This is a genomic window from Acinetobacter sp. SM1B (genome assembly GCF_003289665.1).
GTDB classification, from domain to species: domain Bacteria; phylum Pseudomonadota; class Gammaproteobacteria; order Pseudomonadales; family Moraxellaceae; genus Acinetobacter; species Acinetobacter schindleri.
The window spans coordinates 1618280-1675950 of sequence record NZ_QMBM01000001.1 but is presented as its reverse complement, the minus strand read 5'-3'; the positions used below and the strand labels follow the sequence as shown (position 1 = coordinate 1675950).

Sequence of the window (57671 nt, the reverse complement as noted above, 5' to 3'; positions counted from 1 at the left end):
GACGGTTGAGTTAGGGATTAAATTAAAATTATTTATTTTATTAAAAGCAAAATAAAAAAGCAGCCTAAGCTGCTTTTTTACTTGCCTTTACTTCGGCTCAGGCGGCGTCATCCCAAACTGCAAATACGCCATATTAGTTGCTATACGACCACGTGCAGTCCGCATCACATAACCTTGCTGAATCAAATATGGCTCGATGACATCTTCCAATGTGCCTGAATCTTCCGCCATCGCAGCAGCCAACGCTTCAACACCTGCAGGACCACCATCAAAACGCTCAAGCAGCATAGACAAGTAACGACGGTCAAGCGTATCTAAACCATCTTTATCGACTTTCAGCATATCTAGCGCACGTTGTGCCATGTCTTGGGTCACTTCGCCTGTGCCTTTGACCTGTGCATAGTCACGCACACGACGTAATAAACGATTAGCAATACGTGGTGTACCACGAGAGCGGCGAGCAACTTCAAGCGCACCTTCGTCGGTCATAGGCACATCCATCAAACTCGCTGAACGTTTCACAATATGGGTTAAGTCTTCAACTGAATAGAACTCTAGACGCTGCACAATCCCGAAACGGTCGCGCAGCGGAGAGGTAAGCAAACCTGCACGTGTGGTAGCAGCCACCAACGTAAATGGCGGTAAATCCAGTTTAATCGAACGTGCCGCAGGACCTTCACCAATCATGATGTCGAGTTGGTAATCTTCCATCGCTGGGTAAAGAATTTCTTCAATGACGGGTGAAAGACGATGAATTTCATCAATAAATAAAACGTCACCTTCCTCTAAGTTGGTCAGCATGGCCGCCAAGTCACCTGCACGTTCAAGCACTGGGCCAGAAGTGGATTTGAGATTACCACCCATTTCACGTGCAATAATATTGGCCAGCGTGGTCTTGCCCAGACCGGGAGGACCAAAGATCAGGGTATGATCAAGGGCTTCTTCACGGCCACGGGCTGCACCTATAAAGATTTCCATTTGCTCACGAACTACTGGCTGACCAATGTAGTCATCGAGGGAGGTTGGGCGAATCGCACGATCAAACTGATCTTCGGGTTTTTCAGAACCACTGATGAGACGGTCTTGCATATCTAATAACTTAATCTCTTTATTGAAGCTGTTTGATGCTGCGGAAACAGCCTCAAATAATGATTTGTGTTTAGCTGCCATTGTGTAGGCGTTGTTTTACTTTTGAAAGATCAAAAGTAACAAAAATCTTTTGTTGAGTTGAGGGTACGTCCTGAACAGGTTTTAAGCACTGCTTTAAAACCTAGTGCAAGACAACTCAACTGGCGACATCCATGTCGCGAGTAATTTATATAAATAAGAGAATAAACAAACTTATTTAACATTAAGTCATTTTCCTATTATTTATTCATCGACTTTAATGCCGCACGGATAATATCACTGGCTTCAGTAAAATCACCTTTGGCTGCATTAACCAGTTTTTGGGCTTCCAGAGGTTTGTAACCCAATGACTGTAATGCAGCTTCCGCTTCTGCCACTGCAGAATTGCCAGTAAATTGGATTTGCTCAGTGGTAGAGTTGCTTGGTGCTGTACTTGAAGCCATGGCTTTAAAGCGGTCACGTAATTCAATCATTAAACGTTCTGCGGTTTTCTTGCCTACGCCGGGCACTTTCACCAGCGTATTCACATCTTCATGTTCAACGGTATGAATCAGCATTTCTACACTCAGGGTAGACAGAATACCAAGCGCCATTTTGGGACCAACACCGTTAACCTTTAATAAGGTGCGGAAAATAGTTTTTTCCTGTGCATTGATAAAGCCATAAAGTAACTGGGCATCTTCACGCACGGCCAAATGCGTCCAAAGGGTAATTTTCTGGCCTTTTTGCAGCTGGCAAAAAGTGGTCAGTGGCGTATCAATTTCATAACCGATACCATTTACATTCAACAAAACAGTCGGTGCTTCCAGTGCCAGCACTTCACCAATCAGACATCCAATCATTTTTTATAAATACTCAATTTCAATACGGGCATATTAGTCAGCATTCGGGCCAAAGGCAAAATACTGTAAATTAAAAAGTTGCGATTTGCCGAGATTATCAGCAAATCGTGTAAATCATTAAATTAATCCAGCTTTATTGCCATGCAGTTCCTGAGCCAGGTTGTAGGCCTGATGATCCGAAAACTTAGAAATAATATCCAGTACCTGCATGATATTGTCATAATGATCTGCATGGAACTGCACACCTGAACGGTTCAGAATCGCCATCAGGCGCTGTTCCTTGAAGCTCAAATTTTTATGAGGTGTGGTCAGTGGAATAAAGGCATCCAGAATGGTTTGCAGACTCTGATGGGCAATAATTTCCAGACCGGCTTTTTGTGGATGTTCAAAGATTTTGTCTCTCGCCAGTTCTTTGGCCCGGTTAATCCCGATCTCAATGTCTGAACTGCAATAACTTAGCAATGAGCCTTTTAGCTGGCCCATCAGAATTTCCTGCTGGTGATGGGCAAATGCCGTCGTGACTTCAGCTACCAGACGTTTCATTACCCGGCCACGCAGGGCAGCAATTTTTTGCTGCCAGGTTGTATCCGGCATCCCGATCTCGGAAGGTGGTCCATAATCCCCTAACAAATTTAAAAATACTGGTTCTACTTCGGCATAGCTGAGCATATTCAGACTGATGCCATCTTCCAGATCAATCAGGGCATAACAAATATCATCGGCAGCTTCGAGCAGATAGGTTAGGGGATGACGACAGTAGCGATATTCACCCAGTTGAATCAGTCCAAGCTGTTCAGCAATTTCTTTTAAAATCTCTTTTTCAGACTGATAACAACCAAATTTCGGACGATGGCTGGCTGGCGTATTGCCAGTAGGATCGATGGTCTGAGAGAGCCATGGATATTTCAAGTAAGCACCTAAAGTGGCATAGGTCAGACGCATACCGCCATCGTTAGGATGATAGTCAATCTTGGTCAGCAGGCGTAGACCTTGAGCATTGCCCTCAAACTGACGAACATCGGCTTCCTGTTCCGGACTTAAGTTTTTCAGGAAATCAGTATGAGAGGCATCATCAAACCATTCACGAATAGCGTATTCACCGGCATGGCCAAAAGGCGGATTACCAATATCATGTGCCAGACAGGCAGCCTGAATGATGGCACCGACATCGGCAGGAGAAATCCAGGGAGGTAACTGATCCTTGATTTTTTCCGCAGCCAGCATACCCAGGGAACGCCCAATACAGGACACTTCCAGTGAATGGGTTAAACGGGTATGAATGCCATCATGCTGAGTCAGAGGGTGGACCTGAGTTTTACGATTTAGCTGGCGAAAACTTTGCGAAAAAATAATACGATCATAGTCTTTATGGAACGGGCTGCGCGCCAGTTCAGAACTTTGCTTTTTACTGCCAATACGGACAGTGGAGAGTAATTCCAGCCAACGCATTTGAGTCATTTATCATTATTCAATCAATTCTTTAATGCATGATGCCAAAAATGGAGCTAAAAATATATGGAGTTGCGACATAAGTTGCCGTCTTAAAGTGAGATAAGAGTAAAGAGTGTTTAAAAGATGATTTTAATATTAAGATACTTCAATAGACGAAAAGAAATATTTATTTTCAAATAAAGGGAGTTTTTTAAGGTATTCGGCACACTGAAGCGAGTAAGAAAGTTTAATTCTAGATAAATTTGTTGTTGAAAAATAATACAATTTTGCGACTAAAAATAAAACTTTAACGGTTTTGATTTTTCTGCAAGAAAATGTGTTAATCTAATCGACTACATTAAATTTTTTTAACTGAAAATAAAAGTATTATTTTAAAAATCCTGACAGTTTAGCGATCAGATTTATTAATTCCTCACTAGCTGATTCCAGTATTTCACAGTAGAATATGCGCTCTCTCAAGTCACATTGTGGCATGGTTCACAAGACCATCCCGTGGAGCCAAAATCAGCATGTTTATCGTTGCCGGTGCACCTGCACATTCTTCTTTTAAGAAAACTCAACTACTTTCGCGTTTGTCGTCAATTAGTTCTGTTCAATCACTAGAAAGTCAATTTGTTTATCTTTTTGACCAAGCGCTCAACGAGCAACAACAGCAATCCGCTTTACAGCTTCTCAACGATGGTCAATCATTTGAACTGCACCAGGCTGCAAGTGATGAAATCCAGATTTTAGTCACACCACGTGTCGGCACGATTTCGCCGTGGTCCTCGAAAGCGACTGATATTTTCAAGAATTGTAATACACCGGTTCATCGTCTTGAACGCGGTGTTTTATTTACGCTGAAGGGTGTAAAAGAACTTTCTACAGAAGCATTACAGGTCTTGCATGACCGCATGACTGAAAGCGTATTTAACGCAATTGAAGATGCGGCTGCACTATTCATCGAAACTGCGCCAAAACCTTTGAACTCGATTGATATTCTGGGTCAAGGAAAAGAAGCACTGGTAAAAGCCAATAACGAGTTTGGTTTTGCACTGTCTGATCAGGAAATTGATTACCTGACAGAAGCGTTCACTAAACTGGGCCGTAACCCGAATGACATCGAACTGATGATGTTTGCTCAGGCAAACTCTGAACACTGCCGTCATAAAATCTTTGGTTCTGAATGGACTATTGACGGTGAAGTTCAGCCATTGTCATTATTCCAGATGATCAAAAATACCTATAAAGAATCACCAACAGACGTATTGTCAGCATATAAAGACAACGCATCGGTGATTGTTGGTTTTGATACTCAGCGTTTCTACCCAACACAAGAAGAAAACGGTCAACACGTTTATAAATACAAGAGCCAGGCTGCTCACATCCTGATGAAAGTGGAAACCCACAACCATCCAACCGCGATTGCACCATTTGCAGGTGCAGCGACAGGTTCAGGTGGGGAAATCCGTGATGAAGGCGCGACTGGTCGTGGTGGTAAGCCAAAAGCTGGTTTAACTGGTTTCACCGTATCTAACCTGAATATTCCTGGCTTTGAACAGCCTTGGGAAGAAAATTACGGTAAACCATCACGTATGGCATCGCCACTTCAAATCATGATTGAAGGTCCATTGGGTGGTGCCGCGTTTAACAATGAATTTGGTCGTCCTGCCTTAAATGGTTACTTCCGTACGTTTGAACAAAATGTAAATGGCGAAGTCAAAGGTTTCCATAAGCCAATCATGATTGCCGGTGGTTATGGTAACATCCGTTCAGACCATGTTGAAAAAGATGCAATCCAGCCAGGTGATCTTCTGATTGTTCTTGGTGGTCCTGCGATGCTGATTGGTCTTGGCGGTGGTGCAGCGTCTTCTGTAGACAGCGGTAAACTTGGTGAAAACCTGGACTTTGCTTCGGTACAACGTGAAAACCCGGAAATGGAACGCCGTTGTCAGGAAGTGATTGATACTTGCTGGCGCATGGAAGATCACAACCCGATCGTTTCAGTACACGATGTAGGTGCGGGTGGTATTTCAAATGCAATGCCTGAACTTGTGAACGATCACGAGCTTGGTGCGGTACTTGATCTGCGTAAGATTCCATCGCTTGAGCCAGGTATGTCTCCAATGGAAATCTGGTCAAACGAAGCACAAGAACGTTATGTGCTTGCGATCCGTCCGTCTTCATTAGAATTATTTGAATCAATCTGTGCACGTGAACGTTGTCCGTTTGCAGTATTGGGTGAAGCGACTGAAGCGCGTCATTTAACTGTTGAAGATCCGTTATTCGGCAACAAACCTGTGGATATGCCAATGCAGGTGATGCTTGGCGGTACACCACGTATGAGCCGCTCATACGAAACAGCTGAACGCAAAGGCGACGACTTTGATGCGTCTAAAGTGACTGATCTGAAAGATGCGATTTATCGTGTTATTAAGAACCCAACTGTTGCCTCTAAATCATTCTTGATCACCATTGGTGACCGTTCGATCACTGGTATGGTGGCACGTGACCAGATGGTGGGTCCATGGCAAGTGCCTGTAGCGGATGCTGCAGTCACCACAACAAGCCTTGTGGGTTATACAGGTGAAGCAATGGCAATGGGCGAACGTCCACCAGTTGCATTGTTAAACCCAGCAGCTTCTGCGCGTTTATCTGTTGCTGAATCAATCTCGAATATCATGTCTGCGAAGATTGATCAAATCAGCGACATTAAATTGTCTGCAAACTGGATGGCTGCTGCGGGTCAACCGGGTGAAGATCAAGCCCTATTTGAAGGCGTTAAAGCGATTGGTATGGAAATGTGCCCAGCATTGGGTATCGCAATTCCAGTCGGTAAAGACTCGCTTTCAATGCGTACCACTTGGGATGACGAAGGCGAAGACAAATCTGTGACTTCTCCAATGTCAGGCGTGATTACTGCATTTGCACCAGTCACTGATGTTCGTAAAACATTAACACCTGAGCTTAAAAACCTTGAGTCTGTACTGGTACGTATCGACTTGTCTAAAGGTCAATTCCGTCTTGGCGGTTCGATCCTGGCTCAGGTTTACAAAGCAATCGGTTCAGTAACTCCCGATGTTGATAGCTTCGATGACTTCAAAGCATTCTTTGCTCTAGTTCAAGACTGGAACAACCGTGGTCTGATCAAGGCTTACCATGACATCGGTGACGGTGGCTTAATCGCAACTGTTGCGGAAATGATGTTCGCTTCACGTCTAGGCGTAGCACTAGAAGAACAATCGGTTGCAGGTCTATTTGCTGAAGAAATTGGTGCAGTGCTTCAAATCGCGAAAGCAGATTGGGAAGCGCTACAAGCTGAAGTTGCAGCATCTACATTGAAAGATGCAATCAGCGTAGTTGGTACTGTGAACAATACAGACCAATTATCTGTAAATGGTCTTGTACTTGAACGTAGCGATTTGCAAGTAGCTTGGACTGAAGTTTCTCACCAAATCCAACGTTTACGTGACAACGTAGAAACTGCGGATCAGGAATTTGCATTAGTTACAGACAAAGCGCACAAAGGTTTGATTGCTCAACCGACATTCGACCTGAATGAGCAAATCGAAGCACCGTTCATTAACTCACGTCGTCCAAGCATGGCTATTCTGCGTGAGCAAGGTGTCAACGGTCATGTCGAAATGGCAGCTGCGTTCGACAAAGTTGGTTTTAGTACAGTTGACGTACACATGAGCGACCTGCTGGCAGGTCGTATCAGCCTTGATGATTTCGAAGGTCTGGTGACGTGTGGTGGCTTCTCTTATGGTGACGTATTGGGTGCAGGCGGCGGCTGGGCAAAATCAGTACTGTTTAACCAGCAACTGCGTGACCAGTTTGAGAAATTCTTCAACCGTCAGGAAACCTTCTCTTTAGGTATTTGTAACGGTTGTCAGATGTTGTCTCAATTGGCTCCATTGATTCCAGGTGCGGATGCATGGCCTCGTTTCCATCGCAACAAGTCAGAAGTATTTGAAGCGCGTAGCGTAAACGTTCGTGTAGAGAAATCTCATTCTGTATTGCTTGAAGGTATGGAAGGCTCAATCCTGCCAATCGCTGTGGCTCATGGTGAAGGTCGTGTGGTTGCATCAGCTGAAAGCATTGCTGCGTTGAATGCCAATAACCAGGTAATCATGCGTTATGTAGATAGCCAGGGTAATGCAACTGAGCAATATCCACTGAACCCGAACGGTTCGCCTGAAGGTATCTCTGGTGTGACCTCTAAAGATGGTCGTGCAACGATCCTAATGCCACACCCTGAGCGTAACTTCCGTGCAATCCAGCATTCTTGGAAACCAGAAGACTGGGATCAGGATGGTGCTTGGTTACGTATGTTCCGTAATGCTCGTAAATTTATTGGTTGATAGACCATGAGAAAAAGGGCGCTTCGGCGCTCTTTTTTATGTGGTAACTATCCATTAATGAAATCAAATAGTATGATTGGAAAGTAGACAATGAATTAAAATTTTAACAGTTAAATAATATGACTAATTTAATAGAACAAGTTGAAATTCTTCAAAATCTTTTAATTTCTGAAGCAACAGATGGTAATGAAAATAATGAAGAGTATCAGAATTTAAGAAAATTAATCTTGGACGAGCAAGCTATACAAAAGTTTGCACCAAAGTTTTTGAGGACATGTAGAAATCTTACTCAATTTTGGCAATTTATTAAGTTTGAATATTCGACGTATGCTGAACGTCGCGATTTTTTATGGAAATCATTTCAGCCTCTATTAGAAAAGCTTGAAATGTCTGAATCTGTGCCATCAGATGATGTAGTGAATATAATTGTTAAAAAGATAGATTCAGAATATATCAATACTCTTTGGCATAAAGCTTTGGAGCGAAGAAGTACTGATCCAGAAGGGGCTATTACATTGGCTCGAACACTTTTAGAATCGACCTGCAAATATATTCTTGATGAATATCAAGTTGACTACGGAAATGTACCTGATATTAATCAACTATATAGATTAGTCAGCAAAGAATTAAATCTAGCACCATCTCAACACACAGAACAGACCTTTAAACAAATTCTAGGAGGGTGTAGTTCAATTGTTGAAGGATTAGGCTCATTAAGAAATAAAGTAGGAGATGCGCATGGACAAGGTAAAACCAATTTTAAACCTTCGCCAAGACATGCTGAATTAGCAGTCAATTTAGCTGGGACAATGGCAGTATTTTTATTTTCCACATGGGATATTAACAAATAAAATTTAATAGTCATATTAAATAATAACTTAAATATATCTTATGGAAAAATTTTCATTTATTCAGTAAGATGTAACGACTCAACCACCATTTTTGGTGGTTTTTGCTTTTTCAGTATTTTCAAATATTTTTTAATCTCTCACTGAACTGGTTTGGATTTTGCTTTTATATAGGTATAGAGGTGATATTGTGTAATTTATGCACAATAAATATGCATTTTAAAGCAAAGATGATATAGATCATTTCAGTATCAACACTCATGTATGAGGTGATGACATGGCTAAAACACTCAGAATAATAGATAGAACGGAACTACGTCAGAAAGGTTGGTGGTTATTTGGTTTTGTTGTTGGTTTACAGGTGCTATTTTTGCTAGGCAGTTATTTGCTACAGGGTTCTTGATCATCAGATTTAATAAAAGCCACCGAGAGGTGGCTTTTTTCATTTTTGATTTTATGTGTGTATTACTTTTAATGAAGCGTCTTGGTTACTTTGAAGAATGAGAAATATATTCCGTAAAGTAACCAAAATCCTTTGTTAGCCTGATGGGCATCTATGTCCTACGAGTTGACGAGTGGCATCTATGCCGTAGGGTATTTTTAAAATAATGAGATATTAGGGAAAAGATGTATGATCTTAATGATCGACAACTGTGATTCTTGTACCACTAATAAAGAAAAACCACCCGAAGATGGCTCTTTATCTCTAAACAGTTAATTGAATTTGTTTCAACACCGCCTTCAGTGTATTCAAAAAATCAAACTGATCATTGGTACTGTCTTGATAACGCCATGCCACATAACCATCCGGACGAACCAGAATTGCACCAGAGTCATGAATTTCAGACTTGGCATTCCAGGTGCCATACACATCGCGGTAGTCACGTGAACCGATTTGAATTACATCCAAATAAGGTAAGTTCAGTGATTCGGTCGCCTGTTTCCAGCCTTTACCCGATAAACCAGTCAGCAGGGTAAAACGACCTTTACCGGTAATATCCAGAGTGGACTGCTTTTGATCATTGGTATTAACCAGCCAGGTATGTGGCACTTTAGCTCCCGGACATGTTGTTGCTTGCAGATAAAGCTGCTGATCACGCTCAAATCTTTCAGGCTCAGCTTCACTAATGACTGCATTAGAGGTATAGCGCTGATTTAACTCTACACCTTGCGCATTAAACTCATAGTTTTTAACTGCCAATGCTTTAAACAGCTTTTGACGGATTTCAGCACCTTGCTCATCTTCAGCAAAGATACGCTCCAGCATTTGTTTTTGTGTAGCCACGCCTTGATCAAAACCAAAGACTTCTTTCAGGTATTTATAGTCAAAACGTGACTGGTTCGCACGCGACACGATCTGTTTGCCCACAGGTGCACGTTCAATTGTATAGGAATCCAGCAGGGAAGGCGCAGCCCAGCCCTTGACTGCATAAGCCAGTTTCCAGCCCAGGTTAAAGGCATCCTGCAACAGGTATTTGAACCTAAACCACTGGATGGTGGATGACGATGCACTGCATCTCCGCCACAGAACACACGGCCTTTGGAATATTCGGTTGCCCAGGTCTGGTTCACATACCAGTAAGACAGTTTTTGAATTTCGACATCTTCTACTTCAGCACCAACAAATGTATTGAGACGTGCCCGAACCTGTTCTTCAGTGACTTGCGGCTCACCTTTGGAAATGTCAAAGCCCCAGCCCATAATCCATTCTTTCCATGGTGTAATGGCACGCAGTAAACCCATACCAAGATCACCAAAGCTCGCTTCCGGATTGACAATCCATTGCAGGATGGCAGGGCGGTGCTGCACATATTTAGTCAAATCAGCCTTAAAGGTCACATATACTGTACCGGCACGGGCCATGACACCTTCCAATGGCAAACCAAGTTGTTCCAGTACGCGTGACTTGGCACCATCCATACCGACCAGATATTTCGCTCTTAAGCTAAATTCAGTATTGGTAATACGGTTCAGGAAAATTGCTGTGACGCCATGTTCATCCTGTACATGAGAGAGATATTCAGTATTAAAGTTATAAACGGCGCCTCGTTCACCCGCATTCTTCACCAATAAAGCTTCCATTTTTGGTTGAATCAGATCAACCAGTGGGCATGGACTGCCTTTGATATAGTCACCATGACGTTCATCACCGGTACCCCAAGCACTCATGCGGGCAATTTCTTCGCCAACCAGGCTGGTGGTAATCAGACTTTCACCCATTTGATCCCAAGGTGTAGCAATTTCTTTGACCTGTTCTTCAACTCCTAAATCACGTAATACCTCCATGGCACGTTGGTTAGTAATATGTGCGCGTGGACTATTGGCCAGCCAGCTAAACTGGGTAAACAGTTGTACCTTGATACCATAATTGGCCAAAGCCAAACCCAATGTTGAACCTGCAGGACCGGTACCAATGATCAAAACATCAGTGTCATAATGCTGTGTCATACAAGACTCCATGTATATGCGTGAAGAACAAGCCATCTATATGGTCATGCAGTCTAGTAAAACAGGATCTGTTCATATACCGATATTCATATAAACTATCGACCTATTCTTATTTGCAATGCGCGGGTCATAATCTTAAGATGCTGACCTGATCAGAAACCGGGCAGCTTATGGAACTTCGACATTTACGCTATTTTATGACTGTGGCGCAGCAACAAAGTTTTACCAAGGCTGCCGAAAAGCTGTTTACCGCTCAACCGTCATTAAGCCAGCAAATTAAGGATCTGGAACAGGAAGTTGGGGTGAACCTGTTTGATCGTTCATCCAGAAAAGTCAAACTTACCGATGAAGGGCGCGCTTTTCAGATCTATGCGGAAAAGGCACTGGAAAATGCCAAGCTGGCAGTAGCAGCAGCACGCCAGGTCGCACAACAGAAAAATAATCAGATTCATATTGGCTTTCTGAATGTTGCAGAAATCAAGGTGATGCCTCAGATTCTGGCGCAGCTTAAAAAAACCATGCCTGACTTAAAAATTAACTTGCATAGCCTGACCTGTATGGAGCAAATTCAGCGGCATAAAAAATGCTGAACTGGATTTATGTATTACCCGTTTTCATCTGGATCCTCCAGATTTTGACAATATTCATTTATTGACCGAACAGATTTACTTGCTGGCAGCTCAGCATTTGCATCCTACAGATCGAATCCTGAAATTACAGGAACTGAAAAATCACAATATAATTATGTGTGAGCAGAATGCTTCACCCGTGTTTTATGAAAAGCTGGATCAGCTGCTTGGTATTGATCAACTCGAACATGAACAGCTACTGTGGGTGACCAATGTGGTGCAACACATTAATCTGACCAATATGGGGATGGGTTTTAGTTTTGCTCCTGAGTATTTACTGAGATTTTTGAATGATCATGTGAAAATCATCCAGACGGATCAGGTGCTCCCAAAACTAGGCTTGTATGCAACATTTAACAAGAACTCTCAAAATCCTGCATTGAAGATAATTACCCAAGCCCTTAAAAATACAATAAATATTTGAATTTCAGGAAGGAATATATGTTAAAGCTGATTTATTACGTACTGGACGAAAATCTGGAAGACACTAAAAATGCAGTCTTTGCAGCAGGAGCGGGTGGCATTGGTGAGTATACGAACTGCGCCTGGCAGGTTTTGGGAACTGGACAGTTTAAGCCGCAAGAAGGTGCAGATCCTCATATTGGTGAAGTCGGTAAACTGGAGCAGGTAGAAGAATGGCGGGTAGAAATTCTGGTGCCAGATGAAAAGGCAGTCGAGGTCGCTAAAGCCTTAAAAGAAAGCCATCCTTATGAAGAGCCGGCTTTTGAGTTTATCCAGCTGCTGGATATCAAAGTCTAAACTCAAAGTATTATTCATATTATATTCACTGCGGCGTGTTCATCCTGGCGCGCCGTCAGTCTACATTTAAAAAACAGTCAAACTGCTTTTGTTATTATAAAATTTGCCATAGCACTCCAGATAAAAAATACAATAAGGAAAATAACAATGCAGTGGCCAAAACCGCTGAGCAGAATGCTCAAAAATACGCTTAGTAAATCCATTCAATACAGTGCAGAAATTCTGCATAGTCGTATTCCCTATTCCAATGATAATCCTTATCTGGATGGTATATTTGCCCCGCAACGGCAGGAACATTTCTCTACTCAACTCATGGTAGAAGGACAGATTCCGGCAGAACTCGATGGTGCACTAATGCGGATTGGCCCAAATCCAATTCTGGTTAAAAATCCCAGAAATTATCATTGGTTCACTGGCGATGGCATGATTCATGCCTTGAGACTGAAAGGCGGTAAGGCACACTGGTATAAAAGCAGTTATGTCGGAGCTGCCAGCGTGCAGAAGAAACTTCACCGACCACTGATTCCAGGCAAAACGCGAGGTGTTGCTGATGCCGTGAATACCAATGTCATTAACTTTGCTGGAAAAATCTGGGCTTTAGTTGAAGCGGGTGCTTATCCAGTTGAAGTCAATAGTAAGCTGGAATCTGAGCGAAATCATCTTTTTGAAAATGAACAGGATTTACCATTCACAGCTCATCCGCATGTTGATCCTGAAACAGGGGATATTCATGCAGTTTGCTATGATGCCTTGAGCCAAAATAAAGTTTTTTATCTGCATATAGATTCGCACGGTAAATTGAAACACCAGGTCGAGATTCCAGTGAAACATGGACCGATGATTCATGATTGTGCCATTACCAAATCTCAGGTGCTGATTCTGGATCTGAATGTGAATTTCTCGGTTCGCAGTGCTTTGAAAGGTTCAATGCTGCCTTATCAATGGAATCCAAAACGACAGGCACGTATAGGTGTATTACCTTTTGGTGGCAAAGTCACCGACATGCGCTGGTATGAGATTGATCCCTGTTTTATTTTTCACACTGTGAATGCCTATGATCTGAATACTGGCGATATAGTGATGGATGCGGTAGTGCACTCCAAAGCATTGATCCGCTCGATTCAGAGACCGATCGAAGATCAGGATATACGACTAGAGCGCTTTATTTTTTGAACAAGGAACGGGAAAAGTGACACGAACCGTATTATCAAATATCAAGCAGGAATTTCCACGGATAAATGAAGCATTTATTGGGCGACAGTATCGTTATATCTATAGTATTTCTTTTGGTGAATTTGATGATCCCTCCCATGTCAGCAGCAATACGGTGATGTGTTTTAATTTAAGAAACAGAACCACAGAAAGTTACTCCTTTGGAGCAAACTGGGTCACTGGTGAGGCAGTCTTTGTTGCACGGGAAGATGCTCAGGCAGAAAAGGATGGCTGGCTAATGTCTTATATCCATGCTTTAGATTGTAGCCCCTCGAAAGTTGTCATTCTAGATGCCCAGCATATTACAGAAGGACCCATTGCAACGATTCATTTACCAGTTCGGGTACCGGTTGGATTTCATTGTAACTGGATTGATTATCGGAAATTAAGAGCGAACTATTCTTAAAAAATGATTTAGCATCGACTTGTATTTGCTCTAAATAGATTTCTTCCTTTTCGCCATCCGCGTATCAAATATTATTTCTTTTCAAAATAGTAGTGAATTTACATTGAGGTGACATGGATGTCACCTGCCAGACAGAGGTTCAATCAAGGATGAACCTTCTGTCTGGCAATGGCTTTGGTTACTTTGGCCTGTCAAAGTAACGAAAATGCCTACGCGTATATCAGTTAATTTAAGAAAACAGTCGAGGCCGTGATATTCATTCAATAAACGTACTTAAATCTTCTGAATAAACAACTCACGATCAAAACGGTACTGTGGGAAGAATACCCCATCTTTAGCACGTTCACCTGCACCAATCACCATGACCGGATACTGCTCGTTATTTAAGTCCAGAATTTCACGAACCATCGGCTCATCGAATCCTTCCATCATACAGCTATCAAAACCATAAGCGCGTAAAGCTAAAACCAGATTTTCACAAGCCAGCGCAGTGGTTTTAGTCGCCCATAGTTTTGCATCAGCGGGGCTGAAAGCAGAAACCGGCATTTGCTTATCCAGAGTACGGGCTACTTTGAAAGCGACTTTCTTAAAGTTACCAAAGGCATTCAGATAACCTGTCTTGTAGTTATAGGGAATGTACTTATAGTACTTTTTGATTGCTGGAGGCGCCTCAGGAAATGGAAACTCACTAATATTCAGTTTCGCCATTTCATCAATGCGGTCAATACGTGCAATACAAACAATCAGTTCAGAAGCCGTTTTAGCGGCCAGTTGGCTCATGCAGGCTTTCACCAGATGCTTTTTCTTGGATGGGTTCTGCACAACATAAAATGTCCATGGCTGCAGATTTGATGAATTTGGTGCCAGTAGTGCCAGATCCAGACAGGCATCCAGTACCTCAGCAGGGATTGGTTTTTTGGTAAATTTACGCACTTAACGGCGGCTTTCAATGACCTTACGGAAATTCTCTACATCAATATCCTGTGGTGCCGGCTCGTAATAACGCTTCTTGTCAGGATTTGAACTATCAGTTGTTTGAGAAGTCGTTTGGGAGTTTTCATTTGTCATAAGCTGGGTTCTTTCAAAAATATAAAAGATTGAGGCAGTCTAAACTGCCTCAATTAAAAGATAAGTTTCAGAATTAGTTGAATTGTGTGAAATCAGGTTTCCGTTTTTGCATAAAGGCCTGAACTGCTTCCATCATTTCAGGTGAGCCTACACGCTTCATAAAGATTTCTGCCTCATCATCAATACATTCAATAATTTCAGCCAGATTATGCTTCATTAGTGCTTTGGTCTGCTTAATAGACGCCAATGGCAAAGCGGCAAGAGTTTGAGCCTGTTTTTGTGCAGCTGTATACACATCTTCTTCGATGCTATTGATCAAACCCGCAGTTAAGGCTTTTTCACTATTAAATCTTTGAGCTGTCAGGAGCAGTTCAGCAGCTTTGTGATAGCCAGCCTGTTGTACCAGCAGTTTGCTTGATGCACCTTCAGGAGACAGACCAAGACTGACAAATGGAATCTGGAACAGGGCAGTATTGTCGCTATACACCAGATCGGCGTGCAGCAGAATCGTTACCCCGATGCCAATGGCAACACCACGCACTGCAGCGATCAACGGCTTGGAGAATTTTGCAGCAGACTTCAGCAGGACAAATGGCGGTGTATTACCGGCTTTACCCTGTAAAGGCGTCTGGATGAACTTCATAAAGTCCTGCATGTCATTGCCGGCACTAAAGTCCGCATCCTGACCACGCAAAATCACTACACGCACGCTACTATCCTGATCCGCTTCATCCAGGGCCTGAGCAATCCATAAGTACAGCTCGCCATAGAGCGCATTTTTCGCTTCAGGACGGTGAATGGCTAAGGTCAGTATGCCATTGTCTAAATTCGCATTTAAATGCTGATGTGGTTGTTGAATACAGCTCAGTGTCATCGTACTATCCTTGCTTTATTAATATGAATTTATTGGCGCTTATTATGTCGTAAAAATTTGCCTACGACATAACTGATGCGTTCATAAAAGTAAGATGTGCTATGAAATATAAATTTGATTATCTGGTTTTTATTGGTCGCTTCCAGCCTTTTCATCTGGCACATATGCAAACCATTAAAATTGCTTTGCAGCAAAGCCAGCAGGTGATTCTGGCTTTAGGATCAGCGCAGCAGGAACGTAATATTAAAAACCCATTTCTGGCCTCTGAACGTGAAGAAATGATCTTGTCGAATTTTTCCGAAGCAGATCAGAAGCGTATTAAATTCGTACATGTCATTGATGTCTATAATGATGAAAAATGGCAAAAACTGGTAAAATTACTGGTTGCAGGAGTGGCAGAGCTAAATGCTAAAGTTGGTCTGATTGGACATTTTAAAGATGAGTCCTCTTATTATTTAAGACTGTTCCCAGAATGGGAAATGGTGGAACTAGACAGTCTAGTCGGTGCCATTTCAGCAACACCATTACGGGAAGCCTATTATCGTGGTGACATTATGGAATCAGCATTTCCTTTAGGAACCAGCGAGTTTTTACATAAGTTTAAAAATACTGAGACTTATCAACAATTGGCACACAAGTTTAAAACGAATGATAAAACGAATCTGAGCTAAAACTGTTTTAAGGTGAGGAGTTCATTTGATTGTTAGGGAGCAACACAATGAATCTTATCCTAAAAAATATAGCCTATGCAGGATGCCTTTCAGTAGTAAGTATATCAGCAGCCTCTGCCAGCTGGAGCTTGACGCCTAAAAGTAGCGTGGGTTTTAGTATTAATTCATTGGGTTTGACTGTCGTAAAGGGAAGTTTTCAGCAATTCCAAGCCTCGATGCAGTTTGATCCTCAAAAACCACAACAGGCTTCAACTGAATTTACCATGCAGGTAGATAGTCTACAGCTGTCCAAGCCAAGTCTAAAAAATATGATTATGGGTGAAGATCTGTTTGATGCTTCACGTTATAAAACTGTGAATTTTAAAAGTACCCAGTTTAAACCAAATGGAACGAACCGCTATCAGGTATTGGGTAATTTGACTTTACGGGGTGTGACGCGTCCAGTGGTTTTTGATACCACGCTAATACCAAATAAAACCAACCCGAATTTACTTGATGTGAATTCGAAAACAGTGATTAACCGTTCAGATTTCGGTATGAAAAAAGCCACAGCTGGTGTAGGTGAAAAGGTCAATATTCATCTGATCGGGCAGTGGAAAGCCTCATAATTTAGCTGTTCATTTATTTGAACGTGGCAGAGCAGTCTAAATTGGAATGGGATAATTTAAATGTTGCTCTGCCTGTTCTAGAATAGTTTGGGTGAGTTGTTGTAAAGCTGGTGACTGCTGTTTCCAGTGATGCCAATACAGTTTCACATCTGTTCTGTATTCTGAAAGGATTTCTAGCAAAGCGTTTTGTTGAAACCGAAGCAATTTGATAATCCGGCACCAGACCATAACCCAGTCCGGCAAAGACTGCTTCTGCAAAAGCAGTCGAAGAAGGAATAGAGTAAGAAGGATAGCTTGGTTGAGAAAGACCATAATGAGTCAGTCAAGCTTTACCATGCATGTGATCCTGATCTTTATAAATAATCGCAGGGGCCTTATGCAGAGACTTGCGATGAATGCCTTGACTAAACAATCGCTGAGAAAATGCAGGTGTCGCTACCATTCTATAATGCATAGCACCAATCAGTTGAGCCTGACAGCCTTTCATGGCTTGTTGCTGTGAACTGATATCTTGATGTACTGATTGCGATGGTAATGTGGGGAATTGCAGTATCCTTGATCTTTGTCTGAATGATAAAAAAATGAGTCTAATTGGGACTCATTTTTTGGTATCAAATAGATTTTAAGTTGCTTGGAGTGCTTTTAAATCTTCTAAAACCTGTTCAGCATGACCCGCTGCTTTTACTTTACGGTATTCCTTTACCAGTTTGCCATTGTGGAAAATGAAAGTAGAGCGCTCAATGCCCATAACTTTTTTACCATACATGTTCTTTTCTTTAATCACGTCAAAGTGATTGCAGAGTACTTCCTCTTTATCACTGATCAGGTTGATGCTCAGGTTCTGCTTTTCCGTAAAGTTTTGGTGAGCTTTAACTGAATCGCGTGATATCCCCAGAATTGTTGTATTTAGTGCATCAAACTGGTCTTTTAGACAGGAAAAACCAACAGCTTGTGTAGTACAGCCTGGGGTGGAGTCTTTTGGATAAAAATAGATGATTAACCACGCTGCATCTAATAGAGCCAAGTTGATTTCACCAGTCGTAGTAGGGAAAACATGGTCAAGCAAGCCGATCTCAGACATAAAAAACTCCATTGTTGTTGTAATTTTCACAAAAAAATAAGCCACATTATAGTGGCTTATTTATGCAAAGAATAATCAGAAATTATTTTTTGGCAGCAGCAGCTTTTTGGGCCTGTTCAGTTAAGGTTTTTAACTTACCAGTTAACTGTGGGCCAAAACATGCTTGCAAATCTTTATTTTGCTTTTGTACAAAAGCTAAAGTTGCTGGACTTTTCTTCTGGTTAATCGTGCTTTGAATTTCCCATTTCTGTGCATTGGTTAATTTACCATCTGCTTCAACAGCACAAGTACAATATTTGCTCACTTCAGAACTGGTCAGCTGTTTGCCTTTGCCAGTTTCTTCTTTACAAACATTGATCAGAGCAGCTTTAATATTGGTACTTTTGTAAGCATTTTGCAGTTTGCTGTCATCTGCTTGAGCAGTAGTTGCAAACAGCGCAGCGGCCGAAACTAAAGCTGAAAGAACAACATTTGACTTAAAATTTTTCATAAACTTTACCTTGTTATTACGGTATATAACGTGTCGGATCTTCAACACCTGCATCTGCAAAACCTTGTTTACGCAGACGGCAACTGTCACATGTACCACAAGCACGTCCTTGGTCATCTGCCTGGTAGCAAGATACCGTTTGGCTATAGTCTACGCCATGATCAAGACCTAAGCGAATGATATTTGCTTTGGATAAATGTAACAGAGGTGTTTCAAATTTGAGCGCCTGACCCTCTACACCGACCTTGGTCGCAAGGCGTGCCATATTGGCAAAGGCTTCAATAAATTCAGGACGACAGTCAGGGTAACCGGAATAATCGACGGCATTAATTCCGATCACAATTGCTTCTGCACCAAAAACTTCAGCTGCAGCCAGTGCATAAGACAAGAAAATTGTATTGCGTGCTGGGACATACGTCACAGGAATACCTTCCTGAAGTTGGTCTGGAACATCAATACTGTGATCAGTCAGGGCAGAGCCACCGAGGTTGCCTAAGTCAATATTGATGACACGATGTTCTACACCTGCACGACCAGTCAAAGCTCTTGCTGCATCAAGTTCAGTGGTCGAACGCTGGCCATACATAAAACTTAAGGCAATACATTCGTAGCGTGCCTGCGCCCAGGCTAAACACGTGGTTGAGTCTAATCCGCCAGATAACAATACAATGGCACGAGGGCGCATAACTAAATCTCCAAAATATTTAATAAGTAATTAACGACCAGTTTCGTCATTCCATAACAGTTTATGTAACTGTAGCTGGAAGCGAACAGGGAGATGGTCTTCTAAAATCCATTGGGCCAGATCACGTGCCAGCTGTGGCATACGCGCCGTACCTTTTTCAACTTCAAAAGCAGGCGAGAACCAGACCGTACTGACTTTTTCATTAAGCTGGTACTGTTCAACCTGCTGTTTGGACCATTCATAATCTTCACGATTACAGATTACGAACTTGATCTGATCGTGCTGGGTTAAATGGTCGAGATTGGAAAGCAAATTTCGTGCAACTTCACCCGAAGTTGGCGTTTTCAAGTCTAATACTTTTGATACACGAGGGTCTACCTTAGACACATCCAGCGCACCGCTGGTTTCCAAGGAAACTTCACAGCCTGCATCGACCAGGCGCTGCATTAACGGTAAGGCATTCGGCTGTGCCAGTGGTTCACCACCAGTCACGCAGATATAAGGTGTCTTAAAATCGAGTGTGGTTTGAATGATTTCTTCTAAAGATTTACGCTCACCACCTTCGAAAGAATAGGTGGTATCGCAATAGGTACAACGCAGTGGACAACCCGTCAAACGGATAAAGACTGTTGGCAGACCTGCTGTATTGGCTTCACCTTGTAATGAATAAAAGATCTCCGTGATGCGTAAACCCGCAGACGGATCAGAAACAGGGATAGCAGAAGATCGAAGCGTACTCATAACAAAATTAACCAGGGAAGAAAGAACAATGTATAAAAATAAAAATCCCTACGATCATTACTGACCGTAGAGACGAAGAGCGAGTAAAGCTCTGAGGAACATTAAGTTCCTAAAAAGTTAGGACTTAGTCTTCACGTAACAGATCGTTCAGGCTGGTTTTCGCACGTGTTTTCGCGTCAACTTTTTTCACGATCACAGCAGCGTACAGGCTGTATTTACCGCATTTAGAAGGAAGGCTGCCAGATACAACGACTGAACCAGCAGGTACACGACCGTAGTGGATTTCGCCAGTTTCACGGTCATAAATCTTGGTAGATTGACCAATGAATACGCCCATGGAAATCACAGAACCTTCTTCTACGATTACGCCTTCTACGATTTCAGAACGTGCACCGATAAAGCAGTTGTCTTCGATAATGGTTGGGTTTGCTTGAAGTGGCTCAAGAACACCACCAATCCCTACACCACCTGACAGGTGAACATTTTTACCGATTTGCGCACATGAACCTACAGTTGCCCATGTATCAACCATCGTACCTTCATCAACATACGCACCGATGTTCACATAAGAAGGCATCAATACCACATTTTTCGCCTGGTAAGAACCTTTACGTGCTACAGCAGGTGGTACTACACGTACACCAGCAGCTTTGAACTGTTCTTCAGTCCAGTCACCAAACTTAGTATCTACTTTGTCATAGAAGCGAAGATCACATGCTTCCATTGGTTTGTTGTCATTCAGTTTGAAAGACAACAATACAGCTTTCTTAATCCATTGATGAACAACCCATTCACCATCGATTTTTTCAGCTACACGTAAAGAGCCATTGTCCAGGCCAGCAATTACTTCCTCAACTGCTTGACGAACTTCAGCGGGACAATCCGCTGCTGTGAAATTCGCACGGTCTTCAAACGCTTGTTCAATGATTGTTGAAAGCTGAGACATGATCTTCCTTCCAGAAAAAAAATTTCCAAGATTTTACACTATATTGAGCAAAGATTAGATGGAAAACACGACTTATATCAAAATTAATTCGTTTGAATTATGGAGAAAATGGATGTGTCAAGTTTCATTAAAAGATTAATGAATATTATCTTTATATAGCTCATTATTTAATCAATAAACAGAAAATTTCCAGTAAAAGCATCCAATTAAGGTAACTGTGCAAAAAACCTCATGAAAATCATATAAAAGGCATCAAATGTATCAAAAGTTTACATAAACTCAGCAAAACTTGAATAAAGAGTGATCATATTGTGAATTAATATGCAGGCATAACGAAGAGTAAAAACGTTAAAAATAATTTTTTTGAGGAGACATAGATGAAAACTTTTGCTAAATATTTTGCGCTGTCTGTACTTGCTGCAGCAACCACTTCTGTCATGGCAGCTGATGAAGTCATTGTAACCGATGAAGGCGTTGCTGAATTCTCTTTCTTCAAACCTGCTGCTGTTCGTGCTGAAGTCGGTACTACTGGTTACGGTGGTGCAATCTCTTGGAGCGCTAACCCATATGTAGGTGTAACCTTAGGTTATAACGGCGGTGATATCTCTTGGTCAGACGATGTTGAAGTAGACGATGTGAACTATGATGTAGACATGGACAATAATTTGACTTATTTAAATGCAGAAATTCGTCCTTGGGCTAACTGGTTCTATATGGCATTTGGGGTAGGGTATCTTGATCAACAATATGGTTTATTAGCACGTAATGATGGCGGTACTATTGAAGTAAATGGTGAAGATACAGGTCTAGAGCGATTAGGTTATGATCTAGATTACAGTAATAAAATTGCCCCTTATGTAGGTATCGGTTTCTCTCCAGCAATTACTAATCGTTGGGGCTTGTTTGGAGAATTAGGAGCGTATTATGCCGGTAATCCAACCGTTACCAATGTAAATTATTATGGTGGAACTCCAACTGATGTTGCTCTAGTAGAAGAGCACATTAATGAAGTACGTAATGATGATAAATACGAATGGCTTCCAGTAGCTAAACTGGGTGTAAGCTTCCGTTTCTAATGACTAGATTCAAGAAAAACGAGCTTCGGCTCGTTTTTTTATATCTATCAATTATTAAATTAATTTATGTATTTAATCTTACTTCAATAAATCAAGCTAAAAGTCCAGAAGGTTCTTAATTTTTAAATATTCTTCTGAAGCTCAATTATACCTGTATTTCAAACATACTTAGTTGAAACAAGCATAAAAATGAGGCTAAAAAGCCTCATTTCATCTATTTAAATTTTTTAAATTAGTCATCCGGATAAGCTACTTTTTTTAGTGCTCGAATGTCTGCATCTGGAGAGCAAAGCGAGATAAATTCGTAGCCATAACCACGTAATAAATGGCCTTTACGTACAGCAATCCATGTTGTATTTACACCAAAAATATCAGTTTTAATCTGTTTTAAGCGATAATCACGTTCTGGGTCGTATGCCACATCATTGACAATACCGACACCCATATTCAGCTCTACATAAGTTTTGATTACGTCGGCATCTAGGGCGGACATTACGATATCCACATCAAAACCTGCTTCTTCAAAAGCGGTATCGATTTTAGAACGGCCTGTAAAACCACCGTGATAAGTGATGATCGGATAATTCGCCAGATCTTCAATACGTATATTATCTTTCTTGGTTAATGGGTGGTTTTGAGGCGTGATAATGCTGTGTTGCCAGTTATAGTACGGCACACTGGCCAGGTTATCTTCAGTCGTTAAGGCTTCAGTCGCAATCCCGATGTCTGCTTCACCTTGTAGCAGCATTTCGGTAATTTCAACCGGACTGGCCTGTTGCAGAATCAGATGAACTTTTGGAAATTCTTTTTTGAATTGATTTACGATCGGCGGTAATACATAACGTGCCTGGGTATGCGTTGTCGCAATGGTCAATGTCCCTTCATCAACCTTGTTAAAGTCATCTGCCAGACGTTTGATATTGTCAGCATCGACCAGCATGCGTTCCACAATTCCGAGCAGTGCCTGACCTGGTTCAGTCAGACCGAGTAGACGCTTACCTTTACGGATGAACAACTGTACACCAAGTTCATCTTCCAGGTCTTTAATATGCTTACTCACACCCGATTGTGAGGTATACAGTGCTGCAGAAGCTTCAGTTAAATTAAAGTTTTGACGAACAGTTTCTCGAATAATTCTTAATTGTTGGAAATTCATTTTCTATATACCCTATAAGCGGATGGGGCTGAAATGGCCCCATCTGAATGTGTCTTAAGCAACCTGATTCGCAAATAAATGCAGGTTAAGTGGACTTAACCATACAGTCTGATTTGGTCGGAATTGATGCGCTCGCGCTTCTTCCGGTGTTAGTGAAATTTCAATCAGGTTACCCTGACGGTCATTCAGTTCTGCAACGACTTTACCGGCAATCCATAATTCACGAATAAAGGTCGCCTGAATTGCATTGTCCTGTGGCTGAGCGGAGATACGCAGTTCATCAGGGCGGGCGAATACAATGACATCACCTTGTGGATGTTGTTGTGCCGCAGCAAACTGGATGCGATCTTCACCCAACTGAATGATGCCGCCATTATTTTGACCTTCGAAACGGTTGGCTTGACCCAAGAAGTCGAACACGAATGGCGTTTTCGGGGTTTCATATACTTCACGTGGTGAACCAATCTGTTCGACATTACCTTTGTTCATCACCACGATTTGATCTGCAACTTCCAGTGCTTCTTCCTGGTCGTGCGTCACGAAGATAGAAGTGATATGCAGCTCATCATGCAGGGTACGTAACCAGCGACGCAGTTCTTTACGCACTTTCGCATCTAGCGCACCAAAAGGTTCATCTAGTAATAGTACGCGTGGTTCAACCGCTAGGGCACGCGCAAGCGCAATACGCTGACGCTGACCACCAGATAATTGAGCAGGGTAGCGATCTGCCAGAAAGCCCAGTTGAACCAGATCCAGTAAACGGGTAACACGTTTCTTGATTTCAGTCTCTGATGGACGGGTTGAACGTGGGCGAACACGTAAACCAAATGCCACGTTGTCATACACTGTCATATGACGGAACAACGCATAGTGCTGGAAGACAAAACCGACTTCACGTTCACGCACATGGACGTTGGTTGCATCCTGACCTTCCAGAATGACCTGACCACCATCTGCAGATTCAAGACCAGCGATAATACGCAGCAGGGTGGTTTTACCACAGCCTGAAGGACCCAAAAGAGCTACTAACTGGCCATCCGGGAAATCCAAAGAAATATTATTCAGTGCATGGAATGCACCAAAGTGTTTTTCAATATTTTTAACTTGAATACTCATGTAGGCATTCCTTAAGAAACTGTTAAATCGTCATTACGTTTGTTTTGTTTTTCCTGACGCATTTCTACCCAGGTTTTAAGCACCAGGGTTACAATTGCGAGGAGAGCCAGGAGCGAAGACACAGCAAACGCAGCACTAAAGGTATATTCGTTATAGAGAATTTCGACATGTAGCGGCAAAGTATTGGTTTCACCGCGGATATGACCGGATACTACCGATACCGCGCCGAACTCACCCATGGCACGTGCATTACACAGAATTACGCCATAGATTAGACCCCATTTAATATTTGGCAGGGTCACTTTCCAGAAGGTTTTCCAGCCTGATGCACCGAGTACAATAGCAGCTTCTTCCTCTTCGGTGCCTTGAGCTTCCATTAAAGGAATCAATTCACGCGCTACGAAAGGTACCGTAATAAAGATGGTGGCCAAAACAATTGCGGGTACGGCATACAGGATCTTAATGTCATTATCCATTAACCAGCTGCCCATCCAGCCTTGGGTACCGAAAATCAGCACTAGCATCATACCGGCGATGACCGGTGATACCGAGAAGGGTATATCGATAATCGTGGTCAGAATGGACTTGCCCGGGAAGTTAAACTTCGCCACTGACCAGGCAGCAGCCACACCAAATACCACGTTTAACGGTACTGCAATTGCAGCAGTTAATAGTGTTAGTTTTACCGCAGATAATGTGTCTGGATGAACCAGTGCCTGAGTATATACCCCCACGCCTTGCTTGAATGCTTCAACAAAGACCAATACCAGCGGCAGAATCAGGCAGCTTAAAAAGAAGATTAGCGCAATTGTGAGCAGGGTATAACGTACCCATTTTGGCTCGCGAGTTGCATCACGGGATTGCAGCTTTTCAGCAAGTGCATTGCTGTTGGTATTTAAACTCATCGTGCAGTTCTCCCTGTGCGACGGCTAGCCCAAGCTTGTAACAAGTTAATCAGGAACAGCATCACAAATGAAATCAATAGCATCACGACAGCAATCGTGGTTGCACCCGCATAGTCATATTCTTCCAGACGCGAGATAATCATGAGTGGAGCAATTTCCGTTTTAAACGGCTGGTTACCGGCAATAAAGATGACCGAACCGTATTCACCCACGCCACGTGCAAATGCCAGGGCAAAGCCTGTAATCAATGCGGGTAGCAGAATCGGGAAAATAATTTTGGTCACGATTTGGAAGCGGTTTGCCCCGAGCGCAGAAGCAGCTTCCTCAAGTTCAGTTTCCAGATCAGACAGCACCGGCTGAACCGTACGCACCACAAAAGGAATGCCAATAAAGATCAGCGCCAGCGTAATACCTATTGGGGTATAAGCCACTTGAATACCTATTGGTTCCAGATACTGACCGATCCAGCCTGTAGGTGCATACAGTGAAGTTAATGCAATACCGGCTACGGCAGTTGGCAGGGCAAATGGTAAATCCACTAGAGCATCAATAATACGTTTACCTGGGAAGCTATAACGTACCAGACACCAAGCCAGTAACAGACCAAAAACAACATTGATCAGGGCTGCGATAATGGCGGCACTAAAACTCAGCTGAAGTGACTTGAGAATACGTTCAGAGCTCAGGATTTCCCATAAGCCATCCCAGCCGATGCCAAGCGATTTAATAAATACGGCAGACAGCGGAATAAGAACGATTAATGACAAATACGCTAGGGTAAAGCCTAGAGATAGACCAAATCCTGGCAGCACTCGGGATCGCTGCGACATGATTACTCCTCAAAAGAGAGAATGCTGATTGAATACAACCAGCGAATATTAAAAATGAAATTTGCGACAAGCATAATTTGCAACATCTAAAATGCAAATTTAAAAAAATACTTGCCTTCATCAGTATTACTGATATGTTGCATCGGCATCTCTGAATTTAGGTATTGTTTAATTTCAGGGAAGGGGCCAAAGCCCGAAGCAACATTGACATGACCGACGGCGCCCAGATTAACCGGCTGAATTTTCCAGGATCGGGCAAAAGCATGTGCATCTTCAAAACTCAGCCAAGGATCATTTTCACTGATCAGCATTACGGTCGGAACCTGAAGCTTGAGCTGATGGAAATAAGCGCTGTAATCTGTTTGGCTATCACGTACAAAGCCATTTTCACCAAAACGGGCCGGATTGGCCGGAGCCACCAGAACCAGCTTTTTAATTTTTCGACAAAGTTCTGGATGCTGGTCAAGTGCTGCAAGACTGGTCAGGCAGCCAAAGCTGTGCGCTACGATTTCAATATCATCTTCAATTTGCTGTACAGATTTGACAAACTGCGCTACCCAGCTACTCAGTGCCGGATGGTTCCAGTCTTGCTGTTGAACACGGGAGCATTGCATCAGACCACGTTGCAACCAGGATTGCCAGTGATCATGTTCACTGCCACCTACACCTGGAACAATGAGGGTATGTATCATGCGAATGCTCCTTATCTGTTCAATGCAAAACTTATTTTGCTGTATTGGCTTTCACGATTTGATCGAAAATGCCGCCATTTTCAAAGTGAGCCTTTTGCACTTTGTCCCAACCACCAAATTCCTGATCAATAGTCACCAGTTTTAGTGGCTTGAAGACCTGACTGTACTTTGCCAGTACTTTTTCATTGCGTGGGCGGTAGAAGTTACGTGCTGAAATTTCTTGACCTAGTGGTGAGTAGAGGAAGTTCAGGTAACCCTGTGCCAGGTATTTGTTGCCTTTTTTCGCTACTGTTTTTTCTACGATCGCAACTGGTGGCTCAGCCAGAATAGACAAAGAAGGTGTGATGATTTCAAACTTGCCGGGTTGTTCACGAAGTGCTAGATGCGCTTCATTTTCCCAAGCCAGTAATACGTCACCGATACCGCGTTCAGCAAATGTCGTTGTTGAACCACGTGCACCTGAATCTAGGACTTTGGTCTGCTTATAGATTTTGCGAACAAATTCTTGTGCTTTGGCATCATTACCGCCTGGGAGGTGTTTTGCATAAGCCCACGCTGCCAGATAATTCCAACGCGCCCCACCAGAGGTTTTTGGATTTGGTGTAATGATTGCGACATTAGGTTTAACCAGATCGCCCCAGTCTTTAATATTCTTTGGATTGCCTTTACGCACCAGGAATACGATGGTTGATGTATACGGTGTAGAGTTGTGAGGCAATTTTTTTTGCCAATCCGCAGGGAGTAATTTGGCTTTTTCTGCAATAACGTCGATATCAGCAGCCAGTGCTAATGTCACTACATCAGCTTCCAGACCATCAATTACGGCACGTGCCTGTTTACCAGAACCACCATGTGACTGTTTAAAGTTAATAGTTTGGCCCGTACGGCTTTTCCAGTATTTGCCAAATTCTTTGTTGACGTCTTCATAGAGTTCACGCGTCGGATCATAAGAGACATTCAGAAAATCCCGCGCTGCTGCACCAAAAGAAGTTGCTGAAACAACAGCAGCCAAAACCCCAATTTTTAATTTTGTTGTAATGCTCATGTGAACCTCAAACTCTTACACGTTTTGTAACATGAGTGAAGAATAAACTTATTCTTTATGCATAAAAAATAATTAAAAATGAATTTTATATGAAAATAAAAGATAAGTGGGTAAGTACGTATCTGAAACAAAAATAGCCTCATTAAATAAGGCCATTAACGCTGCATTTATAAGACTTTATTTTGCACTGTTTGCTTTTACGATCTGGTCAAAGATACCGCCATTGTCAAAGTGTTGCTTCTGAACCTTAGTCCAGCCTCCAAATTCTTTATCAATCGTAACCAGTTTTAGTGATTTAAATACATGACTGTATTGCTTTAACACGGCTGCATTACGAGGACGGTAGAAGTTCTTTGCTGCAACGGCTTGGCCAGCAGGTGAGTACAGATAGTTGAGGTAGGCTTTAGCCAGATTTTCATTACCATCTTTCTTGGCATTCTTTTCTACAATTGCCACAGGTGGTTCAGCCAGAATAGACAGAGAAGGCGTGATGATTTCAAACTTGCCGGGTTGTTCACGAAGTGCCAGATGTGCTTCATTTTCCCAAGCCAGCAATACATCACCAATGCCGCGTTCAGCAAATGTCGTTGTTGCACCACGTGCGCCAGAATCCAGTACTTTTGTCTGTTTATAAATCTGGCGAACAAATTCTTGTGCCTTGGCATCATTACCCCCTGGCTGGTGTTTTGCCCATGCCCAAGCTGCCAGGTAGTTCCAGCGCGCGCCACCAGAAGTCTTCGGGTTTGGCGTAATAATATCTACACCCGGTTTAACCAGGTCGCCCCAGTCCTTAATGCCTTTCGGATTGCCTTTTTTGACTAAGAAAACAATTGTTGAGGTATATGGTGTCGAGTTTTGCGGGAATTTCTTCTGCCAGTCTGTCGGTAACAGGCCACGTTTAGCAATTTCATCAATATCTGCTGCCAGAGCCAGTGTAACGACATCTGCATCCAGACCATCAATCACGGCACGTGCCTGTTTGCCTGAACCGCCATGTGATTGTTTAAAATTAATATCTTGGCCAGTAGATTTTTTCCAGTAAGCACTGAATTCTTTGTTAAAGTTGTCGTACAATTCGCGAGTTGGGTCATAGGATACATTTAAGAAATCCTTTGCAGACACACTAAATGCAGTCGCTGAAATCAGTGCTGCAAGTACCCCAATTTTTAATTTACGGACGTTCATATTTGCCTCAAGTGTTCTTGGTTTTTGTTGGATGGGGCAAGAATAGCTGGAGTTTTTTTACATAAAAAATAATTAAAAAAGAATTTTATGTGAGTAAAACAGATATGTGGATGCAGTATAGCTTTGTATGCTGTGACATCGACCTGAGAGGTGGGAAATCATGCTGTGTTTTAAAAATGCACAACAAGTCAATCAGATAGATTTGCTTGATCGCGCCTTTCATTATGGCGATGGCTGCTTTACTACAGCCCGGATTCGCAATAACCGTATTGAACTGCAGGAACGGCATTTATCACGCCTGCATATAAGCAGTCAGAAAATGCAGCTACAAGCGGACTTAAACCTGATTGATGCAACCTTAGAACAATTACGTGAATTAACTTCTAGCTTAAACGGCACCTTGAAAATTATTCTGAGTCGGGGCATTGGCCAGCGCGGCTATAGCTTGCCAGACCATCCAGCAGATGTTTGGCTGTATTACTATCCGCAAATGCTTCATGAGCATCACTTTGAGCAGATTGAAAGTGGTGTCTTAAATACTGCCCTTGGTCTGTGTATGCCGCAATTAGTTGGGTTAAAAACACTGAATCGTTTAGAGCAGGTCATGCTCAAACAGGAAGCAGATCAGCAGGGTTGGAGTGAAGCACTGGTTTGTGATGTGCAGGGTGAAATTGTTGAAGGGGTGAGCAGTAATTGTTTTTTAAGGATAAACAACACGTGGATTACTCCGGAACTTCGCTATAATGGCGTTACCGGGGTAATGCGTGCCGAGATTCTGGAACGTATGTTGCAGCAAGGCATTATTTGTGAACAGCGCAGTCTGGATTTGAATGAAATTTCTTCTATTCAGAGTCTATTCTTCTGCAATGCACTGAGCCCTATGAAAATTGTTACTCAATTTGAACAAAAAACACTGGATACAGAAGTCTGTATTGAGTTATTTCATCGTCTTCATTTACATCAGATCATTTAAAATATGTCCGCCAGCAAATCCACACGAAAAAAGAAAAATAAAGCGAAATCAGCTTTTCCACTTAAAGGTGTATTGGTCGTTGTCTTGGGTCTTGTATTGATCTTGGCCGTGATTCTCAAAAGCAGCCTGTTTAGAGATTATCCGGTTGAAGGTAAAAAACAGATGCTAGCGATCAGTGCTGGGGATACCTATTCTGGCTTTATTGACCGTCTGGCGAAAGAAGGTCATGTCAGCTTTCCGATCCTTTTGAAAGTTTATCAGCGCTTCATCATTCATGACACGATGAAAGCAGGTGTTTATGAAGTACGCGATGGCATGAGTATCCGTCAGGTGCTGGAAATGATTTCCAATTCGGAAAATGCCCAGATGAACCGTATTCTGGTAATTGAAGGTACCACTTTCAAACAGCTGATCGATACTTTAAAGAAAGATGATTTAGTCACGAAAGAAGTAGTAAATCTGCCAACTGATCAATTGTTGAAAGAGTTAAATATTCCGTTTAATCATCCTGAGGGTTTATTTGCACCGAATACCTATTTCTTTGCCAAAGGTGAAACGGATCGCAAGATTCTGACCGATCTTTATCAGCGCCAGATGAAGTCTCTAGATCAGGCTTGGGAAAAACGCGCATCAGATCTGCCATATCAGAATAAATATGAAGCGCTGATCATGGCATCGATCATTGAAAAAGAAACCAGTCTGGATAGCGAGTTACAACAGGTATCAGGTGTATTTATACGCCGTTTGAAAATCGGCATGCGTCTACAGACAGATCCAACCGTGATTTATGGTATGGGTGAGAATTACAAAGGTAATATTACCCGTCAGGATCTGCGTACTCCAACACCTTATAACACCTATACCATGGCTGGCTTACCACCAACACCGATTGCCTTGCCAAGCAAAAAAGCTATTGAAGCAGCGATGCATCCGGACAATTCACAAAATCTTTATTTTGTTGCAACGGGTAATGGTGGGCATAAATTCAGCAGCAGTCTGCAAGACCACAATAGAGCAGTGCAAGAATATCTCTCTGTTTTACGTTCAAAAAATAAGGAATGAGCATGTTTATCAGCTTTGAAGGCACTGAGGGTGTAGGGAAAACCACACTCATTCGTCGTATCTATGATGATTTTATTGCTCAAGGTAAAGAAGTCGTGCTGACCCGCGAACCGGGCGGCACACCAATGGCAGAACAGATTCGTTCGCTGTTGTTGGCCGTAAACCACGAAGAAGCGATGTGCCATGATACAGAGTTATTGCTGATGTATGCGGCACGTGCCCAGCATCTGGCACAAGTGATTTTACCCGCTTTAAATGCTGGAAAAATTATCTTATGTGATCGCTTCAGTGATGCCAGTTTTGCCTATCAATGTGCAGGACGTGGACTCAGTGAAGATAAACTGAATTTACTCAATAAGAACTTTGTGAAACGTATGCCAGATATTACGTTCTGGCTGGATGCACCGATTGAGCTGGGTATGAATCGTGCCCGTGCTCGAGGTGCTCTGGATCGGTTTGAGCAAGAGAAAGTTACTTTCTTTGAGAAAGTTCGCGCCGGATATGCCACGCTATGCCAGCGTCATCCAGAGCGGATTAAGCGTCTGGATGCGACTCAAACACCGGATCAGGTGTTTGAACAGGCGCTGTCTTATTTAAAATAATTTTATTCTAAAGACATTTTTGGCATACTTTTCTCTAGTTATTTCAAGAAAGAATCTTCTATATTGGAATAAATCAGGAAGATAAAACATGATGAAAAGTACAAGAGAAGAAATCATCCAGTTTTTACAGCAGGAATTTCCGCAGAGCCTGGAAAAGTGTCAGATCGAAGCTGTAGTGCCTCAGGGTGCAACCATACTGTATCGAGTGAGCGAGCAGGAATTACGTCCCGGCGGCACGGTGTCTGGACCCACCATGATGACCTTGGCCGATCTGGCTTTATATATTGCCATTCTCGGCGAGATTGGACTGGTTGGTCTGGCAGTGACTACGAACTTAAATATCAATTTTCTGCGTAAACCTTCAGGCGGAGTCGATCTGCGAGGGGAAAGTAAATTGATGAAAGTGGGGAAGGCGCTTATTGTGGGAGAAGTTTGGATCTATTCAGAAGGTATAGAAGAACCTGTCGCACATGTCACCGGAACTTATTCGATTCCGCCTAAATCAGTATCTTAATCACATAAAATAAAAGAAATATATTTTTTTCATAATGATAAAAATAAATAAATTCAATTAGTTGTGATTTAATTATTATTTATATAGCTGATTTGGGAGCGGTGATACAAAAGCTGGCCCTGCGCAAATAATCAGGCACAATTGACCGGAAGATTGGGAAAGTTAATGGCAACCGCAGATCATAAAATGGATAGCTATTTCAGCAGAAGCTGCATCCACTTGTGGGAAAAATTGCTAGAGAGACTTAATGAGCATTATTTACATCAGACTGCTCGCCGTAGTTGTGCTTATACTCAAGTGATGGGTTCAGATTTATCTAAAAATCTTGAAAGCTGCAATCAAGATATATAGCAAATAAAAAAACCGGATCATGAGATCCGGTTTTTTACACTTAAGTATTTAAACTTCTGCTGCATTCACTAATGGCTGTTCAACTTCAAAACTTGGTGGAATCAGTACAGTTTTGCGTAACTCAGGTAACTGTTCCGGATAGTCCAGGGTATAGTGCAGACCACGGGATTCTTTACGTTGCATAGCACAGCGCACAATCATCTCCGATACCATCACCAGATTACGCAGTTCTATCAGGTTTTTGCTGACCTGATAATCCTGATAATACTCGGTAATTTCTTTTTTCAGCATTTCAATCCGGTGCAGGGCACGTTCCAGACGCTTGGTGGTACGGACAATGCCTACATAGTTCCACATGGTCTGACGCAGCTCATCCCAGTTTTGCAGAATCACTACATCTTCATCCGGATTAGTTACCTGTGAATCATCCCAGGCTGGGACTTCAGGTATGGATTGGTTCGCTTTAAAATTTTCCTGAATATGCTTGGCTGCACTCATGCCATAAACAAAGCATTCCAGCAGTGAATTACTGGCCATACGATTCGCGCCATGCAGGCCGGTATATGAAGTCTCCCCAATAGCATATAAACCAGCAATATCAGTTTGACTATTCTCGTCAACCACCACACCGCCACAGGTATAGTGTGCTGCGGGTACGACCGGAATCATTTCCTTGGTAATATCAATTCCCAGCTCTAATAGGCGTGCATACAGCGTCGGGAAGTGCTCTTTAATAAAGTCTTCATCTTTATGGGTAATGTCCAGCCAGACATGACGAATCCCCAGGCGTTTAATTTCATAGTCAATGGCACGCGCCACGATGTCACGCGGTGCCAATTCAGCACGTTCATCAAAACGCAGCATGAAACGTTCACCATCCGGTAGACGTAAGTATGCCCCTTCACCACGCATGGCTTCAGTAATCAGGAATGAACGCGCTTGCGGGTGGTATAAACAGGTTGGATGAAACTGGTTGAACTCCATATTGGCGACACGGCAGCCGGCGCGGTAAGCCATCGCAATACCGTCACCCGTAGCAATATCTGGATTGGAGGTATAAAGATACGCCTTCATTGCACCACCACAGGCTAGGGCAGTAAATGGTGCCAGGAAAGTATGTACCTGTTCGGTGTGTTCATCCAATGCATACAGGCCGAGTGCCCGGTTTTCACCTGCATGACCAAGCTTTTTGGAGCAGATCAGATCAATCGCAATATAATTTTCAAAGATATGAATATTCTGCTTTTCTTGGGCGCGCTGTACCAAAGTAGTGGAAATCGCACGTCCTGTAGCATCTGCTGCGTGAATAATACGGCGCTGAGAATGGCCCCCTTCACGGGTCAAATGCAGTTGTTCCTGTTCGTCTAGTGTGAACTGCACGCCATGCTTGAGCAGGAAATCGACTGAAGGCTTGCCCCCTTCAACGGTCTGCTTGACTGCATCCATTTCACACAATTGTGCCCCGGCAATCATGGTGTCATCGATATGCTGTTCGAGAGAATCCATTTCATCAAGTACAGCTGCCACACCCCCCTGGGCATAAAATGTACTCGCATCCGTAAGCGTTGATTTGGCTAAAACTGCAATATTAAAATGTTCTGGTAAAGATAAGGCTAAACTTAAGCCGGCGCCGCCGCTGCCCACAATAATCACATCAAAATGATGTGTCGTGTGTAAATTAGACATGACTATTCAGCTAACTGAAAAAAAGTCCGGCTATCACAGCGCTTTTTTGTACAAAAGGCAAGCATTTATCTACCCATAAATTTATGAAAAAAAGTAATGAAAGCTGAAACTTAAGTCTTTAAAAATGGCATAATATCAGCAAGTAGAATAAGAACATTTCGTTACTTAAATTTTGTATAGTTTATGATAAAACTAATTTAAATAGGTTTATCAGTCATTTGAGTGAATAAATATATGAAAATCTTGGATGTTAAACACGGAATATTTGCAGCAACGTTAACAATGACAGCATTGCAGGCGGGGGCAGCCACTCCAGTTGATTTTTCAAATCTGGTTGCACAAGTCAGTCCGGCAGTGGTGAGTGTCAATGTTGTTAAAAAAATGTCCGAAGAAGAGCTATTACAACAACAAATTCCAGATATTTTACGCCGTTTCTTTGGTAATCAGGTCATTATTCCTCAGCCACGTGCACCTCAAGAAAAAACAGGGTATGGCAGCGCCTTCTTTATCAGTAAAGACGGCTATTTGCTGACTAATCACCATGTGATTGAAAATGCATCCAAGGTGACCATTACCTTAAATGACCGTCGTGAAATTGATGCGACAGTTGTAGGTAGCGATGAACGTACTGACGTGGCTTTACTTAAGGTCAATGGTGCAGGTTTCCCGGAGTTACGCACGGGAGATGTCGGGCGTTTACGTGTCGGTGAGCCTGTACTCGCCATCGGTTCACCATTTGGTTTTGACTATTCGGCTTCTGCCGGAATTGTCAGCGCCAAGATGCGTAATATGATGGGTGAAACTGCAGTGCCATTCATTCAGACTGATGTAGCTTTAAACCCGGGGAATTCTGGTGGGCCGCTGTTTAACCAGCACGGTGAAGTAGTCGGGGTGAATTCACGTATCTTTAGTGGAACTGGCGGTTATATGGGCTTGTCATTCTCCATTCCAATTGATGTCGCAATGGAAGTGGCAGACCAGTTGAAACGCAATGGTAAAGTTACCCGTTCTTATCTGGGCGTAAGCTTGCAAGATATTGACCGTAATCTGGCAGAATCTTATAAGCTGTCTAAGCCGGAAGGTTCATTGGTAACCCAGATTGCACCCAACTCGCCAGCGGCCAAAGCAGGCTTACAGGCTGGAGATGTCATTCTTAAATATAACGGGACTGATATTTCTCGTACCAGTGAATTGTTGAATTACTTAAACCGTTCTGCACCAAAACAGCAGATCCAGTTAGAAGTATTGCGTGATGACAAACGCCGTAATATCAATGCCACTTTAAGTGCAGCACCGGACGATACCCCAGCGAATGCCAGCAATCAGGCGCAACCAAATAAAGGGCCAGTCATCGGGGTAACTATTCGTAACCTGACACCAAATGAAATGAGTAGTTTAGATATCAAAGGTGGTGTAGTGATTCAGGATGTGCGTCCAGGTGGGGTTGCGGCACAAGCACGTATTATGCCGAATGATGTGGTGACCAATATTAATGGAAAGACTGTTCTGAACAGTAACCAGTTTGTGGAAACTGTATCTGAATTAAACAAAGGCAGCGTCGCGCGGGTAACACTCATCCGTCAAGGACAGCGCGTGATCGTCGGTATGCGAGTCTCATAAACGCATCATTGGTTGGTAAAAACCGTCTGAACTCAGGCGGTTTTTTTAATATTTGGCAATTTACCCTGCAAATAAAATCTGTAGACTCTAAGTCGCTATATGATCTAAAGGATAAGCAACGCGTGAAGGGTATTTTTGACCTGAAGTTAACAGTAAAACCAGAACATATTGATATCTTGGGGCATGTAAATAATGTGGTCTATGTGCAGTGGATGCAGGATGTTGCAACCGCGCATATTGAACAGATCGGTTTGGGTCTAGAGCAGTACCTGGAACTAAAGCATGCTATGGTCGCAGTTGAGTATCATGTGCAATATCGTAAGGCAGCATTTGAAGGTGATGAGCTGATTTTGCGTACTTGGTTAAATGATATCAATGCACTCTATTCATTCCGCCAATATGCCTTCTATCGCCCGGCAGATCAGAGTCTACTATTTACAGGGAGTACGCAATGGGCCTGTGTGGAAATTGCCACTGGTCGTCCGAAGCGGATGTCACCAACATTTACCCAAGCCTATCAACCCTTATTAGCAGATATCAATCCTTTGGATTTTAGTCAGTTGTATCTGGCAGATTAAATATCAGCAATAAAGCAGACTTAAATGTGGTTGTATGTATTTAATGACAATCGCTCTGATGTTGCTAAAACTTGGTCAGAGCGATTTCATGGCAAACAAAGTAGTGGAATGAGCGACGAAAATATAATTCTTTTTCTGTAACTGCATTCTGCTATAATCCTCGGCAATTTCTATTCGGCTTTTGTTGTGCAATCCCTTTATATTGCATGGCGCGTTTTTTTCTCAAGGTAGCCCATGGCGCAAGCTAAAAAATCTGTTGATATTAAAAACATTCGTAACTTCTCGATTATTGCGCATATTGACCACGGTAAATCGACCCTGGCGGATCGATTCATTCAAACCTGTGGTGGTTTGCAGGATCGTGAAATGCAGGCTCAGGTTCTCGATTCTATGGAACTTGAACGCGAACGTGGGATTACCATTAAAGCGGCATCGGTGACCTTGTACTACACACACCCGAATGGCCAGGAATATCAGCTAAACTTCATTGATACTCCGGGACACGTGGACTTCTCGTATGAAGTATCGCGTTCACTTGCTGCGTGTGAAGGTGCATTACTGGTTGTAGATGCAGCACAGGGTGTAGAAGCACAGTCTGTTGCAAACTGCTATACCGCAATTGAGCAAGGTCTGGAAGTATTGCCAGTTCTGAACAAGATTGACTTGCCGCAGGCTGAACCTGAACGTGTGATTCAGGAAATTGAAGACATCATTGGTATTGAAGCCACTGAAGCACCGACCTGTTCTGCAAAAACAGGCCTGGGTATTGAAGGTGTGCTGGAAACTCTGGTGAATGTGATTCCTGCGCCAACAGGTGACCGTGATGCACCGCTGCAAGCATTGATTATCGACTCATGGTTTGATAACTACCTGGGCGTTGTGTCTTTAGTTCGTGTGAAACAGGGTCGTGTGCGTAAAGGCGACAAGATGTTGATGAAATCAACTGGTCAGACGCACATCATTACTTCAGTAGGTATCTTCAATCCAAAGCATACCGAAACCGATATTCTTGAAGCGGGTGAAGTAGGTTTTGTGATTGCGGGCATTAAAGACATCTTTGGTGCGCCAGTTGGTGATACGATCACACTTGCCTCTACTCCAGATGTTGAAGTATTGCCAGGTTTCAAGAAGGTAAAACCTCAGGTTTATGCAGGTCTGTTCCCGATTGATGCCAGTGACTTTGAACCTTTCCGTGAAGCGCTGCAAAAATTACAGATTAACGACTCTGCCTTATTCTTTGAACCTGAAAGTTCAGATGCACTTGGTTTTGGTTTCCGTTGTGGCTTCTTGGGTATGCTGCATATGGAGATCGTACAGGAGCGTTTAGAACGTGAATACGATCTGGATCTGATTTCATCTGCACCGACTGTAATTTATGAAGCGGTGATGAAAAATGGCCAAACGATCTATGTCGACAGTCCATCAAAAATGCCAGACGGTTCAACAGTAGAAGACCTGCGTGAACCGATTGCAGAATGTCATATCTTAGTACCACAAGAATATCTGGGTAATGTGATGACCTTGTGTGTTGAGCGCCGTGGCGTGCAAAAAGACATGAAGTTCATGAGTAATCAGGTATCCATTACCTTTGAAATTCCGATGGCTGAAGTGGTCATGGATTTCTTCGACAAACTGAAGTCTTGCTCACGCGGTTTTGCCTCACTGGACTATAACTTTGTGCGCTTTGAAAGTTCATCATTGGTTAAAGTTGATGTCCTGATCAATGGTGACAAAGTGGATGCCTTGGCAATGATCTGTCACCGTCAGGATGCACGTCACCGTGGTATTGCCCTGGTTGAAAAAATGAAAGACCTGATTCCACGTCAAATGTTTGATGTCGCGATTCAGGCAGCCATTGGTGCACAAATTATTGCCCGTTCTACTGTAAAAGCGATGCGTAAAAACGTATTGGCAAAGTGTTATGGTGGTGACGTGTCACGTAAGAAAAAACTTCTGTCTAAACAGAAAGAAGGTAAGAAACGTATGAAGCAGGTGGGTAGCGTAGAAATCCCACAAGAAGCGTTCTTAGCCGTATTAAAAGTCGAACGCTAAAATAATAAGGATATAAGCCCATGGATTTTGATTTTAATTTAATTCTTGTTCCTGCCACGCTGTTTTTTATTGCAATATGGCTGCTTGATAAGTTTGTTCTGAAACAGCGACAGACCAAAGGCAAGGGCAATGAAAATTTTATCATTACCTGGGCTTATGACTTCTGGCCAGTGCTTACCGTTGTGCTGGTTCTGCGTTCATTCTTATATGAGCCTTTTAATATTCCATCTGATTCCATGGTGCCCACCCTGGAAACAGGTGACTTCATTCTGGTCAATAAATTCGATTATGGTGTGCGTCTGCCCATCATCAATAGCAAAATTATTGATACTGGAAGTCCAGAACGTGGTGAAGTGGCGGTATTCCGTTATCCACCACAACCTGGCATTAGCTATATCAAACGTATTGTAGGTTTGCCGGGTGATCATATTGTTTATGATCATGGTCAATTGATTATTAATGGTGAAAAAGTCACTAAAGTTCCTGTTGAATTTAGCCGTGAAAAAGACCGTTTAGATACGCCTGAATCAATTTATCACAAAGAGACTTTAGGTAAGCATACCTTTACCATGCGTGAGCTTGAAGGGGTAAATGTGGCGCGTCAGGCACCATTTATCAACTTTGTGGAAAATGGTAAATATTCAGGTGAAAATGGTTTATATTGGGAAGTAAAAGTTCCAGAAGGTCAGTACTTTGCGATGGGGGATAATCGTGATCAAAGTGCTGACAGTCGCTTCTGGGGATTTGTTCCGGAAGAAAATTTAACCGGTCGCGCATTCTATGTATGGATGCATAAAGAACCAGGTTTTAAATTACCTTCGTTTAGCCGAAACGGAACAATTGACTAATTTATTGTTTCAATTGGGAAAATAAAAATGAGACATCAACAAGGTGCATCGTATATTGCAATATTGTTTGCAATTATGGGGTTTGCTTTTCTGGCAAAAATCGCAATTGCGGTATGGGGACCGTATTTCGATGATCGCCTAGTAGATAGCCAGATTGAGGAGCTACTAAAAACAGCTCCTGCAAATATCACGCCGGAGAAATTTAATTCGGAACTGTCTAAGCGTTTAGAGATGAATAATATTCGCGATTTTGACATTAAGCAGAATGTTATTCTCGACAATGCGCAAGCGATGGTCGTAAGAAAGAATTATGAAGTTCGCAAGAATTTTCTAATGAATATCGATTTAGTGATGAAGTTTGAGAAAGAGTTTGATCAAAGCACAGTCAAAGCTAAATGATGAACGTCTTGCCAAGCGGATCGGCTATCAGTTTAAACAGGCTGATTTGCTGAAACTGGCATTGACCCATCGTTCAGTCAGTCATAAACACAACTACGAGCGCCTGGAATTTCTGGGCGATTCGCTTTTAGGGATGATCATTGCCAATTATCTCTTCACTGCTTATCCACACGAAAATGAAGGCCGTTTAACGCGTATGCGTGCGACTCTGGTTCGTCAGGAAGCATTAGGAAAAATCGCCAATGATTTAAAGCTGAGCCAGAATTTAATTCTCAGTACCGGTGAATTGAAATCTGGCGGTCATCATCGTGAGTCTATACTGGCAGATACGGTAGAAGCCATTATTGGTGCGATCTATGTCGATTGCGGTGATCTCACCGTGTTAGAGCCGATTGTGTTAAAATGGTACGAACCGTATTTAGACCATATTGAGCCGACCGATCAGCTTAAAGACCCTAAATCTCGCTTACAAGAGTATTTACAAGCACGTAAGAAACCTCTCCCAGTTTACGAGGTTGTAGATATTCAAGGTGATGCCCCAAACCAGCATTTCAAAGTGGAGTGCCGGATTGAGGACTTACCTATCCTGATCGGCGAGGGTTCAAGTCGCCGTTTTGCTGAACAAGCAGTTGCAGCAGAAATTTTAAAACTATTGGAGCATAAGTCTTAATGACTACTCATTCCGATCACATCGATGCTGATCACGAGTCGCAAAGCGACAGCAATGACTTAATTAGTCAATTTTTTAGCGAACAAGGCACTGAAATCCCTTCGGATTACCGCAGTGGTTTTGTTGCGATTGTTGGTCGTCCAAACGTGGGCAAATCAACCTTGATGAACCATATTTTGGGCCAGAAACTTTCGATTACTTCACGTAAGCCACAAACCACACGTCACAAGATTGTGGGCATTGATTCACGTGAGAAATCTCAGGCAGTATTTGTGGATACTCCAGGGATGCACAAGAAAGAAGTACGTGCCATCAATAAAATGATGAACCGCGCTGCGCATTCTGCATTGCGTGATGTAAACCTGGTTTTATTTGTTGTTGATGCAGATAAGTGGACGCCAAACGACGACCTGGTTTTGGAAAAGCTGAAAAATGCGGATATGCCGGTCATTCTAGTGATTAATAAGATTGATACACTAGAAAATAAAAACCATGCATTACCTTTGATTCAAGAACGTGCCAAGCTGATGAACTTTGCTGAAATCGTACCGGTTTCTGCGCTTCGTGGTGCTAACCTTGAGCATCTGCGTACAACGATTGCGAATTATCTGCCATTCCAGCCACCGTTATATTCACTGGATCAGCTGACTGACCGTTCAGAGCGCTTCCTGGCATCTGAAATTATCCGTGAAAAGATCATGCGTCAGTTGGGCGAAGAGCTGCCATATGACCTGACTGTTCAGATCGAATCCTTTAAAACGGAAGAGCCGACCCTGAATGAGAAAACCGGTCGCATGAAACCGGCATGTACCTATATTGATGCGACGATTTTTGTTGATCGTCCTGGCCAGAAAGCCATTGTGATTGGTGAAAAAGGTTCTAAGTTGAAAAAAATTGGCATGGATGCACGTGTCGATATGGAAAAAATGTTCGAACAGAAAATCATGCTGACACTTTGGGTGAAAGTCAAAGGTGGCTGGTCTGATGATGAACGAGCATTAAAAAGCTTAGGTTATAGCGATATTTAATTTTGCAGGAACGGATCATGATGAAATTGCTGGCAATTACTGCATGTATTTTATTCTTGCAGGGTTGTATTCATAAAGTTGTGACCGTTCCAGTGAAAGTTGCTTATAAAACTACAAAAGTCGCAGTCAAAGGTACTGTGGCTGTTGTGGGCGCCGCCATTCCGGATGGGGATGACGAAGAAGATGAGAAAAATTCAAAAAAGAATAAAGATTAAAGAAACAGCCTATGCGTAATGAAGTGCTGCATGGATACCTGATTCATCACCGAAAATATCGTGATCGCAGCCATATCGTGCATTTATTTACTCAGGAATATGGCCGTATCGATGGGATTTTAAGACAGACGCCACCCCCGCAATATCAGCCAATCAGCTTGCAAGCGTCTGGTAAATCTGAACTCAAAAATTTTACTAAACTCGAAATTGTCAATCAGCCTATTTTCTTTTTTGGGGATGCATTCTTTTCAGGATTTTATTTGAACGAGATTCTGCTGCGACTTTGCCCACTCGAAGTAGAAATGCCGCAGACTTATGCCAAATATGGCGAAACTTTAGTGGCTTTACAGCAGCTTTCTACACAAACTGATCCGAATACCTATCTCAAGCAGATCTTGCGCCAGTTTGAGCATGTTTTGCTGGAAGAACTTGGTTATGGTCTGGACTTTTCAGTTGATGCGAATCAGGCAGTTATCGCTCCTCAACAGCATTACTATTTTCAGCTCAATGATGGTTTCATGCCCTCTGCCAAAGCCTCACGTTCAACCATGTCGGGACAGCAGATTTTAACTATGTTGAGCTATGAAAACGGTAGGGATTTTAATCCAGAACAGTTACAATTATTGACGAAGCTTTATCGACAGGTGATTACCGCCTTACTTGGTGACCGACCACTGAAAAGTCGACAATTGTGGATCCAAAATTCTCAATCTCAATCGTAGTTAGGAAAATATTATGGCTGCATTACTTGGTGTCAATATTGACCATGTCGCAACTTTAAGACAAGCACGTGGTACGACGTACCCAGACCCAGTCAATGCTGCATTGATCTGCGAACAGGCGGGTGCAGAGGGCATTACCTTGCATTTACGTGAAGACCGTCGTCATATCCAGGATGATGATGTACGTCGTATGCGTCCGGTATTGACCACGCATATGAATCTGGAAATGGCTGTGACTGATGAAATGGTGGCTTTTGCTAAAGAAATTCAGCCGCAGCATGTCTGTTTCGTGCCTGAAAAACGTCAGGAAGTCACTACTGAAGGCGGTCTGGATGTGGTTGGTCATTTTGAAGATGTAAAGAAGGCTACTCAAGAACTGTCTGCGATTGGCTGTGATGTGTCACTATTTATTGATGCTGACTTTGCCCAGATTGATGCTGCGGTCGCGTGTGGTGCACCAACGATTGAAATCCATACCGGTGCTTATGCGGATGCTGAAACACCTGAAGCACAAAAAGCTGAACTAGAGCGCATTATCAAAGGGGCAGAATATGCTGCTTCTAAAGGTCTGGTGGTAAATGCCGGGCATGGTCTGAATCTGGATAATGTCACTCCAATCGCTGCGATTCCACAAATTCATGAATTAAACATTGGTCACTCGATTATTGCAGATGCAGTTTTTGTTGGTCTGGCACAAGCTGTACAACAAATGAAGGCTGCAATTAAAGCTGCACGTTAAGATTGAAAAGTTATGTCGAATATTGATTATGATGAACTCATGAAACCAGTCATTGGTTTTCTGGGTTGTGAAACTCCTAAAGCCTGGCTTGATGAAGCCTTACAGAATCTGGAGATCCTGATGCAGGATCATGCCAACTGTGAGAAGAAAGCTGCCAGTACTGCAATGAACCTGATGTTTCGTTATAGCTTTTTCGTAGACTTACAGGTAAAGCTGGCACAGCTGGTACGCGAAGAAATGCTGCACTATGAACAGGTGCTGGAATTCATGAACAAGCGTGGTCAGCAGTGGACTGGTCTCAGTGCAGGACGCTATGCCGGCGGCTTACGCAAAGAGATCCGTACTTATGAGCCGGAAGCGCTGATTGATGTGTTAGTCATTGGTGCTTTTGTAGAAGCTCGCTCTTGTGAGCGATTCTATGCACTGGCACCGTATGTGGATGAAGAACTTGGGCGTTATTACCGTTACCTGCTCAAATCCGAATCTCGCCATTTTGAGGACTATCTAGCACTCGCTATGGATGTAGCGAAAACAGCAAAACTGAAAAATCCAAAAGAAGATATTCAGGCACGTATTGAACATATCAGAGAAGTGGAAAAAAATCTGATTTTAAGCCCTGATGATATGTTTCGCTTCCATAGTGGTGTGCCAATAAAAGTTGCCTAAAGCATCCTTAAAAAAATCCTCCAAAATGGGGGATTTTTTTATATTTTTCGAAAGTAAAGCTGAGCGTCTTTTAAGTTTGAAAAATAGCCTAAGCAATTTTAAATATCTACTATTACTCTGTCGATTGAAAGGCAACTCTACTTAGGGATATATTAAATATTAATTGTTAAAAAAATGTACGAGTTAAAAATAAAATCCTTCATATCTGATGGAAGTATGGTTATCAATCACGATCATTCTAATTTCATGGAGGAAAGAGAAGGGGGAGATGAAAAGTTTTTATGTGAATAAAGCTTAAAGCAATAAAAAAAGCCCAAGTCTAAAATGCTTGGGCTTTCTTGAATTTGGCTCTCCCACCTGGGCTCGAACCAGGGACCTGCGGATTAACAGTCCGTCGCTCTACCGACTGAGCTATGGGAGAATCTGAATGCGATTATAGAGGGATTTTGACAGGGGTCAAGCAAAAACTTCTATATTTATTGCAAATATAGTTTGTCTGATTTTAATTTAGACAATCAAATTTAAAATTCAAAAAAAGCTTGTCAGCGCATAAGCGAATTGCTAAATTGAAAATATAAAGTCGTTTGACCAGATGGTCAAACAGTGTGGATTTAAACCTACTTGCCAGCACAAAAATGGCTAAACCGGAGAAAGCGAATGAATACGCTCACTATCCCTCAAATTTTCGCCCAACTGTCTTTCTATCAAGAAAACTACCTTGATATTATTCAAGATTTTACCCAATATTTTACTCCTGTTCATGGCGCTGAAATCCGTTTATGGCCCTTAGCTGCAAAACAGTTGTATTTGGGTGACTTGTTACAATTGTGGTTTGCAGAAAAATGGCTGGTTGAGAAGGAACGCCTATTTAGCTTTGAAGTATTCCTGAATGCGCCTGAAATACAGCCAAAAGATCTGTTTATTTATGCTATTTCGGGCAATCTCATTACGGGTTCAAATCAGTCTAAAGTTTGGCAGACATCTACTGCACAGACTCAAGAATTAAGTCTGGCGAATGTCTCTAGACATTATTTTGAGTATCAGGCTTTGACTCAACCAAAAGCTGTTCAAGCACCACAGGCGAAGTGGGGTATGCTTTAAGCCTTTCCTAAACTAGAAGTTTTTAACGAAAAATCATACAGGTGGCTGTTGCATGAGCATAAAGCTTGCCATCTTCATCGATAATTTTTCCTTCTGAGATTGCAAGATTTTTGCTGGTATTAATGAGTTGACCAATAGCCGTCAATGGTCTGTTTTGGGGAATGGGGCGACACATTTTAATATTGAGATCAATCGTGCCATATCCTGCGCCTGCTTCTAAAACGGTATGAATTGCACAGCCTGTTACGGTGTCCAGTACTGTTGCAGCAAAGCCCCCGTGTACACCGCCTAAAGGATTTAAATGGTGTTGATCTGCCTGCACCTCAAACGTTACCTGACCACTTTCAATTAAAGTAGGTTTCATGGGAATGGTTGTTGCCATAGAAGGCATCGGCAGGTTGCCATTACACATTTCTTGCATAATCTGTAAACCTGATAGATTCTTGATATCCATTGCTTGCTCTTGTTATTTTAGATTTTGGAATGATCTTTAAATTCTAGATGGATGGAGGCTCAGGCATCAATTAAAAATTGTATGATTGGAGTATGCAGGGTTTATACCTTGGCTTAAAAATAAATATAAAAAATAAGTTCAATGAGGAATACTGATGAAAGCAAGATGTTTATGTGGTGCGACTCAGTTTGAAGTACAACTCAGGAATCATGAAGTTGCTGCCTGTCATTGCTCGATGTGTCGCCGCCAGACCAGTGGGCCATTAATGGCTATTGATATCGAAGAGATTCATTTTGTCGATCAGCAGTATTTATCTGTTTTTAACTCTTCAGAATGGGCGGAGCGCGGCTTTTGTAGTGTTTGTGGTACTTTTATTTTTTGGCGAACCAAAGATCACTCATTTGCCAATATCAATGTTTTTACATTGGAGGAATTACCTGATGATCTGGATTTTAATCTGGAGATTTATGTGGATCATCAGCCAGCCTTCTATTTATTTAATAATCAAACCCAAAAAATGACTGAAGCTGAAGTCATCGAGATGTTTAATTCGGATCGCTCATAATTTTAGTTTTGAAAGTGCAAAATTTAAGGTTAAATTTAAAGAGAACAAATAAAAAAACCCGCGATAAACGCGGGTTTCTTATTTAAAAACTTGAGAAAGTCTCTAAATTATTTAGCAGCTTTTTCAGCTTCGATAGAAGCAATCGCAGCATCTACGCCTTCGATTGAATCAGCAGCTTTCTTGATACGAGCAAGTGCATCAACCAGTACTTCGTCAGCAGTTGCGTAAGAGATACGCATGAAGCCGCCTAGACCGAATGCATCACCAGGAACGACTGCAACACCAGTTTCTTCCAGTAACCAAGCAGAGAATTCTGTGCAAGATTTAAGACCTTTGGCACGAATCAATGGTTTGATGTTTGCATATGCATAGAATGCACCGTCCGCAGGTAGGCAAGAAATACCATTGATATCATTTAAGCCTTTTACAACCAGGTCATGACGACGTTTGAATGCTTCAATCATTGGCTCAAGTACGTCTTGAGGACCATTCAATGCAGCTTCCGCAGCAACTTGTGAAATAGAAGTCGGGTTAGAAGTTGATTGAGACTGGATTTTCTTCATTGCGCCAATCAGTTTCGCAGGACCAGCTGCATAGCCGATACGCCAACCAGTCATTGCATAGGCTTTAGACACACCATTTAATACGATTGTACGGTCATAAAGGTCTGGAGCAACAGTTGCGATATTGTAGAACTCGTCATCCCAACGGATTGGTTCATACATGTCATCAGATGCGATATACACTTCTGGATATTTACGCAGTACTGCAGCTAAGGCTTCTAGTTCAGCTTTCGTATAGATCATGCCAGTCGGGTTAGAAGGGCTGTTCAATACCACTAGACGAGTTTTGTCAGTAATCGCCGCTTCTAATTGTTCAGGAGTAATTTTGAAACGTTGTTCTTCACCACATTTCACAATAACAGGAACACCTTCAGCAATGATCACCATATCAGGGTAGCTTACCCAGAATGGTGCAGGGATGATGACTTCATCACCTTTGTTTAACAAGGCAAGTGCCAGGTTAAAGAATGATTGCTTGCCACCACAAGAAACCAGGATCTGGTTTGCTGCATAGTCAAGGTTGTTGTCACGTTTGAATTTGGCAATAATGGCTTTTTTAAGACCTGGCGTACCGTCTACAGCGGTGTATTTGGTGAAACCGTTGTTAATCGCTGCAATTGCTGCATCTTTGATGTGTTGTGGTGTATCAAAATCTGGTTCACCTGCACCCAAGCCAATTACGTTATGACCAGCAGCTTTAAGTTCAGCAGCTTTGTTAGTCACAGCAAGCGTTGGGGACGGTTTGATGGCATTTACACGATCAGAGAGACGTACGTCCACGGCGGTATTCCTTCTTATAGGGATTAAAAAATAAAAAGCACAATATCTTAGCCTATATTGGTGCACATTAGGCAAAAGAATTTATAAAACTTTACGGAAAAAGTGTTTTGATAGCCGAAGTTTATCTTGAACTTCGATGTTAAGGCGCAGTAACTAAAGGCTTTCAGGCTAAACTTGAAATCTATAAAATATGTGAAATATAAAATAAAAAAGGCTACCTGTGGGTAACCTTTTTTGTGCGCTTCCTGTAAGGATTATGCCGTAAAACGTAACAAATCTTCTTCAGGGCGGGCAGTCAGGACTTCTACGCCATGTTTTGTTACTAAAAGAGTATGCTCATATTGCGCAGATAATTTGTGATCCTTGGTCACAACCGTCCACTTGTCACCCAGCAATTTGGTTTGCCAAACACCTGCATTGACCATTGGTTCAATCGTAAATGTCATACCTTCTTCTAAGATCATACCGGTATTTGGCTGGCCATAATGCAGCACCTGCGGTTCGTCATGGAAAGTGGTGCCGATGCCATGACCACAGTATTCACGTACTACGCTAAAACGTTCAGATTCCACATATTTTTGGATCGCATGACCGATATCACCCATGGTTGCACCTGGCTTAACTACTGCGATACCACAATACATCGCTTCTTGAGCGACTTTACATAGACGGTTCGCCAGAATAGAAGTTTCACCCCCCACGATGTACATCATGTTGGTATCGCCATGAAAACCATCTTTGATGACAGTCACGTCAATATTAAGAATATCGCCTTTTTTCAAGATCTTGCCTTCAGAGGGAATACCGTGACAGACCACATGGTTGACTGATGTACAGATCGTATGCTGGAAAGCAGGACGGCCTGGTGCTGCGCCATAGCCCAGACATGCTGGAATCGCATTCTGTACATTTACAATATAGTCATGACAAATCGTATCCAATTCAAGCGTTGATACACCTGGTTTGATATGCGGTTTGATCATATCCAAAACTTCTGCCGCCAGTCGTCCAGCTACACGCATCTTTTCGATATCTTCAGCGGATTTAATTAAACGACGGGGAGCTTGATAAGTAGTGTTCATGATCTCTAAAAACTTTTGGAAATTTGTGTGCGACTATGGTATAAATAGCCGCCCATTTTATCAAATGCTTTTTCGTGAATATATTTGCGTAGCTTGATGAATGGTGTATTAAAAATCCGCACATATATCGTCACATTACTCTGGGTGCCCGCAAGGGTGGAGAATGCGGATATATGGAGGCCTAACCCAAATCTTTAAGGTAAAGAAAATGGCAGATTACAACGTAAGCATGCGCGACCTTCTACAAGCTGGCGCGCACTTTGGTCACCAAACTCGTTTCTGGAACCCAAAAATGCGTCAATATATCTTTGGCGCGCGTAACAAAATTCACATCATCAACCTTGAGCACACTGTTCCTGCGTTAAATGATGCTTTGAACTTTGCTAACCAATTGGCTAGCAAAAAGAACAAAGTTTTGTTCGTTGGTACTAAACGTGCAGCTTCTGCAATCATCCGTGAGCAAGCTCAACGCGCTGGTCAACCATACGTTGATCACCGTTGGTTAGGTGGTATGTTGACTAACTGGAAAACTCTTCGTCAGTCAATCAACCGTCTAAAAGACCTTCAAACTCAATCTCAAGACGGTACTTTCGCTAAGCTGACTAAACGTGAAGCTCTTGAGCGTACTCGTGAGATGGACAAACTTGAACGCGGTCTTGGCGGCGTTAAAAACATGGGTGGTTTACCTGACGCACTATTCGTAATCGACGTTGATCACGAAGCAATTGCAATCAAAGAAGCTAAAAACCTTGGTATTCCTGTAATCGGTATCGTTGATACAAACTCTAACCCAGACAACGTAGATTACGTTATTCCGGGTAACGACGATGCGATCCGTGCAGTTACTCTTTATGCTTCTGCTATGGCTGACGCGATTCTTGCTGGTAAAGAATATGCTCAATCACAAGCAAATGCACAAGCTAAAGCAGAAGAAGCTCCAGCTTCTGAGGCTTAATGCGTTAGACGCTAGCTTGTCATTTTTGCGACACGTGATGGTGGCAAAGTAAGCGTCGTGTATGCAGGCGGCCCATGAGAATCCTCTGGGCCGTTTCTGTTCTATAAAGAATTCATTTTCTACCGAATTTAGGAGATAAACATGACTGCAGTTACAGCAAGCATGGTTAAAGAATTGCGTGATCGTACAGGTCTTGCAATGATGGAATGTAAAAAAGCTTTGACAGAAGCTGGTGGTGACATCGAACTTGCGATCGATAACCTGCGTAAATCTGGTCAAGCAAAAGCAGCTAAAAAAGCTGGTAACATTGCTGCTGACGGCGCGATCACGATCGCTCAGGAAGGCAACAAAGCAATTCTTTTAGAAGTAAACTGTCAAACTGACTTCGTTGCTAAAGACGAAAACTTTGCTGGTTTCTCTGCTAAAGTTGCTGCTGCTGCTCTTGCTGCTAACGAAACTGATGTTGCTAAAATCGCTGAACTTAAACTTGAAGATGGCGCTACTGTTGAAGAAGCTCGTATCGCGCTTGTTCAAAAAATCGGTGAAAACATCCAAGTACGTCGTGCGAAAATTGTTGAAGGCGAAAACCTTGCAGTTTACAAACACGGTCTTAAGATCGGTGTTGTTGTGTCTTATACAGGTGACGACGCGACTGGTAAAGGTATTGCAATGCACGTTGCTGCGTTCAACCCGGTTGCAGTTTCTGCTGAACAAGTTCCAGCTGAGCTAATCGCGAAAGAAAAAGAAATCGCTGAAGCGAAAGCACTTGAATCTGGCAAACCAGCAAACATCGTTGAGAAGATGGTTGTAGGTTCTGTTGAGAAATACCTGAACGAAGTTGTTCTTGAGCGTCAACAATACGTTATTGACAACGACAAAAAAGTTGCTGAAATCCTTAAAGCAACTGGTACTACAGTTGCTCAATTCACTCGCTTCGAAGTGGGTGAAGGCATCGAGAAGAAAGCTGAAATGAGCTTTGCTGATGAAGTTGCTGCTGCTCAAGCTGCTGCTGCTCAATAATTTTTACCTTTAGGTAAAAGTTAGAAAAGCCCCATTTAATGGGGCTTTTTTTATGATTAAGTCATTACTGATCAGGGGAGAATTATGGTAAATAAAACAAATATAGGGATTGGAGCAGTCATCGTACTATTGGTTGCTGCTTATTTAGGGCTTGATCTGTCTGAGCCCAGGCAACTGACCAATACTTTCACACCTGTACAGGAAGCTACTGAACAACATAAACAGCAGCCTGATCGTGCAAATATTAATACGGTAGATACGGGTACTGCACGTATACAACAGGCTTATCAGCAAAGACAAAGTGATATTCAGGTTCAAGGTGCAGGCGAGGTGATTGCGATATTAAAAGATGATAATGAAGGGTCTCGTCATCAGAAGTTTATTTTAGAACTAAACAATGGCCATACCGTGCTGATCGCTCATAATATTGATCTGGCACCGTGGATTCCAAATATTCAAAAAGGCGACGTGGTCGAATTTTTTGGTGAATATGAATATAGCGAAAAAGGTGGGGTCATTCATTGGACGCATCATGATCCAAGCCGAAAACATGTTGATGGCTGGTTAAAACATCAAGGAAGAACCTATCAATAAGGTCCTTCCCATGAAGGAAAATGAGAAATAGCGCTAAATGCGCTTCATTTCGCTTATTTGGCGACTTTTCCAAAAAGGAATTACTTTGCCTAGATAGGCATCCATGCACCAAATCGGGCCAATAAGAAGGAATTGGAGGTCTTTAAAAAAAGAAGGCTTTTTCCCTTCCACTTTATGGCCATAAAACTGGCCAACCCAGGCAAAAACAAATAGCCCGATATAAAAACCGACGCCAACTGGCAGGATCCAGATCAACCAGGCCATAACTAAAGTCAGTGCTGCCATAGCAACCGCCAATACAATATCAAGACGCGTATAAAAGATCATCGCCAAGACAACCAGTAATGCAGTGAGTAATGCACTGAAGTGAGCAAGAATACCGATAATAGAAAAATAGATGGTGGGAACGCAGACCCAGTGGATCAGCTTGTTAGTCTTGTTCTGATGACTGTCGCTGTATTCATCAAACCATTCCGTTACAGTTTTCATTTTCCACTCCTGCTGCTTCTATTTCTTAAAATATAAAGCAGAACAGGGTGGTGGTCAAAACGCACTCGTCAGGAAGTCAGCTTACTGGAGAAAGACCAATAGACGAGCAGGGTGGATAAGAGCAGTAACAGTACACCTGAAATAAGTTCTAATTTAAGCACAGCAAATCATTCCATAAAAAAAGCCACATTATCTGTGGCTTTTGGTCAAATGCGTTAATAAGCTAAATCTTAAGAGTTTGGCCCTTGTACACGCTCAATACTAACTTTGGCAGTACCCGCATTGGTGATGCCAATTTGCTTGGCTGCACCATAAGATAAATCAAGTACACGGTTGCCATGGAATGGACCACGGTCATTTACTTTCACTACCACACTCTTACCATTGTTCTTGTTAGTCACACGAATGTAACAATTCAATGGGAGGCTACGGTGAGCTGCAGTCATTCCGTTCATGTCGAAAGTTTCGCCGCTAGCCGTTTTACGACCGTGGAACTGACGACCATACCAAGATGCTGTACCAGTTTGGCTGAATTTACGAACTGTGTTGGAAGCAACAGTGTTCAGTTTTTCAATCACTGAAGGCTCATCTTCAGGGATTTCAATTTTAGCTGCAATCGTTTCACGACGAACTTTATCGCCAGAACGCTCAGTGATTGAAAGGCTGTTTAAATTTGTAAAGTTTGAATTGAAGCTTTGAGCTTCACGATTCAGAACACGTGTGGCAACACGCGAACGGTCATTATCATTATTTAATGATGATGACTGGACCAATTCTGCCTGCGACTGCGTCAGTGTGACGGTCGTGGCAATGGCCATTAAGTATTTGATTGAAGAATGCATCGAATCAACTCCTAGCAGCGGGTTCAAAAGGTTAATCTAAAGTGCTGAAAAACCAAGTAAACGAGCCTGATATTTAACTTATGCAACTACATTTGACGAAATGGATAATATTCATGCCGGCAATAGCCTGTCTAGTCTTTAATTAAAATAGTCTTGAAAAGAACGTAAAATAAACAATAATTGGTTAAAAAATAACCATAATTGTAACAAGGTATGAAAAAAGTCCAAAATTTGAACTGTTTCTCATAAATATTTGTTGACTTTTGTGTCTTGCGGTAAATAAGAGTCTTATCGACTCACGATTTCTGTACCTAACAACCACAAAGCAGTGGCGTACATTCGGCTGCGATTATAGGTGGTAATCACCTGAAAATTTGGATAAGTAATATAGTAAATCGGCCCATAATTTTCTTGCAATTGAATGACATTGACCAAATCCAGATCGTCGATTTTTACGATCGGATTCATAGGACTAATTCCTTGAGTTTTTAATACACCATAGGGTGTTGGCTGGGTTAGGTCCTTGGCAATTATTGCATCCGGATTTGAACCAGCATAACGTGCAGGGAAAGCAATTGGCTGGTTGCGTTGCCAGCCATGCTGAGCCAGATAATTGGCAATTGAACCAATAGCGTCCACAGCAGAGTTACGAAGATCAATATGACCATTGCCATCATAGTCGACACCAAACTTGGGAATATTGCTTGGCATAAACTGAGGATAACCGATCGCACCGGCATAAGAACCCACTACGGAGTTGGTTGGCACCCCATCTTTATATGACCAGGCAATCAGAGCAGAAAGCTCATCCTGAAAGTATTCATTGCGGCGATCACCATTAAATCCAAGAGTGGCTAATGCATCACGGGTGATAAAAGAACCTTTGTTGCTACCAAAACCGGTTTCTACTCCCAGAATCCCAAGAATAATCGCCTGTGGTACACCAAACTGCTGTTCAGCACGATTCAGGGTATCGGCATACTGCTGTTTAAAACGCACACCACGCTGAATGGTACTTTCAGCCAGAAAATTGGTTTTATAGCTATACCACGGTTTGCTTTCACCTGGACGACTCATGATGCTCAGCACATTCGGCAAATTGCGTGTACCATTCATGGCCCAGTCAATCTGTTCATTACTTAAACCATACTGTTGCATCGTTTTGATTTTAAAAGCGGAATAAGAAGGATGCGTTTGGAAATCATTGGCTTGGCTAAAACTACTAAAACTTAGTGCAGCGAATACCAGAGAAAGTCGTTTAAGTTTTTTATAAAAATGTAGTTTTAACATCTGACAGTGATTTCCAATTTCATGAATGAGTTGGCAACAGGGGGCATCCTGCACTTCTATTTATGCCCGAAAAAAGAGGCAAAAAATCGATAAAATCTTGTAAACAGAACACAATTGCTCAGGACTATTAAAGATAACATTGACTGGATAATGACATCCAACTGCTTTGACAAAAAGAGACAAAGTATGGCTATTTTTAACGCATTTTTCTTGTGAAGATGCATTTACTGTAACAAGCTATTTCATTGGCAATAAAAAAGCCCGACATCAGCCAGGCTTCTTTTATCAACTTATATTAAGAATAGAACAAAGTATCGTGGTATTCCGCCATTGCCTTTAGTTCATCCTTGTTTAATTTCAGGATGATTTTATCCGCAGCAATGTTGATTGCCTTGATCACTGCAGAAGCACCAATATCCGCCGCTTTACGTTTAATCATGCCCAGATCCAGGGTTTTGTTAAAATCCACCATGAAATGACGCACAGTCGCCTCACCAAACTCCTTATAGAGATTGCTCAAGGTCTGTTTGTCGATTTCATTGCCTGCTTTTACTTCAGCAAACTGGTACTTAAGGTTAGTGACCAGATTGGCATCCAGAGATTCACCGATACGGATGTTGCCTTCAGGATCCTTAAACAGACTGCGTTCAGAAAAGGCAATGGATTCACGTACCACCTCATTGGGAGCTTTGCCCAGTAACTGCTTGAGCAAGACTGTTACCGTGGACTTGATATATCCTGCCAGTTTTTCCGCAGTATCACGCTTATCACTTGCTGGGAACTTGCGTACAAGCTCAGTCAAAATGGCATCAATGATCTCATCATTGATCATTAATGCCGTTTTGTCACGAAGTGGATACAGCGGTTCGCTGGAGTTTTTATTTTTCTGTGCAGTCTGAATTGTATTTAAAAGTTCTGCTGAAGGAATAAATCCAAAAAAAGGCATCGTTAAACCTCAATGTTTCTTATTGTCGCGCTAAACGAATAGGGCGAGGCATCCATGTGAAGTCCGATACACGGCAAGGGTTGATATCCAATCCACCACGGCGTGTATAGGTCGCATATACCATCAGCTTTTCCGGTTTTAGATTTTGCCAGATATCGGCAAATATCTGTTCCACACATTGTTCGTGGAAACCGTTGTGCTGACGATACGAAATAATATAAGCCAATATGCTCTTATAACAAGGTTTTTTACCTTGATAGCGTATAAATACTGTACCCCAGTCTGGTTGTCCAGTGACTGGACAGTTACTTCTTAATAAATGTGAATAAAGCTGAACTTCGACATTTTCATCAATTTTATTATCTAGAGCCAATAACGTCGCATCAGGATGATTTTCCAGACGTTCTGGGATCAGTTCATCCAGGCAGATTCCTTCAGGCTTGGCAATGTCCAGCTCATCTATATGGAACAGATCTAGCTTTACGTCCGCTTCAGCGGCTTTAGATAAATCCTGTTCGACTGTCGCAATAAAAGCTGCTTTAGACTCAAACTTGGCAAAATTCAGACTGTTGAAATACAGCTTAAGAGATTTGGATTCGATCAAATTTGGAGAAGATGCGGGTAAAGTCATTCGACCAATTGCGACCTGTGGTACACCGGCAGCATTTAACCAAGATATTTCAAAAATATGCCACCAGTCCGTACCTTGTTGAATAGCTTCAATATGAGCATATTTCTCACGCGCAGGTGCACGTGAAATTGGGTACAGAATCTCCGGTTGATATTCTGTTGGATAGTTGGTGTCTTTACCAAGAAGAGAATGTTCTACACTCATTATTCACGCATTCCTGAACCACGAGACAATAAATAGTAAGCAATACCGTATAACACAGCACACCAGAAGGTAATCACAGCCAATGAAATGGAAACATTGACATCGCTATGACCTAAAATGCCGAAACGGAATGCGTTCACCATATAGACGATCGGGTTAATTAAAGAGAGATTTTGCCAAAAAGGGCTTAAAACACTGATGGCATAGAATACACCACCTAAATAAGTCAGGGGAGTCAGCACAAAAGTGGGGATAATCGAGATGTCATCAAAGGATTTGGCATATACCGCATTAATAAAGCCACCCAATGAAAACAGTAGCGAAGTAACGAGTACTGTATATATAGTGACGAACCAGTTAGTAATATATAAGTCAGTAAAAAATAGACTCATGCTGGTCACAATAATTGCCACCAAAATACCACGTGCCACGCCACCTAGAACATAGCCCCACAGGATTGCATGTAGCGGTACCGGACTCATAATCAGTTCTTCAATGCTCTTTTGAAATTTAGAGCTAAAGAAGCTGGAAGATACGTTGGCATAACTGTTGGTAATAACCGCCATCATGATCAAACCGGGCACAATGAACTGCATATAGCTAAAGCCGCCCATTTCTCCAATCCGTGAACCCACCAGATTACCAAAAATCACGAAATATAAAGTCATGGTAATGGCAGGTGGAAGTAGGGTTTGGGGCCAGATCCGCATAAAGCGGCGGATTTCTTTATAAATGATGGTATAGAGGGCAACGCCAAGCTGATTTAAATTCATTGCGCAGCTCCATTGAGGTTTTTCTCAACCATTTTCACAAACAATTCTTCAAGACGGTTGGATTTGTTACGCATACTACGTACTTGGATATTCTGTGCTTCGAGTAACTGGAACAGTTCATTCATACTATGTGCTTTATCTAAAGTGACTTCCAATGTCATTGGATCGACCAGATTAAACTTCACCCCTATAATATCGAGCTGGAGAGGTTCGATTGGTTCAGCCAGATCGAAGATAAAGGATTCTTCATTTAGCTGATTGAGGAAGTTCTTCATGGTGGTGTCTTCTTTAATAACACCACGGTCAATGATTGCAATCCGGCGACACAGCATCTCTGCTTCTTCTAAGTAGTGAGTGGTCAGAATGATTGATGTACCTTTATTGTTCATCTCATTCAGAAAGTCCCACATCGAGCGACGCAGCTCGATATCGACACCCGCCGTTGGTTCATCCAGAATTAACAGTTTTGGTTCATGCATCATGGCACGGGCGATCATCAGACGACGTTTCATCCCGCCTGAAAGCATACGTGCCTGTGTAGCGCGTTTTTCCCACAAACCCAGTTTGTTTAAATATTCTTCAGCACGTTCTTGAGCAATTTTCTTTGGAATACCGTAATAACCCGCCTGTGTAACAAGGATGTCGAACGTTTTCTCGAACTGGGAGAAGTTGAATTCTTGTGGTACTACGCCTAAACACTGTTTCGCTTCAGAAGGGTGAGTATCCAAGTTGTGACCAAAAACCTCAACAGTCCCAGAGGTTTTTCTTGTTAAGGAACTAATGATGCCGATGGTTGTAGATTTACCTGCACCATTCGGGCCGAGCAGGGCATAAAACTCACCCTCTGGTACATCCAGATTAATACCTTTTAATGCTTGAAAGCCATTGTGATAGGTCTTTGACAAATCCCTTAAGGTCAATGCATCAGTCATGGAGATCTCAAATGGTGAAAAATTGAGATATTGTGAGTGATCTGTATAAATAAGCCAAGTGATTGAGTGGGAATTCTTTTATAAAGGTGTGAGAAGATTGTTCAAAGCGTAGTCACTAAAATTACTAGCTTATATATAGTTGTTTACCTTATGCGATTTTTTGTTATGATGTGCGCACTCCTCATATAAGCGCTCATAGCTCAACTGGATAGAGTACAGGTCTCCGAAGCCTGTGGCGTGGGTTCGAGTCCCGCTGAGCGCACCATTTCCTTATTCCATCACATCCGACTTAATTTTAATATTATTAAAAATTAATAATTTATATCTGTCTATTGTCCGATAATATTCGAAGGTGTTTTAGGATGCCGCAAATTTTTATGGTAATTTTTTGCGGTACCTCCTGTTTCTTGAAAAAAATGTATTGTAAAAAGATGCCTAAATTATTAGACCTCTTTCATAAATCATTTTTTGCTCAGTTCCAAGTTGTAG

General features: G+C 42.3%; 57 protein-coding genes, 2 tRNA genes and 4 pseudogenes (1 of these 63 cut by a window edge). 31 read left to right on the top strand and 32 right to left on the bottom strand.

Annotated elements, in window-relative coordinates:
- Window positions 1–55, top strand: partial view of a hypothetical protein gene (locus C8322_RS08080; protein ID WP_111810495.1) — the final stretch only. It extends 662 nt beyond the left edge of the window; 55 of the gene's 717 nt are visible here — the last part of the coding sequence; its start codon lies off the left edge, out of view; its stop codon occupies window positions 53–55.
- 32 nt (window positions 56–87) lie between these two features.
- On the opposite strand, the gene ruvB is transcribed toward C8322_RS08080, so the two are convergent.
- From ruvB to C8322_RS08065, 3 genes are all read right to left on the bottom strand, one after another.
- A complete protein-coding gene (ruvB, locus tag C8322_RS08075; protein WP_071320394.1) occupies window positions 88–1089 on the bottom strand; it encodes a Holliday junction branch migration DNA helicase RuvB in 1002 nt (333 codons plus the stop codon).
- Between the two features lie 278 nt (window positions 1090–1367).
- Window positions 1368–1970, bottom strand: a complete 603-nt coding sequence (gene ruvA, locus C8322_RS08070; protein ID WP_008303701.1) for a Holliday junction branch migration protein RuvA — start codon at window positions 1968–1970, stop codon at window positions 1368–1370.
- A gap of 117 nt (window positions 1971–2087) precedes the next feature.
- Window positions 2088–3428, bottom strand: a complete 1341-nt coding sequence (locus C8322_RS08065; RefSeq protein ID WP_071320360.1) for a deoxyguanosinetriphosphate triphosphohydrolase — start codon at window positions 3426–3428, stop codon at window positions 2088–2090.
- A 503-nt stretch (window positions 3429–3931) separates the two neighbouring features.
- Here C8322_RS08065 and purL point away from each other — a divergent pair.
- From purL to C8322_RS14680, 3 genes are all read left to right on the top strand, one after another.
- The gene (gene purL / locus C8322_RS08060; protein ID WP_071320361.1) at window positions 3932–7765 is read left to right on the top strand and encodes a phosphoribosylformylglycinamidine synthase; all 3834 of its coding nucleotides are present in this window, start codon (window positions 3932–3934) and stop codon (window positions 7763–7765) included.
- Between the two features lie 119 nt (window positions 7766–7884).
- Entirely contained in the window at window positions 7885–8616 is a 732-nt protein-coding gene (locus tag C8322_RS08055; protein WP_071320362.1) for an abortive infection family protein, read from the top strand.
- A gap of 274 nt (window positions 8617–8890) precedes the next feature.
- Complete coding sequence (locus C8322_RS14680) at window positions 8891–9016, top strand: KGW motif small protein (RefSeq protein ID WP_004815134.1); 126 nt, start codon at window positions 8891–8893, stop codon at window positions 9014–9016.
- 303 nt (window positions 9017–9319) lie between these two features.
- Here the strand turns inward: C8322_RS14680 and C8322_RS08050 are convergent.
- Window positions 9320–11061 (bottom strand): annotated as a pseudogene (locus C8322_RS08050) (FAD-dependent monooxygenase).
- Window positions 11062–11231: 170 nt separating this feature from the next.
- Between C8322_RS08050 and C8322_RS14715 the strand changes: the two are divergent.
- From C8322_RS14715 to C8322_RS08035, 3 genes and pseudogenes are all read left to right on the top strand, one after another.
- Window positions 11232–12114 (top strand): annotated as a pseudogene (locus C8322_RS14715) (LysR substrate-binding domain-containing protein).
- Between the two features lie 17 nt (window positions 12115–12131).
- On the top strand, window positions 12132–12449 hold the full coding sequence (locus tag C8322_RS08040) for an NGG1p interacting factor NIF3 (protein ID WP_108675371.1): 318 nt from the start codon (window positions 12132–12134) through the stop codon (window positions 12447–12449).
- A gap of 147 nt (window positions 12450–12596) precedes the next feature.
- Window positions 12597–14067 (top strand): annotated as a pseudogene (locus C8322_RS08035) (carotenoid oxygenase family protein).
- A 273-nt stretch (window positions 14068–14340) separates the two neighbouring features.
- Here C8322_RS08035 and C8322_RS08030 read toward each other — a convergent pair.
- A pseudogene (locus C8322_RS08030) lies at window positions 14341–15135 on the bottom strand (nitroreductase family protein).
- A 73-nt stretch (window positions 15136–15208) separates the two neighbouring features.
- A complete protein-coding gene (locus C8322_RS08025) occupies window positions 15209–16009 on the bottom strand; it encodes an enoyl-CoA hydratase (protein WP_108675369.1) in 801 nt (266 codons plus the stop codon).
- A 101-nt stretch (window positions 16010–16110) separates the two neighbouring features.
- Here C8322_RS08025 and C8322_RS08020 point away from each other — a divergent pair, with 101 nt between their 5' ends.
- Entirely contained in the window at window positions 16111–16680 is a 570-nt protein-coding gene (locus tag C8322_RS08020) for a nicotinate-nicotinamide nucleotide adenylyltransferase (RefSeq protein ID WP_005222785.1), read from the top strand.
- Window positions 16681–16727: 47 nt separating this feature from the next.
- Window positions 16728–17288, top strand: coding sequence for a YceI family protein (locus tag C8322_RS08015; protein WP_008303686.1), 561 nt, complete (start codon window positions 16728–16730; stop codon window positions 17286–17288).
- A 36-nt stretch (window positions 17289–17324) separates the two neighbouring features.
- On the opposite strand, the gene C8322_RS08010 is transcribed toward C8322_RS08015, so the two are convergent.
- The 7 genes from C8322_RS08010 to dapD all read right to left on the bottom strand — a co-directional run bounded on the left by C8322_RS08010 (window position 17325) and on the right by dapD (window position 21231).
- Entirely contained in the window at window positions 17325–17546 is a 222-nt protein-coding gene (locus tag C8322_RS08010) for a hypothetical protein (protein WP_146747329.1), read from the bottom strand.
- A 64-nt stretch (window positions 17547–17610) separates the two neighbouring features.
- A complete protein-coding gene (locus C8322_RS14400) occupies window positions 17611–17775 on the bottom strand; it encodes a hypothetical protein (RefSeq protein ID WP_171334349.1) in 165 nt (54 codons plus the stop codon).
- Window positions 17776–17910: 135 nt separating this feature from the next.
- Window positions 17911–18369 (bottom strand): peroxiredoxin, encoded by a 459-nt coding sequence (locus tag C8322_RS08005; RefSeq protein ID WP_108675367.1) that lies wholly within the window; start codon window positions 18367–18369, stop codon window positions 17911–17913.
- An 82-nt stretch (window positions 18370–18451) separates the two neighbouring features.
- On the bottom strand, window positions 18452–18859 hold the full coding sequence (locus tag C8322_RS08000) for a hypothetical protein (RefSeq protein WP_076753857.1): 408 nt from the start codon (window positions 18857–18859) through the stop codon (window positions 18452–18454).
- Window positions 18860–18875: 16 nt separating this feature from the next.
- A complete protein-coding gene (gene queC, locus C8322_RS07995) occupies window positions 18876–19544 on the bottom strand; it encodes a 7-cyano-7-deazaguanine synthase QueC (protein ID WP_004815160.1) in 669 nt (222 codons plus the stop codon).
- A 30-nt stretch (window positions 19545–19574) separates the two neighbouring features.
- Window positions 19575–20285 (bottom strand): 7-carboxy-7-deazaguanine synthase QueE, encoded by a 711-nt coding sequence (queE, locus tag C8322_RS07990; RefSeq protein WP_071320369.1) that lies wholly within the window; start codon window positions 20283–20285, stop codon window positions 19575–19577.
- A 124-nt stretch (window positions 20286–20409) separates the two neighbouring features.
- Window positions 20410–21231 (bottom strand): 2,3,4,5-tetrahydropyridine-2,6-dicarboxylate N-succinyltransferase, encoded by an 822-nt coding sequence (gene dapD / locus C8322_RS07985; protein WP_004815162.1) that lies wholly within the window; start codon window positions 21229–21231, stop codon window positions 20410–20412.
- 377 nt (window positions 21232–21608) lie between these two features.
- Between dapD and carO the strand changes: the two genes are divergently transcribed.
- On the top strand, window positions 21609–22307 hold the full coding sequence (carO, locus tag C8322_RS07980; RefSeq protein WP_111810494.1) for an ornithine uptake porin CarO: 699 nt from the start codon (window positions 21609–21611) through the stop codon (window positions 22305–22307).
- Window positions 22308–22539: 232 nt separating this feature from the next.
- Here carO and C8322_RS07975 read toward each other — a convergent pair whose 3' ends face one another.
- The 7 genes from C8322_RS07975 to C8322_RS07945 all read right to left on the bottom strand — a co-directional run bounded on the left by C8322_RS07975 (window position 22540) and on the right by C8322_RS07945 (window position 29236).
- A complete protein-coding gene (locus C8322_RS07975) occupies window positions 22540–23463 on the bottom strand; it encodes a CysB family HTH-type transcriptional regulator (protein ID WP_004815164.1) in 924 nt (307 codons plus the stop codon).
- Between the two features lie 54 nt (window positions 23464–23517).
- Window positions 23518–24579 (bottom strand): sulfate/molybdate ABC transporter ATP-binding protein, encoded by a 1062-nt coding sequence (locus C8322_RS07970; protein ID WP_004815165.1) that lies wholly within the window; start codon window positions 24577–24579, stop codon window positions 23518–23520.
- A gap of 11 nt (window positions 24580–24590) precedes the next feature.
- The gene (cysW, locus tag C8322_RS07965) at window positions 24591–25484 is read right to left on the bottom strand and encodes a sulfate ABC transporter permease subunit CysW (protein ID WP_004892240.1); all 894 of its coding nucleotides are present in this window, start codon (window positions 25482–25484) and stop codon (window positions 24591–24593) included.
- A complete protein-coding gene (cysT, locus tag C8322_RS07960) occupies window positions 25481–26314 on the bottom strand; it encodes a sulfate ABC transporter permease subunit CysT (RefSeq protein ID WP_004815168.1) in 834 nt (277 codons plus the stop codon). The genes cysW and cysT overlap by 4 nt, the downstream gene beginning before the upstream one ends.
- A gap of 86 nt (window positions 26315–26400) precedes the next feature.
- On the bottom strand, window positions 26401–27006 hold the full coding sequence (locus tag C8322_RS07955; RefSeq protein WP_108675365.1) for an RBBP9/YdeN family alpha/beta hydrolase: 606 nt from the start codon (window positions 27004–27006) through the stop codon (window positions 26401–26403).
- Between the two features lie 31 nt (window positions 27007–27037).
- A complete protein-coding gene (locus C8322_RS07950; RefSeq protein WP_004815172.1) occupies window positions 27038–28051 on the bottom strand; it encodes a sulfate ABC transporter substrate-binding protein in 1014 nt (337 codons plus the stop codon).
- Between the two features lie 177 nt (window positions 28052–28228).
- A complete protein-coding gene (locus C8322_RS07945) occupies window positions 28229–29236 on the bottom strand; it encodes a sulfate ABC transporter substrate-binding protein (RefSeq protein WP_004815174.1) in 1008 nt (335 codons plus the stop codon).
- A 160-nt stretch (window positions 29237–29396) separates the two neighbouring features.
- Here C8322_RS07945 and pabC point away from each other — a divergent pair, with 160 nt between their 5' ends.
- The 4 genes from pabC to C8322_RS07925 all read left to right on the top strand — a co-directional run bounded on the left by pabC (window position 29397) and on the right by C8322_RS07925 (window position 32387).
- Window positions 29397–30209, top strand: coding sequence for an aminodeoxychorismate lyase (pabC, locus tag C8322_RS07940; RefSeq protein ID WP_004815176.1), 813 nt, complete (start codon window positions 29397–29399; stop codon window positions 30207–30209).
- Window positions 30210–30212: 3 nt separating this feature from the next.
- Window positions 30213–31271, top strand: coding sequence for an endolytic transglycosylase MltG (gene mltG, locus C8322_RS07935; protein WP_004815178.1), 1059 nt, complete (start codon window positions 30213–30215; stop codon window positions 31269–31271).
- 2 nt (window positions 31272–31273) lie between these two features.
- On the top strand, window positions 31274–31873 hold the full coding sequence (gene tmk, locus C8322_RS07930; protein ID WP_004815180.1) for a dTMP kinase: 600 nt from the start codon (window positions 31274–31276) through the stop codon (window positions 31871–31873).
- Between the two features lie 91 nt (window positions 31874–31964).
- Complete coding sequence (locus tag C8322_RS07925; protein ID WP_034425022.1) at window positions 31965–32387, top strand: PaaI family thioesterase; 423 nt, start codon at window positions 31965–31967, stop codon at window positions 32385–32387.
- 399 nt (window positions 32388–32786) lie between these two features.
- On the opposite strand, the gene nadB is transcribed toward C8322_RS07925, so the two are convergent.
- Window positions 32787–34430, bottom strand: coding sequence for an L-aspartate oxidase (nadB, locus tag C8322_RS07920; RefSeq protein ID WP_167456619.1), 1644 nt, complete (start codon window positions 34428–34430; stop codon window positions 32787–32789).
- Between the two features lie 228 nt (window positions 34431–34658).
- Here nadB and C8322_RS07915 point away from each other — a divergent pair, with 228 nt between their 5' ends.
- The 11 genes from C8322_RS07915 (at window position 34659) to C8322_RS07865 (ending at window position 43961) form a co-directional block, all read left to right on the top strand.
- Window positions 34659–36044: a Do family serine endopeptidase gene (locus C8322_RS07915; RefSeq protein ID WP_004815187.1), complete on the top strand. Its 1386-nt coding sequence runs from the start codon at window positions 34659–34661 to the stop codon at window positions 36042–36044.
- Window positions 36045–36166: 122 nt separating this feature from the next.
- Entirely contained in the window at window positions 36167–36622 is a 456-nt protein-coding gene (locus C8322_RS07910) for an acyl-CoA thioesterase (RefSeq protein ID WP_004815189.1), read from the top strand.
- Window positions 36623–36856: 234 nt separating this feature from the next.
- Window positions 36857–38674, top strand: a complete 1818-nt coding sequence (lepA, locus tag C8322_RS07905) for a translation elongation factor 4 (protein WP_004815191.1) — start codon at window positions 36857–36859, stop codon at window positions 38672–38674.
- Between the two features lie 20 nt (window positions 38675–38694).
- Complete coding sequence (gene lepB / locus C8322_RS07900) at window positions 38695–39522, top strand: signal peptidase I (protein WP_004815193.1); 828 nt, start codon at window positions 38695–38697, stop codon at window positions 39520–39522.
- Between the two features lie 27 nt (window positions 39523–39549).
- Window positions 39550–39921, top strand: a complete 372-nt coding sequence (locus tag C8322_RS07895) for a DUF4845 domain-containing protein (RefSeq protein WP_004815195.1) — start codon at window positions 39550–39552, stop codon at window positions 39919–39921.
- Window positions 39893–40591 (top strand): ribonuclease III, encoded by a 699-nt coding sequence (gene rnc, locus C8322_RS07890; protein WP_004815197.1) that lies wholly within the window; start codon window positions 39893–39895, stop codon window positions 40589–40591. Before C8322_RS07895 ends, rnc begins: the two co-directional genes overlap by 29 nt.
- Complete coding sequence (gene era, locus C8322_RS07885; RefSeq protein WP_004815199.1) at window positions 40591–41619, top strand: GTPase Era; 1029 nt, start codon at window positions 40591–40593, stop codon at window positions 41617–41619. Before rnc ends, era begins: the two co-directional genes overlap by 1 nt.
- A 17-nt stretch (window positions 41620–41636) precedes the next feature.
- Window positions 41637–41834, top strand: a complete 198-nt coding sequence (locus C8322_RS07880; protein ID WP_004815201.1) for an NF038104 family lipoprotein — start codon at window positions 41637–41639, stop codon at window positions 41832–41834.
- An 11-nt stretch (window positions 41835–41845) separates the two neighbouring features.
- Window positions 41846–42556, top strand: a complete 711-nt coding sequence (gene recO, locus C8322_RS07875; protein WP_004815205.1) for a DNA repair protein RecO — start codon at window positions 41846–41848, stop codon at window positions 42554–42556.
- A 13-nt stretch (window positions 42557–42569) separates the two neighbouring features.
- The gene (pdxJ, locus tag C8322_RS07870; RefSeq protein WP_004815207.1) at window positions 42570–43295 is read left to right on the top strand and encodes a pyridoxine 5'-phosphate synthase; all 726 of its coding nucleotides are present in this window, start codon (window positions 42570–42572) and stop codon (window positions 43293–43295) included.
- A 12-nt stretch (window positions 43296–43307) separates the two neighbouring features.
- Complete coding sequence (locus C8322_RS07865; protein WP_004815212.1) at window positions 43308–43961, top strand: tRNA-(ms[2]io[6]A)-hydroxylase; 654 nt, start codon at window positions 43308–43310, stop codon at window positions 43959–43961.
- A 345-nt stretch (window positions 43962–44306) separates the two neighbouring features.
- Here C8322_RS07865 and C8322_RS07860 read toward each other — a convergent pair.
- Window positions 44307–44382 (bottom strand) — tRNA-Asn (locus tag C8322_RS07860).
- A 236-nt stretch (window positions 44383–44618) separates the two neighbouring features.
- Here C8322_RS07860 and C8322_RS07855 point away from each other — a divergent pair.
- Complete coding sequence (locus C8322_RS07855; protein ID WP_004815214.1) at window positions 44619–45062, top strand: hypothetical protein; 444 nt, start codon at window positions 44619–44621, stop codon at window positions 45060–45062.
- A 22-nt stretch (window positions 45063–45084) separates the two neighbouring features.
- Here the strand turns inward: C8322_RS07855 and C8322_RS07850 are convergent, their stop codons facing one another.
- A complete protein-coding gene (locus tag C8322_RS07850; RefSeq protein WP_004815217.1) occupies window positions 45085–45516 on the bottom strand; it encodes a PaaI family thioesterase in 432 nt (143 codons plus the stop codon).
- 154 nt (window positions 45517–45670) lie between these two features.
- On the opposite strand from C8322_RS07850, the gene C8322_RS07845 reads away from it, so the two are divergent.
- Window positions 45671–46081, top strand: a complete 411-nt coding sequence (locus tag C8322_RS07845) for a GFA family protein (RefSeq protein WP_004815218.1) — start codon at window positions 45671–45673, stop codon at window positions 46079–46081.
- Window positions 46082–46188: 107 nt separating this feature from the next.
- On the opposite strand, the gene C8322_RS07840 is transcribed toward C8322_RS07845, so the two are convergent.
- Complete coding sequence (locus C8322_RS07840; RefSeq protein WP_004815219.1) at window positions 46189–47424, bottom strand: pyridoxal phosphate-dependent aminotransferase; 1236 nt, start codon at window positions 47422–47424, stop codon at window positions 46189–46191.
- A gap of 254 nt (window positions 47425–47678) precedes the next feature.
- Window positions 47679–48506: a type I methionyl aminopeptidase gene (gene map / locus C8322_RS07835; protein WP_004815220.1), complete on the bottom strand. Its 828-nt coding sequence runs from the start codon at window positions 48504–48506 to the stop codon at window positions 47679–47681.
- 208 nt (window positions 48507–48714) lie between these two features.
- Here map and rpsB point away from each other — a divergent pair, with 208 nt between their 5' ends.
- From rpsB to C8322_RS07820, 3 genes are all read left to right on the top strand, one after another.
- Window positions 48715–49461 carry a 30S ribosomal protein S2 gene (gene rpsB, locus C8322_RS07830; RefSeq protein WP_004815222.1) on the top strand — a complete coding sequence of 249 codons (747 nt, stop codon included), beginning with the start codon at window positions 48715–48717 and terminating at the stop codon, window positions 49459–49461.
- 141 nt (window positions 49462–49602) lie between these two features.
- Window positions 49603–50481: a translation elongation factor Ts gene (gene tsf, locus C8322_RS07825; RefSeq protein WP_004815225.1), complete on the top strand. Its 879-nt coding sequence runs from the start codon at window positions 49603–49605 to the stop codon at window positions 50479–50481.
- 84 nt (window positions 50482–50565) lie between these two features.
- Window positions 50566–51075, top strand: coding sequence for a DUF3465 domain-containing protein (locus C8322_RS07820; RefSeq protein ID WP_004815227.1), 510 nt, complete (start codon window positions 50566–50568; stop codon window positions 51073–51075).
- Between the two features lie 33 nt (window positions 51076–51108).
- On the opposite strand, the gene C8322_RS07815 is transcribed toward C8322_RS07820, so the two are convergent.
- From C8322_RS07815 to C8322_RS07785, 7 genes are all read right to left on the bottom strand, one after another.
- Window positions 51109–51564, bottom strand: coding sequence for a DUF962 domain-containing protein (locus tag C8322_RS07815; protein WP_004815228.1), 456 nt, complete (start codon window positions 51562–51564; stop codon window positions 51109–51111).
- 230 nt (window positions 51565–51794) lie between these two features.
- Complete coding sequence (locus C8322_RS07810) at window positions 51795–52406, bottom strand: septal ring lytic transglycosylase RlpA family protein (RefSeq protein WP_004815231.1); 612 nt, start codon at window positions 52404–52406, stop codon at window positions 51795–51797.
- 288 nt (window positions 52407–52694) lie between these two features.
- The gene (gene mltB / locus C8322_RS07805; RefSeq protein WP_004815232.1) at window positions 52695–53696 is read right to left on the bottom strand and encodes a lytic murein transglycosylase B; all 1002 of its coding nucleotides are present in this window, start codon (window positions 53694–53696) and stop codon (window positions 52695–52697) included.
- A gap of 295 nt (window positions 53697–53991) precedes the next feature.
- Window positions 53992–54642: a hypothetical protein gene (locus tag C8322_RS07800; RefSeq protein ID WP_004815234.1), complete on the bottom strand. Its 651-nt coding sequence runs from the start codon at window positions 54640–54642 to the stop codon at window positions 53992–53994.
- A 19-nt stretch (window positions 54643–54661) separates the two neighbouring features.
- A complete protein-coding gene (queF, locus tag C8322_RS07795; RefSeq protein WP_004815235.1) occupies window positions 54662–55477 on the bottom strand; it encodes an NADPH-dependent 7-cyano-7-deazaguanine reductase QueF in 816 nt (271 codons plus the stop codon).
- Window positions 55477–56250 carry an ABC transporter permease gene (locus C8322_RS07790; protein WP_004815236.1) on the bottom strand — a complete coding sequence of 258 codons (774 nt, stop codon included), beginning with the start codon at window positions 56248–56250 and terminating at the stop codon, window positions 55477–55479. The genes queF and C8322_RS07790 overlap by 1 nt, the downstream gene beginning before the upstream one ends.
- Entirely contained in the window at window positions 56247–57182 is a 936-nt protein-coding gene (locus C8322_RS07785; protein WP_004815237.1) for an ABC transporter ATP-binding protein, read from the bottom strand. The genes C8322_RS07790 and C8322_RS07785 overlap by 4 nt, the downstream gene beginning before the upstream one ends.
- A 189-nt stretch (window positions 57183–57371) precedes the next feature.
- Here C8322_RS07785 and C8322_RS07780 point away from each other — a divergent pair.
- Window positions 57372–57447: transfer RNA gene (locus tag C8322_RS07780), tRNA-Arg, on the top strand.
- Window positions 57448–57671 lie beyond the last annotated feature (224 nt).

Excerpts from the sequence above, each read along its gene's own strand:
- lepA (WP_004815191.1), top strand. The coding sequence starts at position 36,857 with ATGGCGCAAGCTAAAAAATCTGTTGATATTAAAAACATTCGTAACTTC.
- C8322_RS08055 (WP_071320362.1), top strand. The coding sequence starts at position 7,885 with ATGACTAATTTAATAGAACAAGTTGAAATTCTTCAAAATCTTTTAATT.
- cysW (WP_004892240.1), bottom strand. The coding sequence starts at position 25,484 with ATGAGTTTAAATACCAACAGCAATGCACTTGCTGAAAAGCTGCAATCC.
- C8322_RS07790 (WP_004815236.1), bottom strand. The coding sequence starts at position 56,250 with ATGAATTTAAATCAGCTTGGCGTTGCCCTCTATACCATCATTTATAAA.
- C8322_RS07820 (WP_004815227.1), top strand. The coding sequence starts at position 50,566 with ATGGTAAATAAAACAAATATAGGGATTGGAGCAGTCATCGTACTATTG.
- C8322_RS08020 (WP_005222785.1), top strand. The coding sequence starts at position 16,111 with ATGAAATATAAATTTGATTATCTGGTTTTTATTGGTCGCTTCCAGCCT.
- cysT (WP_004815168.1), bottom strand. The coding sequence starts at position 26,314 with ATGTCGCAGCGATCCCGAGTGCTGCCAGGATTTGGTCTATCTCTAGGC.
- map (WP_004815220.1), bottom strand. The coding sequence starts at position 48,506 with ATGAACACTACTTATCAAGCTCCCCGTCGTTTAATTAAATCCGCTGAA.
- mltB (WP_004815232.1), bottom strand. The coding sequence starts at position 53,696 with ATGTTAAAACTACATTTTTATAAAAAACTTAAACGACTTTCTCTGGTA.
- ruvB (WP_071320394.1), bottom strand. The coding sequence starts at position 1,089 with ATGCAAGACCGTCTCATCAGTGGTTCTGAAAAACCCGAAGATCAGTTT.
- C8322_RS08005 (WP_108675367.1), bottom strand. The coding sequence starts at position 18,369 with ATGTCTGAGATCGGCTTGCTTGACCATGTTTTCCCTACTACGACTGGT.
- C8322_RS14400 (WP_171334349.1), bottom strand. The coding sequence starts at position 17,775 with ATGAAAGGCTGTCAGGCTCAACTGATTGGTGCTATGCATTATAGAATG.
- C8322_RS07950 (WP_004815172.1), bottom strand. The coding sequence starts at position 28,051 with ATGAGCATTACAACAAAATTAAAAATTGGGGTTTTGGCTGCTGTTGTT.
- C8322_RS07955 (WP_108675365.1), bottom strand. The coding sequence starts at position 27,006 with ATGATACATACCCTCATTGTTCCAGGTGTAGGTGGCAGTGAACATGAT.
- pdxJ (WP_004815207.1), top strand. The coding sequence starts at position 42,570 with ATGGCTGCATTACTTGGTGTCAATATTGACCATGTCGCAACTTTAAGA.
- purL (WP_071320361.1), top strand. The coding sequence starts at position 3,932 with ATGTTTATCGTTGCCGGTGCACCTGCACATTCTTCTTTTAAGAAAACT.
- queC (WP_004815160.1), bottom strand. The coding sequence starts at position 19,544 with ATGCGCCCTCGTGCCATTGTATTGTTATCTGGCGGATTAGACTCAACC.
- C8322_RS07810 (WP_004815231.1), bottom strand. The coding sequence starts at position 52,406 with ATGCATTCTTCAATCAAATACTTAATGGCCATTGCCACGACCGTCACA.
- C8322_RS07915 (WP_004815187.1), top strand. The coding sequence starts at position 34,659 with ATGAAAATCTTGGATGTTAAACACGGAATATTTGCAGCAACGTTAACA.
- C8322_RS08025 (WP_108675369.1), bottom strand. The coding sequence starts at position 16,009 with ATGACACTGAGCTGTATTCAACAACCACATCAGCATTTAAATGCGAAT.
- queF (WP_004815235.1), bottom strand. The coding sequence starts at position 55,477 with ATGAGTGTAGAACATTCTCTTCTTGGTAAAGACACCAACTATCCAACA.
- recO (WP_004815205.1), top strand. The coding sequence starts at position 41,846 with ATGCGTAATGAAGTGCTGCATGGATACCTGATTCATCACCGAAAATAT.
- dapD (WP_004815162.1), bottom strand. The coding sequence starts at position 21,231 with ATGTCTCAGCTTTCAACAATCATTGAACAAGCGTTTGAAGACCGTGCG.
- C8322_RS07880 (WP_004815201.1), top strand. The coding sequence starts at position 41,637 with ATGATGAAATTGCTGGCAATTACTGCATGTATTTTATTCTTGCAGGGT.
- C8322_RS08015 (WP_008303686.1), top strand. The coding sequence starts at position 16,728 with ATGAATCTTATCCTAAAAAATATAGCCTATGCAGGATGCCTTTCAGTA.
- C8322_RS07845 (WP_004815218.1), top strand. The coding sequence starts at position 45,671 with ATGAAAGCAAGATGTTTATGTGGTGCGACTCAGTTTGAAGTACAACTC.
- tsf (WP_004815225.1), top strand. The coding sequence starts at position 49,603 with ATGACTGCAGTTACAGCAAGCATGGTTAAAGAATTGCGTGATCGTACA.
- C8322_RS07895 (WP_004815195.1), top strand. The coding sequence starts at position 39,550 with ATGAGACATCAACAAGGTGCATCGTATATTGCAATATTGTTTGCAATT.
- C8322_RS07975 (WP_004815164.1), bottom strand. The coding sequence starts at position 23,463 with ATGAATTTCCAACAATTAAGAATTATTCGAGAAACTGTTCGTCAAAAC.
- era (WP_004815199.1), top strand. The coding sequence starts at position 40,591 with ATGACTACTCATTCCGATCACATCGATGCTGATCACGAGTCGCAAAGC.
- C8322_RS08065 (WP_071320360.1), bottom strand. The coding sequence starts at position 3,428 with ATGACTCAAATGCGTTGGCTGGAATTACTCTCCACTGTCCGTATTGGC.
- C8322_RS07865 (WP_004815212.1), top strand. The coding sequence starts at position 43,308 with ATGTCGAATATTGATTATGATGAACTCATGAAACCAGTCATTGGTTTT.
- carO (WP_111810494.1), top strand. The coding sequence starts at position 21,609 with ATGAAAACTTTTGCTAAATATTTTGCGCTGTCTGTACTTGCTGCAGCA.
- queE (WP_071320369.1), bottom strand. The coding sequence starts at position 20,285 with ATGAGTACGCTTCGATCTTCTGCTATCCCTGTTTCTGATCCGTCTGCG.
- C8322_RS07970 (WP_004815165.1), bottom strand. The coding sequence starts at position 24,579 with ATGAGTATTCAAGTTAAAAATATTGAAAAACACTTTGGTGCATTCCAT.
- ruvA (WP_008303701.1), bottom strand. The coding sequence starts at position 1,970 with ATGATTGGATGTCTGATTGGTGAAGTGCTGGCACTGGAAGCACCGACT.
- lepB (WP_004815193.1), top strand. The coding sequence starts at position 38,695 with ATGGATTTTGATTTTAATTTAATTCTTGTTCCTGCCACGCTGTTTTTT.
- C8322_RS07850 (WP_004815217.1), bottom strand. The coding sequence starts at position 45,516 with ATGGATATCAAGAATCTATCAGGTTTACAGATTATGCAAGAAATGTGT.
- C8322_RS07815 (WP_004815228.1), bottom strand. The coding sequence starts at position 51,564 with ATGAAAACTGTAACGGAATGGTTTGATGAATACAGCGACAGTCATCAG.
- pabC (WP_004815176.1), top strand. The coding sequence starts at position 29,397 with ATGCTGTGTTTTAAAAATGCACAACAAGTCAATCAGATAGATTTGCTT.
- rpsB (WP_004815222.1), top strand. The coding sequence starts at position 48,715 with ATGGCAGATTACAACGTAAGCATGCGCGACCTTCTACAAGCTGGCGCG.
- C8322_RS14680 (WP_004815134.1), top strand. The coding sequence starts at position 8,891 with ATGGCTAAAACACTCAGAATAATAGATAGAACGGAACTACGTCAGAAA.
- mltG (WP_004815178.1), top strand. The coding sequence starts at position 30,213 with ATGTCCGCCAGCAAATCCACACGAAAAAAGAAAAATAAAGCGAAATCA.
- C8322_RS08040 (WP_108675371.1), top strand. The coding sequence starts at position 12,132 with ATGTTAAAGCTGATTTATTACGTACTGGACGAAAATCTGGAAGACACT.
- C8322_RS07945 (WP_004815174.1), bottom strand. The coding sequence starts at position 29,236 with ATGAACGTCCGTAAATTAAAAATTGGGGTACTTGCAGCACTGATTTCA.
- C8322_RS08000 (WP_076753857.1), bottom strand. The coding sequence starts at position 18,859 with ATGAAAAATTTTAAGTCAAATGTTGTTCTTTCAGCTTTAGTTTCGGCC.
- C8322_RS07855 (WP_004815214.1), top strand. The coding sequence starts at position 44,619 with ATGAATACGCTCACTATCCCTCAAATTTTCGCCCAACTGTCTTTCTAT.
- tmk (WP_004815180.1), top strand. The coding sequence starts at position 31,274 with ATGTTTATCAGCTTTGAAGGCACTGAGGGTGTAGGGAAAACCACACTC.
- C8322_RS07800 (WP_004815234.1), bottom strand. The coding sequence starts at position 54,642 with ATGCCTTTTTTTGGATTTATTCCTTCAGCAGAACTTTTAAATACAATT.
- C8322_RS07925 (WP_034425022.1), top strand. The coding sequence starts at position 31,965 with ATGAAAAGTACAAGAGAAGAAATCATCCAGTTTTTACAGCAGGAATTT.
- C8322_RS07785 (WP_004815237.1), bottom strand. The coding sequence starts at position 57,182 with ATGACTGATGCATTGACCTTAAGGGATTTGTCAAAGACCTATCACAAT.